Source organism: Amycolatopsis sp. NPDC052450 (genome assembly GCF_044547565.1).
Taxonomy (GTDB): domain Bacteria; phylum Actinomycetota; class Actinomycetes; order Mycobacteriales; family Pseudonocardiaceae; genus Amycolatopsis.
Genome location: NZ_JBIUAQ010000012.1, coordinates 138,990 through 193,599 on the forward strand (window position 1 = coordinate 138,990; position 54,610 = coordinate 193,599).

General features: G+C 69.4%; 59 protein-coding genes (2 of these 59 only partly in view). 24 read left to right on the top strand and 35 right to left on the bottom strand.

From position 1 onward, the window contains the following. The 7 genes from ACIHAO_RS21610 to ACIHAO_RS21640 all read right to left on the bottom strand — a co-directional run. Window positions 1-93 carry the start of a GntR family transcriptional regulator gene (locus tag ACIHAO_RS21610; RefSeq protein WP_396560402.1) on the bottom strand. Its footprint begins 315 nt before the window's first position, so only the first 93 of its 408 coding nucleotides appear in the window; it begins with the start codon at window positions 91-93; its stop codon lies beyond the left edge, outside the window. A 34-nt stretch (window positions 94-127) separates the two neighbouring features. Beyond that, entirely contained in the window at window positions 128-922 is a 795-nt protein-coding gene (locus ACIHAO_RS21615; protein WP_396560404.1) for a hypothetical protein, read from the bottom strand. Between the two features lie 69 nt (window positions 923-991). Next, window positions 992-1,735: a hypothetical protein gene (locus ACIHAO_RS21620; protein WP_396560406.1), complete on the bottom strand. Its 744-nt coding sequence runs from the start codon at window positions 1,733-1,735 to the stop codon at window positions 992-994. 30 nt (window positions 1,736-1,765) lie between these two features. Next, entirely contained in the window at window positions 1,766-2,311 is a 546-nt protein-coding gene (locus ACIHAO_RS21625) for an NUDIX hydrolase (protein WP_396560408.1), read from the bottom strand. Continuing rightward, window positions 2,308-3,645 (bottom strand): coenzyme F420-0:L-glutamate ligase, encoded by a 1,338-nt coding sequence (locus ACIHAO_RS21630; RefSeq protein WP_396560410.1) that lies wholly within the window; start codon window positions 3,643-3,645, stop codon window positions 2,308-2,310. The genes ACIHAO_RS21625 and ACIHAO_RS21630 overlap by 4 nt, the downstream gene beginning before the upstream one ends. After that, window positions 3,638-4,636 (bottom strand): 2-phospho-L-lactate transferase, encoded by a 999-nt coding sequence (cofD, locus tag ACIHAO_RS21635; protein WP_396560412.1) that lies wholly within the window; start codon window positions 4,634-4,636, stop codon window positions 3,638-3,640. Before cofD ends, ACIHAO_RS21630 begins: the two co-directional genes overlap by 8 nt. Continuing rightward, a complete protein-coding gene (locus ACIHAO_RS21640; protein WP_396560558.1) occupies window positions 4,633-5,367 on the bottom strand; it encodes a GNAT family N-acetyltransferase in 735 nt (244 codons plus the stop codon). The genes cofD and ACIHAO_RS21640 overlap by 4 nt, the downstream gene beginning before the upstream one ends. Window positions 5,368-5,420: 53 nt before the next feature. Between ACIHAO_RS21640 and ACIHAO_RS21645 the strand changes: the two genes are divergently transcribed. The 3 genes from ACIHAO_RS21645 (at window position 5,421) to dapC (ending at window position 7,141) form a co-directional block, all read left to right on the top strand. Beyond that, the gene (locus ACIHAO_RS21645) at window positions 5,421-5,621 is read left to right on the top strand and encodes a hypothetical protein (protein WP_396560414.1); all 201 of its coding nucleotides are present in this window, start codon (window positions 5,421-5,423) and stop codon (window positions 5,619-5,621) included. A gap of 111 nt (window positions 5,622-5,732) precedes the next feature. Next, window positions 5,733-6,053 (top strand): ferredoxin, encoded by a 321-nt coding sequence (fdxA, locus tag ACIHAO_RS21650; protein ID WP_125780827.1) that lies wholly within the window; start codon window positions 5,733-5,735, stop codon window positions 6,051-6,053. Further along, a complete protein-coding gene (gene dapC / locus ACIHAO_RS21655) occupies window positions 6,050-7,141 on the top strand; it encodes a succinyldiaminopimelate transaminase (RefSeq protein ID WP_396560416.1) in 1,092 nt (363 codons plus the stop codon). The genes fdxA and dapC overlap by 4 nt, the downstream gene beginning before the upstream one ends. Before the next feature lie 12 nt (window positions 7,142-7,153). Here dapC and ACIHAO_RS21660 read toward each other — a convergent pair whose 3' ends face one another. After that, the gene (locus tag ACIHAO_RS21660) at window positions 7,154-7,762 is read right to left on the bottom strand and encodes a TetR/AcrR family transcriptional regulator (protein WP_125780831.1); all 609 of its coding nucleotides are present in this window, start codon (window positions 7,760-7,762) and stop codon (window positions 7,154-7,156) included. A gap of 80 nt (window positions 7,763-7,842) precedes the next feature. On the opposite strand from ACIHAO_RS21660, the gene ACIHAO_RS21665 reads away from it, so the two are divergent. Continuing rightward, window positions 7,843-9,246 carry an FAD-dependent monooxygenase gene (locus ACIHAO_RS21665; protein ID WP_396560419.1) on the top strand — a complete coding sequence of 468 codons (1,404 nt, stop codon included), beginning with the start codon at window positions 7,843-7,845 and terminating at the stop codon, window positions 9,244-9,246. Here the strand turns inward: ACIHAO_RS21665 and ACIHAO_RS21670 are convergent. The 3 genes from ACIHAO_RS21670 to ACIHAO_RS21680 all read right to left on the bottom strand — a co-directional run bounded on the left by ACIHAO_RS21670 (window position 9,222) and on the right by ACIHAO_RS21680 (window position 11,946). Then, the gene (locus ACIHAO_RS21670) at window positions 9,222-10,193 is read right to left on the bottom strand and encodes a CHAD domain-containing protein (protein ID WP_396560421.1); all 972 of its coding nucleotides are present in this window, start codon (window positions 10,191-10,193) and stop codon (window positions 9,222-9,224) included. The two genes, ACIHAO_RS21665 and ACIHAO_RS21670, sit on opposite strands and share 25 nt — an antisense overlap. Window positions 10,194-10,541: 348 nt before the next feature. Then, complete coding sequence (gene dapD, locus ACIHAO_RS21675; RefSeq protein WP_396560423.1) at window positions 10,542-11,528, bottom strand: 2,3,4,5-tetrahydropyridine-2,6-dicarboxylate N-succinyltransferase; 987 nt, start codon at window positions 11,526-11,528, stop codon at window positions 10,542-10,544. A 28-nt stretch (window positions 11,529-11,556) separates the two neighbouring features. Then, window positions 11,557-11,946 carry a hypothetical protein gene (locus tag ACIHAO_RS21680; RefSeq protein ID WP_233611809.1) on the bottom strand — a complete coding sequence of 130 codons (390 nt, stop codon included), beginning with the start codon at window positions 11,944-11,946 and terminating at the stop codon, window positions 11,557-11,559. Window positions 11,947-11,994: 48 nt separating this feature from the next. Between ACIHAO_RS21680 and dapE the strand changes: the two genes are divergently transcribed. After that, window positions 11,995-13,068 carry a succinyl-diaminopimelate desuccinylase gene (gene dapE, locus ACIHAO_RS21685; protein WP_396560426.1) on the top strand — a complete coding sequence of 358 codons (1,074 nt, stop codon included), beginning with the start codon at window positions 11,995-11,997 and terminating at the stop codon, window positions 13,066-13,068. Here the strand turns inward: dapE and ACIHAO_RS21690 are convergent. The 6 genes from ACIHAO_RS21690 to ACIHAO_RS21715 form a co-directional block, all read right to left on the bottom strand. Continuing rightward, window positions 13,061-13,948, bottom strand: a complete 888-nt coding sequence (locus tag ACIHAO_RS21690) for an aminoglycoside phosphotransferase family protein (RefSeq protein ID WP_396560428.1) — start codon at window positions 13,946-13,948, stop codon at window positions 13,061-13,063. The two genes, dapE and ACIHAO_RS21690, sit on opposite strands and share 8 nt — an antisense overlap. Beyond that, complete coding sequence (locus ACIHAO_RS21695) at window positions 13,945-15,198, bottom strand: helix-turn-helix domain-containing protein (protein WP_396560430.1); 1,254 nt, start codon at window positions 15,196-15,198, stop codon at window positions 13,945-13,947. The genes ACIHAO_RS21690 and ACIHAO_RS21695 overlap by 4 nt, the downstream gene beginning before the upstream one ends. Before the next feature lie 258 nt (window positions 15,199-15,456). Further along, window positions 15,457-16,512, bottom strand: a complete 1,056-nt coding sequence (locus ACIHAO_RS21700; RefSeq protein WP_396560432.1) for a chitinase — start codon at window positions 16,510-16,512, stop codon at window positions 15,457-15,459. 203 nt (window positions 16,513-16,715) lie between these two features. Beyond that, window positions 16,716-18,305 (bottom strand): M28 family peptidase, encoded by a 1,590-nt coding sequence (locus ACIHAO_RS21705; RefSeq protein ID WP_396560434.1) that lies wholly within the window; start codon window positions 18,303-18,305, stop codon window positions 16,716-16,718. Window positions 18,306-18,395: 90 nt separating this feature from the next. Further along, the gene (locus ACIHAO_RS21710) at window positions 18,396-20,663 is read right to left on the bottom strand and encodes a M4 family metallopeptidase (protein ID WP_396560436.1); all 2,268 of its coding nucleotides are present in this window, start codon (window positions 20,661-20,663) and stop codon (window positions 18,396-18,398) included. Window positions 20,664-20,940: 277 nt separating this feature from the next. Further along, entirely contained in the window at window positions 20,941-22,254 is a 1,314-nt protein-coding gene (locus ACIHAO_RS21715) for a tetratricopeptide repeat protein (RefSeq protein WP_396560438.1), read from the bottom strand. A 183-nt stretch (window positions 22,255-22,437) separates the two neighbouring features. On the opposite strand from ACIHAO_RS21715, the gene ACIHAO_RS21720 reads away from it, so the two are divergent. The 3 genes from ACIHAO_RS21720 to ACIHAO_RS21730 all read left to right on the top strand — a co-directional run bounded on the left by ACIHAO_RS21720 (window position 22,438) and on the right by ACIHAO_RS21730 (window position 25,776). Beyond that, a complete protein-coding gene (locus tag ACIHAO_RS21720) occupies window positions 22,438-24,300 on the top strand; it encodes a glycoside hydrolase family 9 protein (protein ID WP_396560440.1) in 1,863 nt (620 codons plus the stop codon). Window positions 24,301-24,412: 112 nt separating this feature from the next. Beyond that, window positions 24,413-25,198 (top strand): TIGR00730 family Rossman fold protein, encoded by a 786-nt coding sequence (locus tag ACIHAO_RS21725; protein ID WP_396560442.1) that lies wholly within the window; start codon window positions 24,413-24,415, stop codon window positions 25,196-25,198. Further along, window positions 25,198-25,776 (top strand): TIGR00730 family Rossman fold protein, encoded by a 579-nt coding sequence (locus tag ACIHAO_RS21730; protein ID WP_396560560.1) that lies wholly within the window; start codon window positions 25,198-25,200, stop codon window positions 25,774-25,776. Before ACIHAO_RS21725 ends, ACIHAO_RS21730 begins: the two co-directional genes overlap by 1 nt. Before the next feature lie 451 nt (window positions 25,777-26,227). Here the strand turns inward: ACIHAO_RS21730 and ACIHAO_RS21735 are convergent, their stop codons facing one another. Next, complete coding sequence (locus ACIHAO_RS21735) at window positions 26,228-26,902, bottom strand: lysophospholipid acyltransferase family protein (protein ID WP_396560444.1); 675 nt, start codon at window positions 26,900-26,902, stop codon at window positions 26,228-26,230. A gap of 51 nt (window positions 26,903-26,953) precedes the next feature. On the opposite strand from ACIHAO_RS21735, the gene ACIHAO_RS21740 reads away from it, so the two are divergent. Next, the gene (locus ACIHAO_RS21740) at window positions 26,954-27,859 is read left to right on the top strand and encodes a glucosyl-3-phosphoglycerate synthase (protein WP_396560446.1); all 906 of its coding nucleotides are present in this window, start codon (window positions 26,954-26,956) and stop codon (window positions 27,857-27,859) included. On the opposite strand, the gene cydC is transcribed toward ACIHAO_RS21740, so the two are convergent. From cydC to ACIHAO_RS21760, 4 genes are read right to left on the bottom strand one after another with little or no spacing between them, the layout of a single operon-like run. After that, window positions 27,845-29,398, bottom strand: coding sequence for a thiol reductant ABC exporter subunit CydC (gene cydC / locus ACIHAO_RS21745; RefSeq protein WP_396560448.1), 1,554 nt, complete (start codon window positions 29,396-29,398; stop codon window positions 27,845-27,847). The genes ACIHAO_RS21740 and cydC overlap by 15 nt on opposite strands. After that, a complete protein-coding gene (gene cydD / locus ACIHAO_RS21750) occupies window positions 29,395-30,954 on the bottom strand; it encodes a thiol reductant ABC exporter subunit CydD (protein WP_396560450.1) in 1,560 nt (519 codons plus the stop codon). The genes cydC and cydD overlap by 4 nt, the downstream gene beginning before the upstream one ends. 9 nt (window positions 30,955-30,963) lie before the next feature. Then, complete coding sequence (locus ACIHAO_RS21755; RefSeq protein ID WP_396560452.1) at window positions 30,964-31,956, bottom strand: cytochrome d ubiquinol oxidase subunit II; 993 nt, start codon at window positions 31,954-31,956, stop codon at window positions 30,964-30,966. Between the two features lie 3 nt (window positions 31,957-31,959). Beyond that, window positions 31,960-33,138 carry a cytochrome ubiquinol oxidase subunit I gene (locus tag ACIHAO_RS21760; protein ID WP_396560454.1) on the bottom strand — a complete coding sequence of 393 codons (1,179 nt, stop codon included), beginning with the start codon at window positions 33,136-33,138 and terminating at the stop codon, window positions 31,960-31,962. Window positions 33,139-33,278: 140 nt separating this feature from the next. Between ACIHAO_RS21760 and ACIHAO_RS21765 the strand changes: the two genes are divergently transcribed. Genes ACIHAO_RS21765 through ACIHAO_RS21795 form a run of 7 tightly spaced genes read left to right on the top strand, consistent with a single transcriptional unit; the run spans window position 33,279 to window position 36,889 of the window. Next, window positions 33,279-33,605: a helix-turn-helix transcriptional regulator gene (locus ACIHAO_RS21765; protein ID WP_016331437.1), complete on the top strand. Its 327-nt coding sequence runs from the start codon at window positions 33,279-33,281 to the stop codon at window positions 33,603-33,605. After that, window positions 33,602-34,267, top strand: a complete 666-nt coding sequence (locus tag ACIHAO_RS21770) for a permease prefix domain 1-containing protein (RefSeq protein ID WP_396560456.1) — start codon at window positions 33,602-33,604, stop codon at window positions 34,265-34,267. Before ACIHAO_RS21765 ends, ACIHAO_RS21770 begins: the two co-directional genes overlap by 4 nt. Then, window positions 34,264-34,914 (top strand): permease prefix domain 1-containing protein, encoded by a 651-nt coding sequence (locus tag ACIHAO_RS21775; protein WP_396560458.1) that lies wholly within the window; start codon window positions 34,264-34,266, stop codon window positions 34,912-34,914. Before ACIHAO_RS21770 ends, ACIHAO_RS21775 begins: the two co-directional genes overlap by 4 nt. Then, window positions 34,911-35,582: a permease prefix domain 1-containing protein gene (locus tag ACIHAO_RS21780; RefSeq protein ID WP_396560460.1), complete on the top strand. Its 672-nt coding sequence runs from the start codon at window positions 34,911-34,913 to the stop codon at window positions 35,580-35,582. The genes ACIHAO_RS21775 and ACIHAO_RS21780 overlap by 4 nt, the downstream gene beginning before the upstream one ends. After that, window positions 35,579-35,881, top strand: coding sequence for a DivIVA domain-containing protein (locus ACIHAO_RS21785; RefSeq protein WP_125780873.1), 303 nt, complete (start codon window positions 35,579-35,581; stop codon window positions 35,879-35,881). The genes ACIHAO_RS21780 and ACIHAO_RS21785 overlap by 4 nt, the downstream gene beginning before the upstream one ends. Continuing rightward, window positions 35,878-36,327 (top strand): SRPBCC family protein, encoded by a 450-nt coding sequence (locus ACIHAO_RS21790; RefSeq protein ID WP_125796582.1) that lies wholly within the window; start codon window positions 35,878-35,880, stop codon window positions 36,325-36,327. Before ACIHAO_RS21785 ends, ACIHAO_RS21790 begins: the two co-directional genes overlap by 4 nt. Continuing rightward, window positions 36,320-36,889, top strand: a complete 570-nt coding sequence (locus tag ACIHAO_RS21795) for a DNA-3-methyladenine glycosylase I (RefSeq protein WP_396560463.1) — start codon at window positions 36,320-36,322, stop codon at window positions 36,887-36,889. Before ACIHAO_RS21790 ends, ACIHAO_RS21795 begins: the two co-directional genes overlap by 8 nt. Here the strand turns inward: ACIHAO_RS21795 and ACIHAO_RS21800 are convergent. After that, the gene (locus ACIHAO_RS21800) at window positions 36,886-37,374 is read right to left on the bottom strand and encodes a hypothetical protein (protein ID WP_396560465.1); all 489 of its coding nucleotides are present in this window, start codon (window positions 37,372-37,374) and stop codon (window positions 36,886-36,888) included. The genes ACIHAO_RS21795 and ACIHAO_RS21800 overlap by 4 nt on opposite strands. Before the next feature lie 109 nt (window positions 37,375-37,483). After that, complete coding sequence (locus ACIHAO_RS21805) at window positions 37,484-38,278, bottom strand: enoyl-CoA hydratase-related protein (RefSeq protein ID WP_396560467.1); 795 nt, start codon at window positions 38,276-38,278, stop codon at window positions 37,484-37,486. 196 nt (window positions 38,279-38,474) lie between these two features. On the opposite strand from ACIHAO_RS21805, the gene ACIHAO_RS21810 reads away from it, so the two are divergent. Beyond that, window positions 38,475-38,642: a DUF3117 domain-containing protein gene (locus tag ACIHAO_RS21810; RefSeq protein WP_005155393.1), complete on the top strand. Its 168-nt coding sequence runs from the start codon at window positions 38,475-38,477 to the stop codon at window positions 38,640-38,642. A gap of 90 nt (window positions 38,643-38,732) precedes the next feature. Next, on the top strand, window positions 38,733-40,196 hold the full coding sequence (locus ACIHAO_RS21815; RefSeq protein WP_396560469.1) for a leucyl aminopeptidase family protein: 1,464 nt from the start codon (window positions 38,733-38,735) through the stop codon (window positions 40,194-40,196). 7 nt (window positions 40,197-40,203) lie between these two features. Here ACIHAO_RS21815 and ACIHAO_RS21820 read toward each other — a convergent pair whose 3' ends face one another. After that, window positions 40,204-40,815 (bottom strand): phosphatase PAP2 family protein, encoded by a 612-nt coding sequence (locus ACIHAO_RS21820; protein WP_396560471.1) that lies wholly within the window; start codon window positions 40,813-40,815, stop codon window positions 40,204-40,206. A 69-nt stretch (window positions 40,816-40,884) separates the two neighbouring features. Next, window positions 40,885-41,769, bottom strand: a complete 885-nt coding sequence (locus ACIHAO_RS21825; protein WP_396560562.1) for a LysR family transcriptional regulator — start codon at window positions 41,767-41,769, stop codon at window positions 40,885-40,887. Window positions 41,770-41,874: 105 nt separating this feature from the next. On the opposite strand from ACIHAO_RS21825, the gene ACIHAO_RS21830 reads away from it, so the two are divergent. After that, window positions 41,875-43,119 carry an MFS transporter gene (locus tag ACIHAO_RS21830; RefSeq protein ID WP_396560563.1) on the top strand — a complete coding sequence of 415 codons (1,245 nt, stop codon included), beginning with the start codon at window positions 41,875-41,877 and terminating at the stop codon, window positions 43,117-43,119. A 13-nt stretch (window positions 43,120-43,132) separates the two neighbouring features. On the opposite strand, the gene ACIHAO_RS21835 is transcribed toward ACIHAO_RS21830, so the two are convergent. Further along, the gene (locus ACIHAO_RS21835) at window positions 43,133-43,783 is read right to left on the bottom strand and encodes an O-methyltransferase (RefSeq protein WP_396560473.1); all 651 of its coding nucleotides are present in this window, start codon (window positions 43,781-43,783) and stop codon (window positions 43,133-43,135) included. A 178-nt stretch (window positions 43,784-43,961) separates the two neighbouring features. Here ACIHAO_RS21835 and sigE point away from each other — a divergent pair, with 178 nt between their 5' ends. After that, window positions 43,962-44,582, top strand: a complete 621-nt coding sequence (sigE, locus tag ACIHAO_RS21840) for an RNA polymerase sigma factor SigE (RefSeq protein WP_034313360.1) — start codon at window positions 43,962-43,964, stop codon at window positions 44,580-44,582. Beyond that, on the top strand, window positions 44,579-45,256 hold the full coding sequence (locus ACIHAO_RS21845; RefSeq protein WP_396560475.1) for an anti-sigma factor family protein: 678 nt from the start codon (window positions 44,579-44,581) through the stop codon (window positions 45,254-45,256). Before sigE ends, ACIHAO_RS21845 begins: the two co-directional genes overlap by 4 nt. 9 nt (window positions 45,257-45,265) lie before the next feature. Here the strand turns inward: ACIHAO_RS21845 and ACIHAO_RS21850 are convergent, their stop codons facing one another. Next, window positions 45,266-45,922 (bottom strand): hypothetical protein, encoded by a 657-nt coding sequence (locus ACIHAO_RS21850; RefSeq protein WP_396560477.1) that lies wholly within the window; start codon window positions 45,920-45,922, stop codon window positions 45,266-45,268. A gap of 161 nt (window positions 45,923-46,083) precedes the next feature. Here ACIHAO_RS21850 and ACIHAO_RS21855 point away from each other — a divergent pair, with 161 nt between their 5' ends. Both ACIHAO_RS21855 and tatB read left to right on the top strand, forming a co-directional pair. Beyond that, the gene (locus tag ACIHAO_RS21855; protein ID WP_396560479.1) at window positions 46,084-47,625 is read left to right on the top strand and encodes a S1C family serine protease; all 1,542 of its coding nucleotides are present in this window, start codon (window positions 46,084-46,086) and stop codon (window positions 47,623-47,625) included. Window positions 47,626-47,680: 55 nt separating this feature from the next. Then, the gene (gene tatB / locus ACIHAO_RS21860; RefSeq protein WP_396560481.1) at window positions 47,681-48,094 is read left to right on the top strand and encodes a Sec-independent protein translocase protein TatB; all 414 of its coding nucleotides are present in this window, start codon (window positions 47,681-47,683) and stop codon (window positions 48,092-48,094) included. A 331-nt stretch (window positions 48,095-48,425) separates the two neighbouring features. Here tatB and ACIHAO_RS21865 read toward each other — a convergent pair whose 3' ends face one another. From ACIHAO_RS21865 to ACIHAO_RS21880, 4 genes are read right to left on the bottom strand one after another with little or no spacing between them, the layout of a single operon-like run. Continuing rightward, complete coding sequence (locus ACIHAO_RS21865) at window positions 48,426-49,571, bottom strand: Mrp/NBP35 family ATP-binding protein (RefSeq protein ID WP_396560483.1); 1,146 nt, start codon at window positions 49,569-49,571, stop codon at window positions 48,426-48,428. Window positions 49,572-49,580: 9 nt separating this feature from the next. Beyond that, window positions 49,581-50,090 carry a DUF1003 domain-containing protein gene (locus ACIHAO_RS21870; RefSeq protein WP_396560485.1) on the bottom strand — a complete coding sequence of 170 codons (510 nt, stop codon included), beginning with the start codon at window positions 50,088-50,090 and terminating at the stop codon, window positions 49,581-49,583. Continuing rightward, complete coding sequence (locus tag ACIHAO_RS21875) at window positions 50,083-51,390, bottom strand: magnesium transporter MgtE N-terminal domain-containing protein (protein WP_396560487.1); 1,308 nt, start codon at window positions 51,388-51,390, stop codon at window positions 50,083-50,085. Before ACIHAO_RS21875 ends, ACIHAO_RS21870 begins: the two co-directional genes overlap by 8 nt. Before the next feature lie 44 nt (window positions 51,391-51,434). After that, window positions 51,435-52,346: an aminoglycoside phosphotransferase family protein gene (locus ACIHAO_RS21880; RefSeq protein WP_396560489.1), complete on the bottom strand. Its 912-nt coding sequence runs from the start codon at window positions 52,344-52,346 to the stop codon at window positions 51,435-51,437. An 88-nt stretch (window positions 52,347-52,434) separates the two neighbouring features. Between ACIHAO_RS21880 and ACIHAO_RS21885 the strand changes: the two genes are divergently transcribed. Further along, window positions 52,435-53,277 (top strand): slipin family protein, encoded by an 843-nt coding sequence (locus ACIHAO_RS21885; protein ID WP_396560491.1) that lies wholly within the window; start codon window positions 52,435-52,437, stop codon window positions 53,275-53,277. A 79-nt stretch (window positions 53,278-53,356) separates the two neighbouring features. Here ACIHAO_RS21885 and ACIHAO_RS21890 read toward each other — a convergent pair whose 3' ends face one another. The 3 genes in view from ACIHAO_RS21890 to ACIHAO_RS21900 are tightly spaced (at most 49 nt apart) and all read right to left on the bottom strand, a layout consistent with a single transcriptional unit that may run on beyond the window. Further along, on the bottom strand, window positions 53,357-54,028 hold the full coding sequence (locus tag ACIHAO_RS21890) for a DUF4190 domain-containing protein (RefSeq protein WP_396560493.1): 672 nt from the start codon (window positions 54,026-54,028) through the stop codon (window positions 53,357-53,359). A gap of 49 nt (window positions 54,029-54,077) precedes the next feature. Continuing rightward, complete coding sequence (locus tag ACIHAO_RS21895) at window positions 54,078-54,434, bottom strand: DUF4190 domain-containing protein (protein WP_396560495.1); 357 nt, start codon at window positions 54,432-54,434, stop codon at window positions 54,078-54,080. Between the two features lie 32 nt (window positions 54,435-54,466). Then, window positions 54,467-54,610: the 3' portion of a DUF4190 domain-containing protein gene (locus ACIHAO_RS21900; RefSeq protein WP_396560497.1), read on the bottom strand. 174 nt of this gene lie beyond the right edge of the window; only the last 144 of its 318 coding nucleotides appear in the window; its start codon lies off the right edge, out of view; the stop codon is at window positions 54,467-54,469.

Here is a 54,610-nt window from a genome sequence, read left to right on the forward strand (position 1 = left end):
CGGCAGCGTCCGGTCCTTGATCTGGGCGGCGAACGCTGAACGCACCTGCTCGTACGGGGGGATCGGTGAGTTGGTGTCGACGCTGATGATCACTTTCGTGCTCCTGGTTCTCTGCTCGCCGACTGGATCAGAACACCGCGTTTCCCGGTGGTGGGGAGTTCAGTGGTGCCCTTCGAAGCCGGACCACGAGCGTAGCGAGAAGGGCGATCGCGACACTCCCCAGGAAGTAGGCCCACAGCCACGTGGCGAACTCCGGCAGCGCGGAGGTCAAGGGGAGGGCCAGGTAGACCCCGGTGGGCAGCAGGGGCAGTTGCGCGTCCTTCCTGCGGAGCATGTCGTCCGTGCGCAGGGAGATCTCGTCGTCGGCCAGGCTGGGCTGCTTGACCACCTGCCGGGCCAGTGCGATGGACAAAACGCCGAGGACGGCGATCCCCGCCGCGTAGGTGAAGCCGATCAGCTGCTTCTCGGTGGAGTCGGCGAGGAAACCGATGGTCAGGCCGAGACCGATGCCGCCGGCACAGCTGGCCAGCCACAGCATGACCGTCCCGGTACCGGCCACCTCGAGCACGCCGAGCCGCTTTCCGTGCGCGATCCGGCGTGGCACCGACCGCGCCAGCCGCTGTTCCGCCTTGCGTATCCGGAGGGTTGCCCACCAGACGAAACCGGCCAGGACGACGAAGGTCACCACGACCGCGATGAGGGAGCCCGATTCGGAAAGTGACGGCCACTCCGCCTTTCGGCGCGACATGAGCGTGGGACTGCCGCCCGAAGTCTTGAGGAAGAACTCCTGACTCAGGAAGAACCAGACACCCCACGTGGCCCCGAGCAGGGCCAAGGCCATCCCGATCGTCTGTCCCTTGATCCTGCTCCGCAGCTTCATCCTGGTCAGCTGAAGCTGTTGGGATTCGGTCAGAACCACCACAGCGCCCCCTTGTTGTATCAGTGATCGTATCGCCATGATGACACAATCACTGATACAAAGGCAAGCGGGTTACTGACGGGGCGGCACGACCTGGGTGGCGTCACCGGCGCCACCGGGCACGACCTGCGTCCGGTCACCGCCACCCGCCGGGGAGACGACCTGTGTCCGGTCGGCGCCCGCGGGCGACACGACCTGGGTGCGGTCACCGCCCGCGGGCGATACGACCTGGGTGCGGTCGGCGCCGGCGTCCGCCTGCTGCTGCGGGGACACGACCTGCGTGCGGTCCGCGCCGCCGTCGATCGGCGGCCCGGCCTGCGGGGGAGGCGGCGGGAAACCGGGCTGGGCCATGCCGGGCGCGCCGAACGGATTGGGCGCCGGGGCGCCAGGATGGGGTGCGAAACCCGCGGGGGCGCCGGGCGGCGGCGCGAAGCCTGCGGGCGGCGCCGGGAACCCTGCGGGCGCCGGCGCGAAACCCGCGGGAGCGGGGGGCGGCGGCGGGAAGCCGGGCGCCTGGCCGTAACCGGGCTGAGGCGGCGGGAAACCGGGCTGCTGCTGCCAGTTGCCCTGCGGGGCGGGGCCGCCGGGAGGCGGGGGAGGCGGGAAGCCCGGAGCCGGGCCACCACCACCGAAGTTCGGGTTCTGCGGGAACGTCATCGGCGGCTTCTTCGCCTGGTTGACCTTCACGATGATCACCACGACCACGATGATGATGACGATGATCGCCAGGATCAGCAGGAACCAGCCGAAGCCGTCACCGTCTCCGCTGCTGTGGACCCGGACCCGGTCGAGATATGGCGTCAGCGCCGTCAGCATCATTCCCCCTTCAGGACGTCAGCCGACACCCTAACGGCCGGACGCCACGGGCACGGCGGCTTCCATCAGTTCGGCGAGATCTTCCGACCCTTTCGGCAGGGAATCCACCGGCCACCAACGAAGATCGTCCGATTCGTCACTTTGGACCGGTTGCGCTCCCCGGGGCGCGCGCACCACGAAACGCACGTCGAAATGCCGCGTCGGCACACCGAGCGAGCAGGTGATCGGATGGACGTCGAGATGCACCGGGGCCGGGTCGATCACCAGGTCGTCGATGCCGGATTCCTCGCGTGCCTCACGAAGAGCGGCGTCGGCGAGCGTCGCGTCGCCGGGTTCGCAATGCCCGCCGAGCTGCAACCAGCGTCCGACTCGCGGATGCAGGGTGAGCAGCACGTTTTCCGCGTCGGCGTCGAGAAGGACGGCCGACGCGGTGATGTGCCCGGCCGCGCATTCGCGGCGGCAGACGTCCTCGCGGGCGGCGAGGAAGCCGAGATAGGCCTGGCGCAAGGATTCCTGAGCGGCGTCCGCCGGTCGCCAACCGGACAAAGTGGACACAGCGTCGTCGTGCAGGGTCACAGTTCGAGAAGTCCTTCACCGGGTTCGACGGGGCCGCGTGCGGGCGGGAGGGCGGCGGGATGCCCGATCGCGACCGCGCCGAGCGGTTCCCAGCGCTCGTCCAGGCCGAGGACGTCCCGCACGATGTCCGCGGCGAAGATGGTCGACCCGATCCAGCACGAGCCGAGGTCTTCGGCGGCGAGCGCGACCAGCAGGCCCTGCACGGCCGCGCCGCCGGCGACGGTGAACATCGTGTGCTCACAAGCGTTCCGCCGGTCGTCGCGGTAGGTGTGCGCGCCTTCGGCGACGAGGAACGGGATCACGACCTCGGGCGCGTTGTAGAGGATGTCGCCGCGGCTGAGGCGCTTCGCGACCTGTTCGGCGGTGAAGTCGTCGGCTTCGAGATCGGCCTGCCACGACGCCTTCATCGCGTCGAGAAGCTTGCGGCGCAAGCCTTCCTCGCGCAGCCACACGAACCGGACCGGTTTCGTGTGATGCGGGGCGGGCGCCGTGAGAGCCGTCCCGACCGCGCGGCGCAGCACCTCGGGATCGACCGGTTCGCCGGTGAACGACCGGATCGAACGCCGCGCGAGCACGGCTTCCCGGCGGCCCTGCGCGATGGACTCGTTGGTGCCGAGGCGGAACAAGTCCTCCTCGACCGGCCGCAGCAGTTTGCGAGCGGTCGAACCGTCGTCGGTCAGCCGAAGTCCGCGGACGACGGCGACCGGTGTCCCGCCGAGCTTGCCCTTGACCAGATCCGCAGCGGCGGCGAGTTCGTCGGCGATCGCCACCTCCGTGACGGCGAGTTCGTTGCCCTGGCTGTCGATTTCGCCCGCGTACGAGTGCAGTACCCGCAGGCCGGACGCGCCGATCGCGGCGTCGATCTGCCCGACCCGCCACGCGCGGCCCATCGTGTCGGTGACCACGACGGCGACCTCGACGCCGAGCCGTTCACGCAGCCCGTTCCGCAGCGCGAGCGCGGAAGCGTCCGGATCGGACGGCAGCAGCGCGACCTCGCCGGAGGCCACGTTCGACGCGTCCACCCCGGAGGCCGCCTGCACGATGCCGAGTTTGTTCTCGGTGATCACCGTGCGGTTGATCCGCGCGATCACCCGGACGGACTCCTCTTCGACGAGCTTGCGCCGGGCGGCGTCGCGCTCCTCCGGATCGGCGGGGACGCGGATCAGCATGCCCTCGGCCTTGGAGACGATCTTGCTCGTCACGACCAGGACGTCGCCCGACCGCAGCCAGGGAGCCGCCTCGACGATCGCCCCGGTCAGGTCGTCGCCGGGACGGAACTCCGGCAGCCCTTCGACCGGCATGATCTCGATCTTCGCGGAAGCGTGATCAGTCAACGGAAACTCCTGCCAGATCGAAGGCGGCGCGCACCATGGCCGCCGTGGCGTCCACATCGGACATCAGCAGGGGTACGTCGCGGACGGCGACGCCAGGTACGTCAACGGTCTCGCCCTCGGAGACCAGCCAGCCGTCGAGCACGCCGTCCGGGGATTCCTTGCGGGAACCGTAATGGCGTCCCACGGCCTCGGCCGAGGTCTCCACGCCGATCGCGCTCAGGCACGCGTCGGCCATACCGCGCAACGCCTTCCCGCCGATGATCGGCGAGACACCGACGACCTTGGCGCGTGTCTTCCGCAGCGCGTCGCGGATGCCCGGCACACCGAGCGTCGTGCCCACCGACACCACCGGATTGGACGGTGCGAACAGCACGATGTCGGCGCCCGCGATCGCGTCGAGCACGCCCGGCGCCGGCTTGGCCTCGTCGGCGCCGACGGCGACGATCGAATGTGCCTTCGGCTCGGCGCGGTAGCGCACCCACCACTCCTGGAAGTGGATCGCCTTGCGCTGGTCCGCATCTTCAGGATCGTCGATCACGACATGCGTTTCGACCCGGTCGTCCGACATCGGCAGCAGGCGCACGCCCGGCTGCCAGCGGTCGCACAGCGCCTCGGTGACCTGCGACAGCGGATAGCCCGCGCGCAGCATCCGCGAACGGATCAGATGCGTCGCGATGTCCTTGTCGCCCAGGCCGAACCAGGTCGGCTCGGCGCCGTACGCGGCGAGCTCCTCCTTGACCGTCCAGGTCTCCCCGGAATGGCCCCAGCCGCGCTCTTCGTCGATCCCCCCGCCGAGGGTGTACATGCAGGTGTCCAGGTCCGGGCAGATGCGCAGACCGTGCATCCACACGTCGTCCCCGGTGTTCACCAGCGCGGTCACCTCATGCGGCGATTCCGGCGCGGAACCGATCGCGGGCAGACCGAGTGCTTGTTTGACCCCCAGCAGGAAGCGGGCCCCGCCCACTCCGCCGACCAAAATGACGACCTTCACGACGGGCGATCCTCGCACGCCCCCGGAGCCGGGGCCCAGTAGCGGTACCTGTGGTGCTCCGTACAGCCCAGGCTTTCGTACAGTTTCAGCGCGCCGGAATTCGCCACCGCGACCTGCAGCACGACGCCGGTGGCGCCCTGAGCGGCCGCCCAGTCGCCCGCCGCGTTCATCAGCCCGCGGGCCAGCCCCCGTCGCCGGAACTCGGGCCGTACCTCCAAACGGGCGATGTGCAGCCACTCGCCGACGACGGCGCCGCGCACCGCCCCGGCCGTGACGCCGTCGGCTTCCACTACCCCGAAGCCGACCTTGCCGGTGCCGAGGACATGCCGTGGCGCCTCCGCCGGATCCGGGCCGCCCGCCGTCAGCTCCCACCATCCGGACGTCGGTTCGTCGAGAATCACCGCTCCCGCCGAGGTCCCGCGCGAGAGCGGCCCGGTCAGCACGCGAACCTCGTGCGCGGGCCGGTGTTCCACATAGTGGACCCAACCGCGGGCGGCGATGGCGTCTTCGAGCGACGTGTCCTGGATCACCTGAACGACCGGCGGAATGGCATGATCGTGGGCGAAGTCACAGACCGTCCGCAGGGCGTCTGGCAGCGGTTTTCCCGGGTCGCCGATGGCCAGGGCGCTGTTGGCCCTGGCGGTGAACCCGTCCGCCCAGCGCAGCCTCCAGTCCCCGATCCGGCTCTCCAGCAGGGGAGTCCAAGCCCGGCTACAGGTGAGCTCGAGCATTTCCGCACTGTTCACGGTTAGATTGTGCCAAGGAAGGCAGTGGAGGGACCCCGATGAGCATCGCGCGCAAGGACGACAGGCACAACGAAGACCTGGTCCGCGAGATCTCCGACGGCTTCAACCGGGCGTTGGGCGCGGAAAAGGCCGTCGAGAAGGACGAGAGGGACACGGAAGCGGCGAAGCCCGCCGCGCCGAAGTTCGTCATCACCGGGGACAGCAGGGCCACTCCGCCGCCGCGCCGGAAAGACCGCTGAAAGCCCATACCCGGGGTACGGAATAAGGGTGGCCTAAGCGGGCCGGTCGCGCCCGTGGGCGCGTAATGTCCGTTGCAGACTGGTGAAGCAGAGATAAAGCAGGAGTGCGCAGTGACCTACGTGATCGCCGAGCCCTGCGTCGACGTGCTCGACAAGGCGTGTATCGACGAGTGCCCCGTGGATTGCATCTACGAGGGTGACCGCATGCTGTACATCCACCCGGACGAATGCGTCGACTGCGGTGCCTGCGAGCCGGTCTGCCCCGTCGAGGCGATCTACTACGAGGACGACGTCCCCGACGAGTGGAACGACTACACCAAGGCCAACGTCGACTTCTTCAACGAACTCGGCTCGCCCGGTGGCGCCTCCAAGGTCGGCAAGACCAGCCACGACCCCGCCTTCATCAAGGCTCTTCCCCCGCAGGGCGAATGAGCCGGGTCGCTCTTCCTGATTTCCCCTGGGACTCCCTCGCCGACGCCAAGGCGAAGGCCCAGGCGCATCCCGGTGGCATCGTCGACCTGTCGATCGGCACGCCGGTGGACCCGGTCCCCGAGAGCATCCGCGCGGCGCTCGCGTCCGTGTCGGAAATCCCGGGGTACCCGACCACGCACGGGATTCCCGAGCTCAGAGCCGCAGCGATCGAGGCGCTTTCGCGGCGGCACGGCATCGAAGGTGTGCCCGAGGCGGCCGTGCTGCCGACGATCGGTTCGAAGGAACTGGTCGCGTCGCTGCCGCGGCAACTGGGCTTCGGCCCCGGTGACCTCGTCGTCATCCCCGAGGTGGCGTACCCGACCTATGAGGTCGGCGTGCTGCTGGCGGGTGCTTCGCTCCTGCGCGCGGACAGCACTTTCGCGGTCGGCCCGCAGCGGCCTTCGATGCTGTGGATCAACTCGCCGTCCAATCCGACAGGACGCGTGCTCGGTGTCGATCACCTGCGCAAGGTCGTCGAATGGGCGCGGGAACGCGATGTCGTCGTGGTCTCCGACGAGTGCTATCTGGCGCTGGGCTGGGAAAGCGAGCCCGTGTCGATCCTGCACCCGTCCGTGCACGGCGGCTCCCTGGACGGCCTGCTGGCCGTCCACTCGCTGTCGAAGTCCGCGAACCTCGCCAGCTACCGGGCCGGATTCGTCACCGGTGACCCGAAGCTCGTCGCCGGGCTGCTGGAGATCCGCAAGCACTCCGGGCTGATCATGCCGCGGCCGGTGCAGGAGGCCATGGTCGCCGCGCTGAAGGACGACGAAGCGCTTGCCGTGCAACGGGAACGCTACGCACGCCGCCGACTGGTGCTGCGGAAGGCGCTGCTGGACAGCGGTTTCGAGATCTCGCACTCCGAGGCGGGACTGTATCTCTGGTCCACGCGCGGGGAATCCGCGCTCGACACGGTCGACTGGCTCGCCGATCGCGGCATCCTCGCCGCGCCGGGCACGTTCTACGGGCCGACCGGCGGGCGGCACGTCCGGATCGCTCTGACGGCGACGGACGAGCGGATCGACGCGGCCGTGGAGCGGCTCACTTCCTGACTTCGGCGCGGTTCATAGCACGTCGCGACCGGTGAAACCCCGGTAGATGAACCGCGTCAGCGCCTCGACGGCTTCCTCCTCGGAGACCGACGACGGGTCCAGCAGCCACGTATGCGCGAACCCGTTGACGAGTTCGCCCATCATCGCGAGCGAGAGCCGTTCCGACGCCGGTAGTTCCATGCCCGCCGCGGTGATGTACCCGAGGTGGCCGAGGATGTCCTCCGCCTGATCGGCGCCGAAGCGCGCGAAGGTGCGGGCGAAGTCGTCGCTGACCATCGCCGCCTGGCGCAGCGCGAGCATCGTCGCGGCGTTGTCGCGATGGAAGTTCCAGTATTCGCGGACGTGCCAGCGCACGGCGTCCGGGTCGGTGAAGTCGGCTTTGTGCTCCGGCGAGGACGCGTTGACGTCGCTCGCCGCCGCGAGGTCCGCGAGGAGCGCTTCGAGCAGCTCCTCCTTGCTCGCGAAGTGGTTGTAGAACGAGCCCGCCGCGCGTCCGGCTTCCGCCGTGATGTCGGTGATCTTGGTGTTCAGGTACCCCTTCGCCGCGAAGACGCGCTTCGCCGCGTCCTTGAGCGCGGCCTCGGTCTCCGCCGCCTTCTCTTTGCGGCTCGTCGCCGTCATCGGCACCTCCTTGACAGGGAAGGCTAGCAACGCTCACACTGAATCAAGATTCACTGAATCTCAATTCACTGGAGGCGAAGATGACCGAGGTACTGATCGCGGGAGCCGGGCCGACCGGGCTCACGCTGGCCATCGACCTCGCGCGCCGCGGCGTCGGCGTGCGGATCGTGGAGAAGGCCGAGACGTTCTTCGAGGGCTCGCGCGGAGATGGCCTGCAACCGCGCACGCTGGAGGTCTTCGAGGACCTCGGCGTACTGGACGCGGTGCTGGCCGCCGGGCAGCCGCCGGTGCCGATGCGGATCCACCTTGGCGGTGAGGTCGTCGGCGAGCGGATGATGGCCGAACTGGGCGACCCGACCCCGGACGTGCCGTACCCGAACGGGCACTTCCTCGGCCAGTCGCGGACCGAAGGGATCCTGCGGGACCGGCTCGCCGAGTTCGGCGTCCAGGTCGAGCTCGGCACGCCCCTGCTCGGTTTCGAGCAGGACGCCGACGGTGTGACGGCCGAGCTGCCCGGCGAGCGGGTGCGGGTCGGCTACCTCGTCGGTGCGGACGGCGGGAAGAGCTTCGTGCGCAAGGCGCTCGGGATCGCGTTCGAGGGCGCCACCGACGAATCGATCCGCATGCTGCTGGGTGATGTCCAGGCCGAGGGTCTCGATCGCGCGTACGGGCATTGGTTCGCGAAGCCCGAGGATCCGATGTCGGGGATCGTGCTCACGCCGCTGCCCGGGGTGCCGCACTTCCAGTTCGGTGCGCCGCTGGGCGAGGAGAAGGTCGAAGCGTCACTGGAGACGTTGCAGTCCCTGCTCGACGAGCTGTCCGGCGGCGGCGTCCGATTGCACGATCTCGCCTGGTCGACGGTATGGCGGCCCAACATCCGGCTCGCCGCGCGGTTCCGGGACGGCCGCGTGTTCCTCGCCGGCGACGCGGCGCACGTCCATCCGCCGACCGGCGGCCAGGGCCTCAACACCGGCGTACAGGACGCGTACAACCTCGGCTGGAAGCTCGCCGACGGTGCGCCGGAACTGCTCGACAGCTACGAGCCCGAGCGGCGCGGGGTCGCCGCGAGGGTGCTGAAGATCAGCACCGAAATCCTCGAGAAGTACAAGAAAGGCTCGGAAGACGCGCACGAGCGCGGCGAGAACACGCGTCAGCTCGACATCGGGTATCGCGGCGGCCCGCTCGCACCCGCGGCGACCGGCCGGATCCGGCCCGGCGACCGCGCGCCGGACGCGCCGCTGAAGGACGCGAACGGCAAGTCCGTCCGGCTGTTCGAGCTGCTGCGCGGACCGCAGGCGACCTTGCTGGTGTTCGGGGACGGCCCGGCTCCCGAAGGCGCGCGGCGGATCCTGCCCGCGGGCAGCGCAGTGTCCGATGTGGACTTCGAGGACGTCGGCGGACATGCTTTCGCGGCGTATGAAGCCGAAAACGGGCGGCAGGTGCTGATCCGCCCGGACGGCTACGTCCGCGAAATCACCGCCTGAGCGGCCTCGTCGACCTCCGCCCAGACGTCGCGCCACACGGCACGGACCTCGGCGCGGCGCAGCAGCTCCTTCTCCGCGACCCGGCCCGCGATGAAGGCGACCTCGGCGTCGACAGAGGCGACGACACTTCGCATGCGATCGGCGGCGACGCAGGCGTCTTGATGGTCCCCGAGGACGGTCTGGAAGTTCTTCGTGGCCTTGATCAGCCGCTGGATCCGCTCCGCTTGCTTCTTCTTCGCGGCGGGCTTGGCCATCTCGGCGGCGTAGCGGAGTTTCTTGCCATAGATGCGAAGCGCGTGAAGATCGTCGTCCGGGGGATCGGCGGGAAGCGCCTTCACGGCTTTCGCGAGCTTTCGATGCGGCTTCGCGAGACCGGCGACGAGATCCGCGGAGGTGGACTCGGCGCCGGAAGTGGATTCCTCGGCGTCGGGCTGCCGGGCGAGACGGCCGATGTCCAGCAGCATCGAGGCATACCGGGGGCTGGCGAGCGCGCGGGTGAGCCGCCGCTTCGCGCCCCCGCGTTCGGTGACGAACTTCGAGACCAGACGGCGCGCGGCGGGCTGGTCACGCACCTCGAATTCGGCGACGACCTCGCGGAGATGGCCGATCAGGACGTCGTAGTCGCGGACGTCACCGAGGGACTGGCCGAGCCAGCCGAGTTCCGCGCGCACGGGCTCGGCGTCCGGGCCGACGAGGCGGCCCGAGAGCTTGAGGACACTCCGCATGCGACGCAGCGCGACCCGCATCTGGTGCAGGTCTTCGGGGTCGGTGCCGGATTTGGTGCCCGGTTCGTGCGCGAGGAGCGCGCGGACCTCGACGTCGAGCTTGACCCGGACGTGAGTGGCCGCCGGATCGTCCGGCCCGGCTTGCGCGGGGCGGTCACCGAGCCCGAGCGCGGCCGGAGTGGTCGAAGGGGCGTTCTTGCGCGGCGGGGCCTCGGCTGTCACAACATGAATTCTAAGTGAACCGGCAAGGTGGTCCAGGCCGTGAGAGAAGCAAGGGACCTTTGCTGTCGCTCTCCGGGGGAGAGTGATAGCAAAGGTCCCTTGCTCTCTTTTGCGTGTGCCGCCCTGCCGCTGCCTCTGGTCGATGCAATGAAAGGCTCTTTCCTTGCCAAATTTGCAAGGAAAGAGCCTTTCATTGCACGCGTGACCCGGACTTGCTCACCCAGAGGCATTGGCGCCGCGAAAGCCACTTTAGGGACAGCAGGCGTCGCGAAAGTGGCTTTCGCGACACCCCGCGAAACTCAGGGAGACCCAGGCGACAGCAAAGGTCCCTTGCTCTCTTTCCGCAGGTCAGTTGGCGTGCAGGGCCGCGTTCAGCTCGATGCCGACGCCGGTGCGCGCGACGACCTCGACGGCGCCGGTCCCGGAGTTCCGCCGGAACACCGCGCCCGAGATGCCGGACAGCTCCAGCGCCTTCACGACCTTGCCCTCGAAGGTGACCTTCGTGCCGGCAGTGACGTAGAGGCCCGCTTCGACGACCGAGTCGTCGCCGAGTGAGATGCCGACGCCGCCGTTCGCGCCGATCAGGCAGCGCTCGCCGATCGAGATGGTCTCCTTGCCGCCGCCGGACAGCGTGCCCATGATCGACGCGCCGCCGCCGACGTCGGAGCCGTCGCCGACCACGACGCCCGCCGAGATCCGGCCTTCGACCATGGAGGCGCCGAGTGTGCCGGCGTTGAAGTTGATGAAGCCCTCGTGCATGACGGTGGTGCCGTTGGCCAGGTGCGCGCCGAGGCGGGCGCGGTCGGCGTCGGCGAGGCGGACGCCGGTCGGCATGACGTAGTCCACCATCCGCGGGAACTTGTCCACGCTGTAGACGGTGACGTGGCCGCGCGCCCGCAGCCGCAGCCGGGTCGCCTCGAAGCCCTCGACGGGGCACGGCCCGTAGTTGGTCCACACGACGTTCGCCAGCAGTCCGAACATGCCGTCGAGGCTCGCGCCGTGCGGCCGGATCAGGCGGTGCGACAGCAGGTGAAGGCGCAGGTAGACGTCGTGCGTGTCGCCGGGGGCGTCGACGAGGCGGGCGATGGTCGTGCGGACCGCGACGACCTCGACACCGCGGTCGGTGTCCGGGCCGAGCTGGGCGGCGGCGGCCTCGCCGAGGGCCTCGGTGGCCTCTTCGGCGGTCAGCCGCACCGTGCCGGCCTTGCTGTCGGTGCCGTCGATCAGCTTCGGCAGCGGGAACCAGGTGTCCAGCACCGTGCCGTCGGTCGTGACGGTGGCCAGTCCGACGCCGGTGGCGCCGGTCGTTTCGGGATCAGGGGTCTGCTCGCTCACGTCCTGAACGGTAACCCAGTGACCCGCGTCAGCCGCCGACGAGGCTCTTCACACTGGTCAGCGCCGTCGCCATGTCGGCGAGTGCCTGGCCGCACGGGCCGCCGGGAGCCGCCTGGTCCTGGCAGTTCGCGGTGCGGAAGGCGGCGATCGGGCGATCGAGGACGTCGGCGTGCGACGACAGGTCCGGCCTGCGCTTGCGGACGGTGCCCGCGGCGCTGGAGAGTTCGGTGACGTACTTCTGGCAGCCCTTGGGCGACTCGGTCCCCGGCGCCAGATAGCACTGGTCGGTGGTCAGCGCTTTGAGCTTGATCGGCAGCACGTCCGGCCCGGTGCTCTGGGTCGGCCGGACCTTCACCGGGACTTCGCCCGATCCGCAGCCGCTGAGTACCAGGAGGAGGGCGACCAAGATCGTTCGCATACGCACTCCTTCACGGTAGCCCCGGGTCCCCGGCGGTACGGTGCGGGCATGCCTTCGCTCGATCTGCACGCCGATCCCGTCGACCTCACCGCCGCGCTGGTGGACATCTTCAGTGTCTCGGAAGAGGAGAAGGTCATCGCGGACACCGTGCAGGCCGCGCTCCAGGCGCAGGCGCCGCATCTCGAGGTGATCCGCAACGGTGACGCGGTCCTCGCCCGCACGAACCTCGGCCGCCCCTCGCGGGTGTTGCTGGCCGGGCATCTCGACACCGTTCCGGTCAACGGCAACATGCCCGTGCGTCGTGAGGGGGCCGGTGACGACGAGATTCTGCACGGGCTGGGCACCGTCGACATGAAGAGCGGCGACGCCGTCTTCCTCCACCTCGCCGCCGCCCTCCGCGAGCCGAGGCACGACGTCACCTTCGTGTTCTACGACTGCGAAGAGATCGAAGCGACGAAGAACGGCCTCGGCCGCATCGAGCGCGAGCTGCCCGAGTGGTTGCAGGCCGACCTCGCGATCCTCGGCGAGCCGTCGAACGGCGGGATCGAGGGTGGTTGCCAGGGCACGATGCGGATCGAGATCCGCGTCGAGGGCGTCCGGGCGCACACCGCCCGCGGCTGGATGGGCGTCAACGCGATCCACGGCCTCGCCGAACCGCTGCGCAGGCTGGCCGAGTACACGCCGCGGGTGGTCGACATCGACGGTTTGACCTATCGCGAAGGCTTGCAGGCCACGAAGATCGGCGGCGGTGTCGCGGGCAACGTCGTGCCGGACGAGGCCGTCCTCACGATCAACCACCGGTTCGCTCCCGACCGCTCGTCCGAGGAGGCCGAGGCGCACCTTCGCGACGTCTTCGAGGGCTACGACGTCAAGGTCGTCGACTTGTCGCCAGGGGCGTTGCCCGGTCTGAGTGCCCCGGCGGCGGCCGAACTGGTCGCCGCGGCCGGGGGCAAGGCGGTCGCGAAGCTGGGCTGGACCGACGTCGCGCGCTTCGCGGCTCTCGGGATTCCGGCGGTGAACTTCGGACCCGGCGACCCGACGCTGGCGCACACCCGGCAGGAGAACGTCCGCGCGGGCGAGATCCGGCAGGTGACCGCGGTGCTGCGCGCGTTCCTCAGCTGATCAGGGCGAGCAGCTCGTCGAGTGCCTGCTCCGGGCCGCCATAGGTCAGGTGCGCGATGGCGAACATCGGGGCGACCACCCGGCTCCAGGCGTACAACCGGTCCCCGTCGAGCCCGCAGGCGTTCGCCACCGAATGGCAACGGGCCTCGACGCCTTCGTGCCCGGCGCCGCTCACCACGTAGTCGACGGCGTCGAAGCACGGATCACCCACGCACGCCTTCGGATCGATGGCGATCAGGCCGCGCGAGCCGCCGTCCAAGGCGTTGCCGAGATGCAGATCGCCGTGGAGCAACACGACGCCGGTCTGGGTGTCCAGCAACTTCTCGCAGCGCTCGATCGCCCGCTGCCAGGTGTCCGTGCCGATCCTGGCGGCGATGGCCGGTTCGGTGATCCGCTTGCCGATCCGGGCGAAGGACTCCTCGAACCGGCCGCGCAGGCTCCACGGCCAGTCCGCGGGCGGGGCGACGGAATGCAGCGCGGTCAGCAGCTCTCCCCAAAGTCCCGGCAGGGTCGGCAGCGGCAGGTCGTCGGCCGGGGTGCCCGGGCGGATCTCCTCCAGCACCGTCGCGCCGGCGTCCGCGTCGGCGGCCAGCACGGCGGGCACCCGGCCCGTCGGGGCGAACACCCGCAGCATTTCGAGCTGTTTGGTCAGCAGCGCGCCATCCGGGCTGAGCTTGAGCACCGCCGGTGTCCCGTCGGTCCATCCGCAGCGCAGTACGACGGACGAGGCGCCGCTGTCGAAAATCTCGCCGGGCACGAAGCCCCATCGGGACGCCAGCCGCTCGACGAGGGCCGGGACACCGGCGAGCCATCCTTCGGCGCCAGCGCCGAATCGGCTTACCAGGCGGGTATTGAGATCTTCCAAGTCCACTTGGGTCACTTCGCGATGTCCTCTTCGGCGCCTAGTAGTAGCAGTCCACGCCGCAGCAGGTCTGCGGCCTCTTCCGTGCGCCCTTGGTCGAGAAGCAGCTCTCCCGCTTTGTCGATCGAAGCGGCCAAGACGCCGCGAGCGTCGCGGACCGCCGCCACGTCGATGGCGTGCGCGAAGCCCGCTTCGGCTGCTTCGAGGTCTCCGCGGGCCAGGGCCAGCGAGCCTTGCTGGAACGTGAGTGACGCGGAGAGCGGCGAGTCCGCGGGGATGGCTTCGGTCGCTTCGGAGAGTAGCGCGGCGGCGTCGTCGAGACGACCGAGTTCGCGGCAGACGTCGGCGAGTTCCAGGGTGACGGCGTGATCGGGCGCGGCCGCCCTTGACGCGCGAAGGTCCGCGAGCGCGCCTTCGAGGTCGTCGGCACGACGCACCAGAGCGCGCGCGAACAGACACCGGGCCAGCACCGGCCGCAGGGCACGCTCGTGGAGCAGATCGTGCAGCACGGACACGGCGGCGACGGCGTCGGCGACCCGTCCTTCATCGAGGTAGGCCTCGGTCAGCCGGCGCTGATGGTCGGTGAGTTCGGCCAGGATCTCCTCGCCGCCGCGAGCCAGCCGCAGCGCCTCGCTCGCGTGCTGCGCGGCCTGAGCGGTCTCGCCGAGGCGGAGGTGTCCTTCGGCGAGGTACGCGCGCAGGGTCAGGAGGAGCAGCGGATGCGGATAGCCGGCGAGGCTCGCGTCGAGCGCCGTCCGGAGCAGGTGCATCGCGTGATGCGGCTCGCCCCGGCCGATCAGGACGTTCGCGCGCAGCGCGGCGGCCAGTTCGCGATACGGCGGGATGTCGTCGCCGAGAGCGGCTTCGGCGGCGGCGACCAATCGCGGCCGGGTGTCGCCTTCGGTGAACCGCGCGAGCCACAGCCAGGCGAGCCCGGCCTGACGAGCACGGCCGATCTTCTCGGCCCGCCGAGCCAGCCGCCGCATCTTCGGAGCCGAGCCCTTCCCCGCGAGGAAGTCCGACGCGGCCGACGCGATGTCCAGATCGAGCCGGACGTCGTCACGGGGCGAGGTCACGCCGAGCAGTTCGCCGGTGTCCACCCCGAGCCGCGCGGCGAAATGGCGCAACGCGTCACCGGACGGCGTCCGCGCACCCGTCTCGACGGACGAAACGTAGGCGGCGGTGTAGTGCGGCTCGGCGAGTTCACGCTGGGTGAGGCCACGTTCGGCGCGCAGCCGCCGCAACCGTCCGCCGACCTCGTCGTCCATGCCCGAGAACGATACGGGCGGACGCCACGCTCGGCCGAGTTCGCCGTTCAATCACGCGAGTTCGCCCCCTGATCACGCGAGTTACGGCTCTGATCACGCGAGTTCGCCCCCTGATCACGCGAGTTACGGCTCTGATCACGCGAGTTCGCCGGTTCCGCACAGCAAGCCCGCGTGATCGGGCACGGGACTCGCGTGCTTGGGGGCGTAACTCGCGTGATCAGAGCCGTAACTCACGTGCTTGGGGCGTAACTCGCGGGGTCAGCGGCCCTGCAACGACTTCACGTTCTGGCCGAAGGTCCAGTTCCGCGAACCGTCCCAGTTGAGCGACCAGGTCATCAGCCCCTTGAGCCCCGGGATGCTGCGGTACGCCTGGGAGACCAGGCTCGGCGACATGTAGCCGCCACCGGCTCCCGCCTGCGCGGGCAGGCCCGGAGCCTGCTTGTCGTAGGGCACACGGATCGTCTGGCCCTGGATCACCAGGCCCTTGTCGAGGCAGTTGGTCTGCGCGACGAAGCCCTGAACCGTGCCGGCCTGGTACGAATCGCCGGAGCAGCCGTACATGCTTCCGTTGTAGTACTGCATGTTCAGCCACCACAGCCTGCCGTTGTCCGCGTACTTCTTGATGATCGGCAGGTACGCGCCCCAGATCGAGCCGTAGACGACGCTGCCGCCGGTGACGTACGCGGTCTCGGGTGCCATCGTGAGCCCGAAGTTCGGCGGCATCGCGGCGAGCACGCCGTCGATGATGCGGATGAGGTTCTTCTGCGACGCGGAAAGCGTGGCGATGTTCCCGCTGCCGACGAGGCCGGTTTCGATGTCGATGTCGATCCCGTCGAAGTTGTACTTCTTCAGGATCGGCACGATGGTCGCGATGAATTTGTCCGCCACGGTGGCCGAATTGAGGTCGATCCCCGCGGTGGCGCCGCCGATCGACATCAGGATCGTCGCGCCCGCGTCCTTCGCGGCGCACATTTCGGCCGGGGTCGCGACCTTCACAGTCGCGTCCATCCCGTCCTCCCATTTGGCCGTTCCGTCGGACAGGATGACCGGAAAGGCGGCGTTGAGCACGTTGTATCCGTTGGCCTTGATGCGGGCGTCGGTGATCGGGATCCAGCCGAGCGGCGGGTGGACGCCGTTCGAAGCGCCGTCCCAGTTCTCCCAATAGCCTTGCAGGACCTTGCCCGCAGGCTTCGATTTGACCGCGCAGACCTCGGCGTCCACCGAGGCCTGTGCCGGGGACAGGACGACGAGCGTGGTGACGGCGAGTACCGCCGCGCCGGTGATTGCGAGCAGCCGTGAGACGCGACCGAACATACCCAGCTCCCATCTCGAAAGCGGTTTGAACGAACAGGAAGCGGCCGTTCGGCTCAACATAGGTCGCCGCGCATGAGTGGCGCTACCGACGATCGGGTGGTCTAGACCAGATATCGAAAAGTTGTCCGCGAATCCCTCTCACGCACGAAGGCCATCCCACGAGGCCGGGTGTCCTCGTGAGATGGCCTTCGCCATTCGGATGGTCAGACGGTGATGGTCCAGCTGTCGAGCGTGCCGGTGTCCTGCGCGTAGGCGTCGTAAAGCACGAGCGTCCAAGTGCCGGAAGCGGCTTCGTTGGTCACCGGCACCGAGTACGTCTTGGTGCCGAGATCGGTGCAGGGCAGGGAACCGGTGGCCTTGACCGAATACGTGCTGCCGTCAGGGGCCTTCAGGCTGATGCGAAGGTCCTCGGAGCAGGTGTGCGTCCCGGTGATCGACACCTTGACCGGTGAGGTCGCCGTACCCGTCGCGCTGGACGTGATCGGGCTGTTGACCGTCGCGTAGTCGTTCAGCGCGTAGTCGGTGCCGTTGGTGAACGTGCGCACGCTGACGTCGCCGACGGTGAGCGTGTACTGCGCCGTGCGGTCCACCGAGGTCCCGTCACCGGTCACCGTGATCGTGCTGGTGCCGTTGGGAGTGCTCGCCGACGTCGCGATGGTCAGCGTCGAGGAACCGCCCGACTGCACCGAAGCGGGGTTGAACGTCGCGGTCGCCCCGGCGGGAAGGCCGCTGGCGCTCAGCGAAACCGCTTGCGCCGCACCGGAAGTCGTCGTGGTGTTGACCGTGACGGTCGCCGACTGTCCTGCTTGGACGGTGCCGGAGGCCGGCGAAAGGCCGATCGAGAAGTCGGGGCCCGTCGACGCGCCGACGGCGAGCTTCCAGACCGCGTAGGCGATCGCGTCGCCGTTCTTCTCCAGCGGGGTGTCCGGGATGTTGGACAGCGTGTCGCAGGCGCGGTGGTAGCAGCTGTCGAACGCCCTTCCCGCGGTGCCGCCCCATTTTTGTTGCTGCGCGGCGCTCTTCGTGTATCCGGCACCGGTCGCGAGACCGCCGACCGGGATGCCCGCGCTCTTGAACGACGCGTGGTCCGAACGGCCGTCGCCCTCGGTGTCGCCCTCGGTCTGGATGCCGATCGTCCTGAAGTACTCGTCGAACACCGCCTTGACCGAAGCCACGTCGTCATAGACGAAGTAGCCCCAGTTGTCGGAGCCGATCATGTCGAAGTTCAGGTAGGTCTTGATCTTCGTGCGCTCGGTCTGCGGCAGGCTGTTGACGTAGAACTTCGAGCCGCGCAGGCCGGACTCCTCGTCGGCCCACCAGCCGAAACGGACCCGCTTGGCCATGGTGGGGTTCTCGCGGGCCAGGGTCAGCGCGACTTCGAGGATCGAAGCCGAACCCGAGCCGTTGTCGTTGATGCCGGGGCCGGCGCTGACGCTGTCGAGGTGCGCGCCGAGCATGATGACCTGATTGGCGTCACCCTGCGGCCATTCCGCGATGATGTTCTGGTTCGAACCCGCGCAGCTCGTGCAGGACTGCAAGGTGACGTTGTAACCGGCGTCGCGCAGCTTCTGCGCCACATAGGACACCGACGCCGGATAGCCCGGCCGCCCGGAGGCGCGGTTGCCGCCGTTCTGGTTGGCGATCGTCTGCAACGCGCTCAGATGCGCCTTGACGTTGGCGAGCGAGATGTCCGGTGCCGCGGCGGCCGTGACCGCCTGCGCGGGCGCCGTGACGACACCCAGTACGGCGGCCATGCCGACGACGGCCGCTCCTAATCGCTTTCCCCACTTCATGCCGGGGTGATCCTTTCTGGAGGGGTTTGCGTGAAGGACTCCTTCCCCCGGTTTGAACCAGGGGAAGGAGTCCTTCACGCGCGGGAGGAGCTAGACAGTGATCGACCAGCTGCTGAGCGTGCCGGTGTCCTGCGCGTAGGCGTCGTAGACCACGAGGGTCCAAGTGCCTGCCGCGACTTCGTTGGTCACGTTGACCGAGTAGTTCCGGGTGCCGAGATCGGTGCAGGGCAGGGAACCGGTGGCCTTGACCGAATACGTGCTGCCGTCGGGGGCCTTCAGGCTGATCCGGAGGTCCTCGGAGCAGGTGTGCGTCCCGGTGACCGTCACCTTCACCGGCGACACCGCGTTGCCGGTCGCGGTCGAGGTGATCGGGCTGTTCACCGTGGCGTAGTCGTTCAGCGCGTAGTCGGTGTCGTTGCTGTAGGTCCGCACGTCACCGCCGGTGCCGACGGTCAGCTTGTACTGCGCGGTGCGCGCGCCGCTGGTCCCGGTACCGGTCACCGTGATGGTGCTGGTGCCGTCAGGGGTGCTCGCCGACGTCGCGATGGTGAGCGTCGAGGAGGCGCCGGACTGCACCGAAGCCGGGTTGAACGTCGCGGTCGCCCCGGTGGGAAGGCCGCCGGCGCTCAGCGAAACCGACTGCGCCGCACCGTTGGTGGTGGCGGTGTTCACCGTGACCGTGGCCGACTCGCCCGGCTTGACGGAACCCGCCGCCGGGGTGACGCCGACCGAGAAGTCGTCGCCCTGCGGGGTGCACGAGGCGGGCTCACCGGTCGCCGCGGTGACGCTGATCGCGTTCCACGCCGCCTTGGTGGTGTTGAATTCGGTGCAGGAACCCGGGTACAGCGCGAGCGCCGCTTCCAGGGTGGCCTTGCGGGCCGCCTTGTGGTTCCAGCTGGAGGTCTTCTTCAGCAGGCCGTTGTAGAAGATCTTCCCGGCCTTCTGGATGCCGATCCCGGTGATCGAGGTGCTGTTGCAGGTCGGGCTGGCGGGCTTGCCCACCGGCGCGGTGCCCTCGGCGAGCAGGTAGAACCAGTGGTTCTGCGGGCCGGCGGCGGCGTGCACCTCGGTGTTCGGGATGGACGACGAGTAGCAGTCGGGGTTGCCGGAGACCCTGCTCGGCTGGTTCATGTAGCGGATCGGCCCGCGGCCGACCAGGTTCACGCCCTCGCCGACGTCGTAGTCCGGGACGTCCTTGGCGTTGTTGGCGTAGTGCTCGGTGATGGCGCCGAAGATGTCACCGGTGGACTCGTTGAGGCCGCCGTTCTCGTTGCCGCTGCCCGCGCCGCCCGGCGTGGTCTGGAAGATGGCGTGGCCGTACTCGTGCGCGACGACGTCCATCGGGGTGGCCTGGCGCTGGCTGTCCGAGGAGCGGCCGTAGGTCGTCGAGGAACCGTTCCAGAAGGCGTTGGCCTGGTTGAGGCCGACGTAGGCGGGGAAGCCGCCGCCGTTGCCGTTGATGCCGTTGCGGCCGAGCCATTCGCCCAGCATCTTCCACTCGGTCTGGACGCCGAAGAGCGCGTCGACACAGGCGGTTTCCAGGTCGGTGCCGGAGCCGTTGCCCCAGTTGTCGTCCGGTCCGCTGAAGGGCGAGCCGTTCTGGCGGGCGCAGCTGATGTTGGTGCGCTGCGGGTCGCGCATCGTGTAGGTGCCGCCGGAGTTCGTCGTGTCGATGGAGACGTTGCCGACGTAGTAGCTGTTCCCGGCGCCGAGCGTGCCGACCTCGTTCGAGGCGGCCTTCGGTGCGGCGGCCGGGAAGTTGGACATCTTGACGTCGTCACGGGTTTCGAGCACCGCGCCGGTGGCGCCGTCCACGAACACGTGCAGGTTGCTCGGGTTCGCCGCCCTGGTCCCGGCCACGACGACCTCGTAGGCGAGCTTGGGCGAGTTCCCCGCCAGCACGACGAGCTTCGGCGCGACGACACTGTCTACTTTGGACAGCTGGCCGCGGGCGACCTCGGTCGCCTTCGCCGCGGTGATCCTGGCCTTGGTGTCGACCGAGATCGCCGCCGTCTCGGCGGCGCTGGTGCCGCGGACGCGTCCGGCGCCGTCGGCGACCACCACCGCGTCCCCGCCGACCACCGGCAGGCCACGGTAGGTCCGTTCGTAGGCGGCGTAGAAGAGTCCTCCGCCACCCGGGGTCAGCCCGACGCGACGGAAGCCTTCCTGTGCCCCCTTCCGCAACTGGTCCACACCGGCCGCGGCGGCCTGGTCGGCAGCGCTCGCGGCCACGGCGTCGGGGCTCGCGGGTTGGATGGTGGCGGTGGTCGCGTTCGCCGGGGTCACCGGGAACGTCATGCTCAGGGCAAGGCCGGCGATGGCCGCCAACCCTGTTCTGAGCCCTCGCTGAACGGTCATGGGAAACCTTCCATGGGCAGGACCGCGTACCCGTCAGGCCCTTGGCGCGGCGGGGAATGGGACCGGAGCGGTACACGGCGGGGGACGGGGAGCGTGCCCATTCGGATAACTGGAGTTATCCCGATGGACACGTCCGAGTAAAGGAGGCCGGTCGCAAGGGCGTCAATGGGCCGGATGGCCTAGCGGAGCGGGTGAAGATCGACATGCAGGGAATGAAATGCCTGTGTAGTAAGAGTTTTCCCGCCATATGCGATATATGGCGACTTTCGTATGGTTTTCAGCCGGTGGGCCCGGAATCGGACATAGCGGCCGCGCGCACGCCACGCCGATAGGCCTCCGCCGCTTCTTCGATTAATCCGCGAGCGCGCAATGTGTCGCCCAAATGCAGTGAGGTGGCGACGAGCGCGCCACGCAGTTCCGACTTTTCCTGTGCGGTGGCTGCTTCTTCGAGCAACGCGGTCGCCTCCGGCAGATCGCCGCGGGCACGGGCGATGAGTCCCAGTAGCCGGAGAACCTCCGCCCTGGCTTCGATGTCGGGGGATCGATCCAGAAGCGGCCGGATTCCCTCGGCGAGTTCGGTGGCCTCGTCGAGTTCCCCTTGGCGGCGGCGGACGTCGGCGAGTTCGATGGTGGCGCCGAGTACGCCTTCCCGTGAACCGGCCTTGGCCAAGAGATCGCGTGCAAGTTGCAATTCGGCATGTGCCTCGTCGAGTTTGCCCAGCCGTCGCCACAGGAAGCCGCGTGCCCAGCGGCTCCGGGCGGCGTCACGGTCGTAGCCGAGGGAGGTGAACAGCCGCAGTGCCCGCGAAAGATCCTTTTCCGCGCGGTCGACCAGGCCGATCTCCTGCCACAGTTGCGCCGCCTGCCGGTGGTACCGCGCGGAGATGTCCTTGCGCCGGGCGGAAGCGAGCGCGCGATGCCCTTCTTCGGCGGCCCGGCGGGCGCGGCGGAGCGCGCCCATTTCGATGAGCGGGTGGATCAGTGCGGTCACCAGCGCCAGTTCGGCGTCGGGATCGACGGGTTCCTCGGCGCGGAGTGCGGCGAGCGCGGTCTCGACGAGCGCGACCGACGCGCCGAGGTCCCCCGACAGTGCGCGGCAGGCGGCGACCCGGTTGACGATCATCGCGCGCAGCCGGGGCGACGCGGTGCCGGCGAGTTCCATGGCGTGGGCGAAGCCCTTGTCCGCCAACGGAATGTCATAGCGCTGCCACTGCACTTCGCCGAGATAGAACCGCGCGTGACACTGGACGTCCGGCAGCCGGTACTCCGCCGCTAGCCGTTCCACGCGGGTGAATTCGCGTTCGGCGGCTTCGAGTCCGCCTTTCTGCAACTCGCGATACGCGGTTTCGAGCGCGTCGGTGAGTTCCTCGGCGGCGCCCGGCGGCCTGCCGAAGCGGAGTTCGTCCGCGGTGAGGCCGAGCCGTCGCGCGAGATGGGTCAGTACGTCGTCCGAAGGCAGGCGCCTGCCCGACTCGACCTTGGCGAGGAAGCCGCGGTCGTAGCGAGGTTCGGCGAGCTCACGCTGAGTAAGCCCGCGTGCCCGGCGCAACCGCCGGATCCGCGCGCCGAGTGGTTCTGCCCTGGACGGCATCGATCCACGGTAGACGATTTCCCGGCCGCGATCCGGCTGAGCTGGACGGATACCCGCCAACTGCGTCCGAAGCCGGTGAGTTCCTCCCGGCGAAACGGACATATTGACTGGTGGCATTCCGGGCGCTAGCGTCCTGCGTCATAAAAAGGAAAGTTTCTTAACTAATTCTGGAGCGGGGCGCCGATGATGGTGAGTTCCTGGTCCCGGGCGGTGGCCGCGGTTTCGGCACTGGTCCTCGGGGGTTTGACGGTTCCGGCGGTTACGGCCGCGGCGGCGGTACAAGGTGAGGTCCGGGTCGACCAGGTCGGCTACGGCATCACCGAGACCAAGCACGCCTATCTCCTGTCCAGCGCGCCGGGTTCGTTCTCGGTGATCGACGAACGCGGCCGGACCGTCCATCGTGGACGGACGGGTGCCTCGCTCGGCGCGTGGAACGCGAAGTATCCGGCGGTGTACCAGCTCGACCTGTCGAGGGTGTGGCTGCCGGGCAAGTACCGGATCGAGGTCAGCGGCGAGACCAAGGCGACCTCGCCGACGTTCCGGGTGGACACCAAGAACCGGCTCTTCACCCCGCTGGTCCGCGCCACCAACGAGTTCTTCCAGGCGCAGCGCGACGGCGACGACATCATCCCCGGCCGCCTCGACCGCAAACCCTCGCATCTGGCCGACAAGCAGGCCACGGTCTACGAATGGCCCGCGTTCGGCGGTGAATTCGGCGACGAGATCACCGAACCGCTGAAGCCGTCAGGCGGGCCGATCGACGTCGAGGGCGGCTGGGTCGACGCGGGCGACTTCGTCAAGTTCACGTCGAACACGGCGTACTCGCTGGCGGAGCTGGGTTACGTGCTCCGCGAGGGCCACGACCCGGCGCTGGCCAAGGAGGTCAAGCTCGGCCTCGACTGGCTCGACAAGATGTGGGACGAGCAGAGCAAGACGCTCTACGCCCAGGTCGGGATCGGGACGGGGAGCGACAAGTTCGGCTTCCTCGGCGACCACGACGTCTGGCGGAACCCGCACGACGACGATCCGCTCGACGTGAAACCCGGTGACCCCAAGTACTTCGTCAAGCACCGGCCGGTCTTCCCGGCGAACCCCGGCGGATCCGGGCTCAGCCCGAACCTCGCCGGCCGCGTCGCCGCCGCCTTCGCGCTCGGCGCGCAGGTCGAGGCGAAGCGGAACCCCGCGTTGGCAAGGGAATACCTCGCCGAGGCCTCGTCGGTCTTCGCGCAGGCCAAGACCGAGAACGTCGGCGAACTGGTCACCGCGTTCCCGCACGCGTACTACCCGGAGTCGTCCTGGCGGGACGACATGGAACTCGGCGCGACGCAGCTGGCCCTGGCGGCCAAGGCCCTGCGTGACCCGCGGTCGGCCGACTGGACGCGGCAGGCGGCGCACTGGGCGAAGGCCTACATCGACGTCGAAGAGAAGAGCACGCTCAACCTGTACGACACCAGCGCGCTGGCGCACGCCGAACTGGCGAAGCTCCTGCGCCACGGCGTCCCGGGTGCCGCGCTCGGTCCGAAGGAACTGATCGGCGACCTCCGCCGTCAGCTCGACGAAGGTGTCGCGAGCGCGGCTCAGAGTCCTTTCCGGACCGCCGTCTCGGTGAAGGAATTCGACGCGGCCAGCAAGAGCTTCGGGTTCGCCGCGACGGAGCGGCTGTACGCGGACCTGACCGGTGACCGCCGGTACGCGGCGTTCGGTTCGCAGCAGCGGAACTTCACCCTCGGCGCGAACGCCTGGGGTATCTCGCTGGTCGTCGGCGTCGGCACCACGTACCCGCGGTGCCCGCACCACCAGGCGGCGAACCTCGCCGGCGAGGAGAAACTGCTCTACGGCGCCGTCGTGAACGGCCCCAACGGAGCGGAGAACTTCGAGCACATGGAGCTCCCGCCCGGTTCGAAGGACTGCCGGAAGCCCTTCGACGCCTTCGACACCCCCGAGGCCCGCTACGCCGATGACCTCGCGTCGTGGCCGAGCAACGAGCCCGCCATCGACTTCACCTCGACGGCCATGCTCGCGTTCGCGCTGACCGGACGTTCCTGAGGCGTGATCGCGGGGCCCGCTTTCCGGCGGGCCCCGCGTTCGCGTAGCCGACAACTCCTGTTCGCGGCGATGCCGCCGCTCCGGACGGTGACGACGTCGTAGGCTTGGCGGGGTGAGTGAGACAAGCGAGTTCCCCGACGGCCAGTACCCGGAACGTCCGATCGAGCGCCACAAGGGCCCGGTCGTGCTGCGGCGGGATCGCCGTGACCAGGGCAGCACCACCGACCAGCGCCTGCTGGACTCACGGGGGCCGAGCGACTGGGTGCACACCGACCCGTGGCGTGTGCTGCGGATCCAGGCGGAGTTCGTCGAAGGCTTCGGCGCGCTGGCCGAGGTGCCGCGCGCGGTGACGGTGTTCGGTTCGGCGCGGACGAAGCGGGACCACCCGGAGTACGAACTCGGCCGCAAGATCGGCGGCGCGCTCGCGAACGCGGGCTTCGCGGTGATGACCGGCGGCGGCCCCGGCGCGATGGAAGCGGTGAACCGCGGCGCCAACGAGGCGGGCGGCTTCTCCGTCGGCCTCGGCATCGAGCTGCCGTTCGAGCAGGGCCTGAACCCGTGGGTCGACCTCGGCGTCAACTTCCGGTACTTCTTCGCCCGCAAGACCATGTTCATCAAGTACTCGCAGGCGTTCATCTGCCTGCCCGGCGGCTTCGGCACCCTCGACGAGCTGTTCGAGGCGCTCACCCTGGTGCAGACGAAGAAGGTCACGAAGTTCCCGGTCGTGCTGTTCGGCAGCGACTACTGGGGCGGCCTGTACGACTGGATCGCCAGGACGCTGCTCGCCGAGGGCAAAATCGGCGAGAAGGACCTCGACCTGCTGCACGTCACCGACGACATCGACGACGCCGTGCGCGTCGTCCAGGAGTCGTACCAGGCATGGGAGGACACCCACTGATGGCGGCGCCGCGCCGGGTCTGCGTCTTCTGCGGCTCTTCGATGGGCTTCGACCCGCGCTATGCCGACGAGGCGCGTGCGCTGGGCACGTTGCTCGCGTCGCGGGGGATCGGGCTGGTGTATGGCGGCGCTTCGGTCGGGACCATGGGCGTCGTCGCGGACGCGGCACTGGCCGCGGGCGGCGAGGTGATCGGCGTGATCCCGGAGGCACTGGGCAGCGTCGAAATCGCGCACGCCGGCCTGACCGAACTGCACGTCGTCGCCGACATGCACCAGCGGAAGGCGAAAATGGCCGCGCTGTCCGACGGCTTCCTCGCGCTGCCCGGCGGGGCCGGGACGCTGGAGGAACTGTTCGAGGTGTGGACGTGGGCACAACTCGGACTGCATGAGAAGCCGATCGGGCTGGTCGACGTCGGCGGGTACTACGCGCCGCTGCTGAAGTTCGCCGACCACATGGTGTCGGAGGGCTTCCTGTCGGCGGGGTACCGGGACATGCTCTCGATCGACTCGGACGCTTCGGTGCTTCTGGACGCTTTCGCGGACTACGTGCCTCCGCCGCGGCCTAAGTGGGCTAAGTAGGTCTTAGGCCGTGAGTGGCTCCTGCTGGAGCTGCTTCGGTACATGAAGGACCCCTTCATTGCGCCTAGCGCCGTGAAGGGGTCCTTCATGTACTTGGGCTGGCGCGAATGGCGCCTTCACACGCGCTACTTGTGACTTGTGGGACCGCTGGTGCCTGTGGGGTTTGTGAGGTGACCGGCCAAGTCCGTGAAGGGCCCCTTGAGGGACCCAGAGTCCGTGAAGGCCTCCTTCACTACCTTGAGGGTAGGGAAGGAGGCCCTCACGGCACTCCACCCAGCTGGCCGCGCCCGAAATGCGCCAAAAGTCCCTGGAGTCACAGTCGCGCGTGCAATGAAAGACTCCTTCATCGCAAAATTTGCGATGAAGGAGCCTTTCATTGCAGCGGCGAGGCAGGGAGCGCGAGCAGCGGGGGAGCAAGGGACCTTTGCTATCGCCCCACCCCGCCGAACCGTCAGGCGGCGCTCTGATCAGGCCGTTTGTGGTACGAGTCGACGTACTCCTGCCCCGAAAGCTCCAGAATCGAGTACATGATCTCGTCGGTCACCGAGCGCCGGATCGCCGGCGACGAGTCCTGCCCCTCGTATCGCGAGAAGTCCAGGGGCGTGCCGTAGGTGACGGTGATCTTCGCCCGGCGCGGGATCCGCTTCCCGGCGGGTTGCAGGTCTTCGGTGCCGGAAAGGGCGACGGGCACGACCTTCGCGCCGGTCGCCAGCGCCAGTGCGGCGACACCGGTGTGGCCGCGGTGCAGCCGTCCGTCCAGGGAGCGGGTGCCCTCGGGGTAGATCGCGAACGCGCCGCCCGCGTCGAGCACCTTCCGCGCCGCTTCGAGCGCGGCGAGGCCGGCCTGCGCGTTGCCGCGTTCGACCGGGACGTAGCCGAGACCGCCCAGGAAACCGGCCATCAGTTTGCCCCTGAGCCCGCGGCCGGTGAAGTACTCCGCCTTGCCGAGGAACTTGACCTGCCGCATCGCCGTGAAAGTGATCACGCCGGTGTCCAGGGCCGCCCGGTGGTTGGGCGCCAGCAGCACCGGCCCGGTGGCGGGAATGTTCTCCACGCCGCGGATCTCGGGGCGGTACAGCGCCCTGACCAGCGGGCCCAGCACGAATCGGACGAGTAGCGGTAGCAAGGTTCCTCCATCGACAGGGTGTCGGACTCCAGCATGGCACGATCACTACTCATGAGTTGGTTCGAGCGGCGCACCTGGCAGAACCCCGATTGGACGCTCGACGACATCGTCGCTGCGAAGGGTGACCGGACGGTTTCGGTCGTGCTACCGGCGCTCGACGAAGAGGACACCGTCGCCGAGGTCGTCGGCACGGTCCGGCCCTTGCTGGGCACTGTCGTCGACGAGCTCGTGGTGATGGATTCCGGGTCCACCGACGCCACCGCCGAGCTCGCCGAGCGTGCCGGCGCGCGGGTGGTGCACCGTGAGGACGTGCTCCCCGAGCTGCCGCCGGTGCCGGGCAAGGGCGAGGTGCTGTGGCGGTCGCTGGCCGCGACGACCGGTGACGTCGTCGTGTTCCTCGACTCCGACCTCGTCGACCCGGATCCGGCGTTCGTGCCGACCCTGCTCGGGCCCTTGCTCTGCGAGGACGGCGTCCACCTGGTCAAGGGGTTCTACCGGCGGCCGCTGCGGCTGGAGAGCAGCGGCGGCGGCCGGGTCACCGAGCTGCTGGCGCGACCGGTCCTTTCGGCGCTGCGCCCGTCGCTCTCGGGACTCATCCAGCCCTTGGGTGGCGAGTACGCCGCGACGCGGGAGTTCCTCGAGTCGGTGCCCTTCGCGGCCGGGTACGGCGTCGAGATCGGGCTCATCCTCGACGCCGAAGCGCGCTACGGCCTTGAAGGGCTCGCGCAGGTCAACCTCGGCGTACGCAAGCATCGCAACCGTTCGCTGCTTCAGCTGGGTGTGATGGCGCGCCAGATCCTCGGGACGGCGCTCGCGCGCTGCGGCATCAAGTCCGACGACCCGGCCCAGCTCACCCAGTTCGCGCAACTAGGTGACGAATGGCTGCCGGAGGTGGCCGAGGTGTCGGTGAGTGACCGGCCGCCGATGCGGGACGTGCGCGGTCTAACCGAGTCGTAGGACTTCGTCGAACCCGGCCACCTGCGACTCACGATGCGTCACCAGGACCACGGTGCCGCGTGCGGCCGCGAGCACGTCCGCCAGGACGGCGTCGCCGTGCTCCGGGTCCAGCCCCTCGACAGGCTCGTCCAGCACGAGCACCGGCGGCGCGGCCAGCACTGCCCGCGCGAGCACGAGCCGCTGGCGCTGCCCACCTGACAGCGCGTCGCCGTCTGAGCCGGCTTCGCGGTCCAGCGGCAGATCGAAACCGGCCGTCGCGCACGCCGAGAGCAGCTCCGAGTCGGTAGCGCCGGGCTTCGCGAGCAGCAGGTTTTCCCGGACGGTCGTGTGGAAGACGTGCGCTTCCGCGAGCGCGCCGGAGACCACCGTGGGCAGCAGTGCGGGGTCGTATTCGTCGAGCGCCCGTCCGTTCAAAACGGCACGTCCGGACGTCGGCGCCACGGAACCCAGCAGCACGTTCAGCAACGTCGTCTTCCCGGCCCCGCTCGGCCCGACGATGGCGACGCGCTTGCCCGGCGGCAGATCGAGGTCGACGCCGTCCAGCGCCGGGGCCCTGCCTTCGAACCGGACGCCGACCCCTTCGAGCCGCAGATGTCCCGGTTCGGGCACCGCGCTCCCGCGTGCGGGCGGCGGTTCGGTCAGCAGTGCGCGCACTCGCTCAGCCGACGCGCGGACCTCGACCCAGCGCTGGGCGGCCGCGGTCAGCGGGAGGACCAGCTCGAACACGGCCAGCGCGCCCAAAGCCAAGGCCGCCGTCTGCGGCGGTGAGACCCCTGAGGTCAGGGCGATTGCGACGCAGGTGAGCAGCTGGACGAGGATCCCGGCCGCCGTCAGCAGGCTCGTGCGGTTGGCCGTCGCGTGGTCCCGCCCCGCCAGCGCGTCGACAGCAGCGTGTGCGGAGTCCACAGTGGACTCGTGCACGCCGTAGGCGATCAGCTCACGTCGCCCGGTGATCAACTCCACCGATCGTTCGGCGAGGTCGGCGCGCGCCGGGGCGCTCTTCTCCGCGGCCGCGCGGGTGATCCGGACGCACAGCCACGGCAACCCGATCCCCGCCACGGCGAGCCCGAGCGCCAGGACGAGCCCGGCCGCCGGGCTGACGAGCAGCGCGACCGCGGTCGACACCGAGCCCACGAACGCGGCGACCCCGGCGGGAAGCAGGCACCGCAGGATCGCGTCTTGCACGGCGTCCACATCGGATACTAACCGCGTGACGAGATCACCACCGGAATGCCGGGAGACCCGGTGCGGCAGCAACGACGTGTACACGCGGGTCCGCAGGGCGCCGAGATAACGCAGGACGACCTCGTGCCCGGCCAGCCGTTCCGCGTACCGCAATCCGCCGCGCAGCAACGCCAGCGTCCGGACGGCGACGATCGCCACCGTGAGCGACGCCAGCGGCGGCTGTTCGGCCGCCTTCAGCAGCAGCCACGCGGCGGTCGCCATCAACGCCAGCCCGGCCAGTTCCGCCCCGGCCCCGATCGACCCGGCACGGACCAGTCGCACGACGTCCTTTGTGGACACACCCCAGACGTTCACACCAGTTCCCGTTCTCTTACGGCGCCATCGCGGACTTCGAGGACGCGGGTGGCCAGCGCGGCCATCGCGGGCCGGTGGGCCACGAGTACCGCGGTCCGGCCGGTGAGCAGTTCGCGGGTCGCGCCGAGCACGGCCGCCTCGGTTTCCGTGTCGAGCCTGGCGGTCGGTTCGTCGAGCAGCGCGAGCCCCGCCTCCGTGCGGGCCAGCGCCCTGGCGAGGCCGAGCCGTTGCCGTTGCCCGGCCGAAAGCGGCGCGCCGAGCTCGCCGATCCGGGTCCGATAGCCGTCGGGCAGGCCGCGTACGACCTCGTCGAAAGCCGCCGCGCGAGCCGCCGCCTGGACGTCCGGCACCTGGCCCATGGCGATGTTCTCCTCGACGGTCCCGGTGAACAACGTCGGCCGCTGCGGCACCCACGCCGTCCCGGCCCGCCATCGCGCCGGATCCAGTTCGCGCAGGTCGACGCCGTCGACGAGGACCCTGCCGGAAGTGGGCGTGACGAAACCCAGCAAAACCGCCAGCAGCGTGCTCTTCCCGGAACCACTGGGACCGACGAGCGCGACGTGCTCACCCGGCTCGATCGTCATGTCCACTTCGGACAGCACGGTCTCGTCGCCGTACGCGACGCTCACCTTGTCCAGCACGATCCGCGGCGCACCGCGGCCTGCCACCCGCGAACCACCGACGACGTCCTCCGTGGGGACGGCCAGCGCTTCCCGCAGCGTGGCGAGCCCTTCCGCGCTGGCGTGGAACTTCGCCCCGGCCGCCCGCAGCGGCAGGTACGCCTCCGGGGCGAGCAGCAGCACCAGCACCGCGGTGTGCACGACCATGCCGCCTTCCAGCAGCCGGAAGCCGATCGGCACCGCGACCAGCGCCACCGAAAGCGTCGCCACCAGTTCCAGCACCAGCGCGGACAGGAAGGCGACGCGCAGCGTGCGCATCGTCGCGTCGGTGTGCGCGTCCGCCATCGCCCGCACCGTCTTCGCCTGCGCCTCGGCGCGGCCGAACACCTTGAGCGTGCCGAGCCCGCGCACGACGTCGAGGAAATGCCCGCCCAGCTGGGAAAGCAGCGACCACTGCTTGGCGGTCTTCGCCTTCGTGTGCTGTCCGACCAGGATCGCGAACACCGGGATCAGCGGCAGCGTCGCGAGGATGATCAGCGCCGACGAAAGGTCCGCGGCGAACAGCCGGACGAGCACCGCGACCGGCACGATCGCCGACAGCACCACCGTCGGCAGATAGCCGGTCAGGTAGGCGTCGCCCGCGTCGATTCCCTTGGTCACCAGTGTCGCGACCTCGCCGGGGGTCTCCGCCTCCGCGCCGAGAAGCCGTTTGCGCAGCCCGGCCTTGACCGTCGCCGCGAACCGGCCGCCGAAGGAGCCCTGTACGCCCGCGAGCAGCGCCCGTACCGCGATGGCGGCCACGAGCGTCCAGGTCACACCGCCGCCGGTGAGCAGCGTCGCGAGGCCGTCCGCCTGGACGAGGATCGCCGCGGCGGTCAGCGTGCCGAGGACGGCCAGTACGCCGAAATGGCGTCGCAATCCGGGAAGGGGAGGCATCTGGGGCTCCTAGAAGTGCAGCAGCGAACGCTGGTCGACGCGGTCGTCGTTCCGGCGCCAGGTCACCCACTGCACGGCGGCGATCGCCAGCAGTGCGGGCGGCAGGACGACGGTGAGCAGGCCGAGCATCTCGGTGCTGCTGGCCGCTTCCGTCAGGCTCAGCGAGAATCCGACGTCCACAGAGGACACCAGGACGTCCGGCAGGCGCAGGGTTCCGACGGCCAGCACCGGCGACGCGGACAGGGTCATCGTGGCGACGAGCGCCGTCTTGTGCCGCCCCGCGCGCAAAGCCGCGTACGCGACGCTTAAGGCACCGAAGGCCAGCACGATCGCGGGCAGCACGGTCCACGACGCGGTGGTCTCGAAGGCGCCCCAGCCGACCGCCACGACCAGGAACGCGAGCGATGGCGCGAGCAGCGCCTTGGCGATCCGGTTCGCGCGGGCGGTGAACTCCGCGGGTGCCCGCACGGCGAGGAAAGCCGCCCCCTGCAAGGCGAACAGCGCGACGAATCCGGCACCCCACAGCAACGCGTACGGATCGAACGAGGCGAGGACACCGCCGGTCGGTTTCCCCGCCGCGTCGAGCGGGAGCCCGAGGACGAGGTTGCCGAGGAACACCCCCCACGACACCGCCGTCACCCACGCGCCGACGGTGATCGCCAGCGTCCAGGCACCGCGGCCGGCGTCCGGCCGCCTGCTGCGCAACTGCACCGCCGCGGTGAACGTGACCAGGCCGAGCAGCAGGGTGACGACCGGGAGATACGCCCCGGAGAACACTTTTCCTTCCAGATGCGGGAAAGCGCCGAACAGGACGCCGACCGCGGCCACCAGCCAGACCTCGTTGGCCAGGAAGAACGGGCCGAACGCGCCGAGTACGCGCCGTCGCCCGGCCTCGTCACGGCCGATCCTGCCGAGCAGCATCCCGACGCCGTAGTCGTAGCCTGCCAGGGCGAAATAACCCGCGGTCAGGAAACCGAGCACACACCACCAGAGGATCACCATCGGTCAGACTCCGCTCAGGACGGGAAGTTCGGCGCGTGGCGCGGCCGCTTCTTCGACGGGTTCCGGGCCGCGTTTCGCGACCCGCGACATCAGCACCCAGTCGGCGATCGCCAGCACCAGGAACAACAACGTGAAGGCGATGAAGGAGAACAAGATCTGGCCCGCCGGGATCGACGCGACGGCGTCGGCGGTGGTCAGCTGCCCGCGGATCAGCCACGGCTGACGGCCGATCTCCCGCACCAGCCACCCGAGGATCGCCGCGACGAACGGCAGCGGGATGGCCAGCACCATCACGTACAGCAGCGGCCGCACCTTGGTGATCCAGTTCCGGAACAGCAGCAGCGTGCCGAGGATCGAGGCGAGGAAGGCGATGAACCCGATCTGGATCATGAAGCCCAGCGAGACACCGACGAGGGGATCCGCTCCTGCCAGCTTGTCGGGGTGGTACTCCCCGAGCGGGCCGAACTGGGCGAAACCGAAGCCGATCACCAGCGTGCTGCCGATGAGCGAGGTGAGTACGCCGATCCGCATCGAGCGCCGGAAGAACTCGATCTCCGTGGTGCGCTTGATGAAGTGGTACGCGCTGACGCCGACCACGAAGAAGCCGCCGGTCATCAGCGCCGCGCTCAGCACGTGCGGCAGCGAGGACACGAGTGCGGGGTTCGTGAACAGCGCGCCGAAGTCGTCGAGTTTCAGCACACCGTTCTCGGCGTGCGTGCCGACCGGGTTCTGCAGGAACGAGTTGGCCACCATGATGAACAGCGCCGAGGCGTACGCGGTCAGCGTGACCAGCCAGATCAGCGTCAGGTGAACCCATTTGTTCAGCCGCCCCCAGCCGAAGATCCACAGCCCGAGGAAGGTCGATTCGGCGAAGAACGCCACCAGCGTCTCGATGGCCAGCGGTGCGCCGAAGACGTCGCCCGCGACCGCGGACAGGCCGGTCCAGGTGAGCCCGAACTGGAATTCCATCACGATTCCGGTGACGATTCCCAGCGCGTAATTGATCACGTAAAGCTTGCCCCAGAAGCGAGTCATCCGCGTGAGTTCCGGCTTGCCGCCGAACGCGGAACGTGTCTGCATCACCGCGACGAGTGTCACGAGCCCCAGTGTGAGCAGCACGAACAGGAAGTGGAACGAGGTCGTCGTCGCGAACTGGAGTCTCGCGATCGGGAGTGCGTCCATGTCGAGGCACTGTATACGTAGGCTGCCTACATGTAGCCACTAAATCTATGAAATCGGGGTGATCTCGGGGACATTCCCTGAGGCCGGTCCGGGAAAGTCCCGGCTACCCTGGTATGCGGCGATGTGTAGACTGTCTATCTATGAAGGCCGACAGCCTGCGCGGGCACCTCGACGCGTTGCTCCTCGCCGTCCTCGACGGCCGGAAGCTCCACGGGTACGCCATCATCGAGGCGCTCCAGCTCCGCAGTGACGGTGCGCTCGACCTGCCGACGGGCACCGTCTACCCGGCGCTTCGCCGGTTGGAGCGCGCCGGATACCTCGCCAGCGAATGGGACGTCGTATCCGGCCGCAAACGTCGTACGTACAAGCTCACCCGCTCCGGGCAGAAGGCCCTGGCCGCGGAACGGGCGGAGTGGCAGGAGTTCACCACCGTGATCGGTGGTGTCCTCGGGGGGAGCACGGCATGAGCGCGATCGAGGCGTACATCGGCGACCTGGACAGGCGGTTGCATGGGTCGGCGAAGGCGAAGACCGATCTGCTCACCGAGGCGAGGGACGGCCTGGTCGACGCGGCCGAGGCGTACCGCGAGGGCGGCGTAGGCGAGGCGGAAGCCGAACGCCGTGCCGTCGCCGACTTCGGTCCGGTCGCCGTGATCGCGCGCGACTATCAGGCCGAATTGGCGTTGCGCGGCGACATCGGCACCCTGTGGAAGGTCATCGTCGGGATCCCGCTGATCCATGTGAGCTGGGAGCTGGCGCGGATCTGGACCTACGGCGACTGGAGCCGGAGCGGGAAGTCGAACCCGGAGTGGTACATGTCCGTCATCGAACTCTTCGGCGTCCTGGTCATCGTTCCGCCGCTGATCGGCGTGGTCGCGCTGTTCGGCGCCCGGCGGCTGGGCCGCAGGCTCGACAGCGTCAGGCTGGGGCAGGTGACGAGATGGACGGTGGGCGCCGCGGCGGGTACGAATCTGCTGGCGCTGCTGTTGCTCACCGTGGGCACCGCGGCCCTTGATCCGGCCAGGATGAACGTGAGCCTGGCGTGCAACGTGCTGGCGGCAGGCTGGGCGGCGTTCAGTCTCTGGTTGCTTTCGCCCGCCTTCCGGTCCCGGCACGCGCTCGCCGCATGAACGCGATCGAGACTTACCTCGGCGATCTCGACGCCCGCCTGCGCGGGCCGTCGGCGGCGAAAGCCGACCTGCTCGCCGAGGCGAGGGACGGTCTGGTCGACGCGGCCGAGGCCTACCTCGCGGGCGGTGTCGGCGAGGCGGAAGCCGAACGCCGTGCCGTCGCCGATTTCGGCCCGGCCGAGCTGATCGCGCGTGACTATCAAACGGAACTGGGGCTGCGGCGCGACATCCGCGTGCTGTGGGAGCTGATCGCCGGTGTCCCGCTCCTGATCCTCGCCTGGGATCTGGCGCGGGCCTTCGCCGACTGGTCGCGGCTCGGTACCACGCCGTCCTGGTACCACCGCGCGATCGGCGCGGCCGACACGCTGGCGGCGCTGTCCCCGGCCGTCGCGGTCGCCGGGCTGCTCGCCGCACGGCTGCTCTCGCGGCGGACGGCCGGTCCGCCGGTCGCGCGCGCGGTCTCGTGGACGCTGGCCGCGGCCGTGGGACTGAACCTCGTCGCGGTCGCGACGTACGGCGGCGCGACCGGACTGATGGAGCCCGCCCGCATGCTCGTCAGCGTGCCGTGCGCGGTCCTGTCCGGCATCTGGATCCTGTTCAGCATGCGGCTGACGGTCGCCGCGCGGAGTTGGAGAACCACGGCATGACGGTGATCGAGTCCTATCTCGGGGAACTGCGCTCACGGCTGGACGGCCCGGCGTCGGCGAAACGGGACCTTCTGCGCGAGGCGCGCGACGGGCTCAACGACGCCGCGGACGCGTACCGCGACGGCGGCTGGAGCGAGCACGACGCGCAGCGGCGCGCCGTCGCCGACTTCGGCCCGGTGCACCTGATCGCCCGGGACTACCAGGCCGAACTCGGCATGCACAGCGGCACCCGCACCCTCTGGAAACTGATCCTCGGCGTGCCGCTGATGCAGCTCGCCTGGGAGCTCGCCCGGAAATGGACCTTCGGCGAATGGTCGCAGCTCGCGCCGGCGCCGGGTTGGTACAAGTACATCGCCCAGTTCACCCACGGTTCGGTCTTCATCGTGCCGGTGCTGGGGGTGATCGCCCTCGTCTCCATGCGCTGGCTGTCCCGGCGGATGGACGGCACCCGGCTGGTCAAGACCGCCGGCGTGCTGATCGGCGAGGCCGTCGGGCTGAACCTGCTTTCGGTGGGGCTGCTGGTGATCGCGACCGGCGTCATCGACGCGTCGAGGCTGTTCCTGTCCGTGCCGTGCGGGCTGCTGATGATCCTCTGGGTGGTGGTCAGCGTGCGACTCGCGTTGCTGGCGCGACGATCGTGGCGTTCGTGTGCCACGATCGTGGCGTGACGACCGCCCTGATCTATCTCGTAGTCATGCTGCTGGTGGCCGCCGTGGTGTTTCTGCTGGCCGCCGTGGTGTTCGGCCGGGGTGAGGAGCTGGCCCCGCTGCCGCCCGGCAGCTCGCCGACCAGGCTGCCCGCCGAGGACATCACCGCCGAGGACGTCCACGCCGTCCGCTACCAGATGGTGCTGCGCGGCTACAAGATGTCCGAAGTGGACTGGGTGATGCGGCGGCTCGGCGTCGAGATCGAGGACCTGCGGGCCAAAGTGGCCGAACTGCAGGCCGAGCGCGAGGGTGCCAGGTGACGGACGTCGTCGTCTCCGTCGACGTCGCGGTACCGGCCGGGACGGCTTGGCTCGCGCTGACCGACTGGGAACGCCAGGGCGAATGGATGCTCGGCACCGAGGTCAAGGTCGTCGAGGGCAACGGGCGCAGTGTGGGTTCGAAGCTGTCGGCCTTCACCGGCGTCGCCGGCATCGGGTTCACCGACACCATGGAGATCACCAGCTGGGAGCCGCCGCTGCGGTGCGTCGTGCGGCACCTCGGCAAGATCGTGCAGGGCACCGGGGTCTTCCAGGTGATCGAGAAGGGGCCGCATTCGTCGACGTTCGTCTGGGCGGAGCATCTGCGGCCGCCGTTCGGCGTCGTCGGACGGCTCGGCTGGCCGGTCGCGAAACCGGGTTTCGAACTGGGACTGCGGCTGTGCCTGCAGAAATTCGTGAAATACGCGGAGGGGTACCGGGTTGGCTGAGGCGGGTCTGCTGGGCGCGGACGGGATCAAGCGGTGCTCGTGGGGCAATTCGGCCCCGGATTACGTGATCTACCACGACACCGAATGGGGTGTCCCGCTCCACGGCGACGAGGAGCTCTACGAGCGACTGTGCCTGGAGTCGTTCCAGTCCGGGCTTTCCTGGATCACGATCCTGCGGAAGCGGGAGTCGTTCCGGAAGGCGTTCGTCGGATTCGTGCCGGAGAAGGTCGCCGTCTTCACCGACGACGACGTCGAACGGCTGATGCAGGACGCGTCGATCGTGCGGAACCGGGCGAAGATCCTGGCGGCGATCAACAACGCCAGGGCGATCGAGGAACTCGACGGTTCGCTGGACGACCTCCTGTGGTCGTTCGCGCCCTCGCGGCATAAGCGGCCGCGCACGATGGGCGACGTCCCGGCGATCACCGACGAGTCGAAGGCGATGGCGAAGGAACTCAAGAAGCGCGGCTTCGTGTTCCTGGGGCCGACGACCTGTTACGCGCTGATGCAGGCGACCGGGATGGTCGACGACCACGTGAAGGACTGCTTCCGGGCCGCTTAGCTCGCGCGGGCGTGCAGGTCCTCGGCCAGCCGTTGGAGCGTTCGGTAGGTGCCGTCGAACTCGATCACGCCACCGTCACGCAGTTCGATGGTGCATCTCGCGACGTACGCGAAGGGGACGATGTAGCTGAACCGAAACTCGGTGCCCTGGTAACGCACTGAGCGGACTTCGGCCCACGCGATCGCCTGCCGGACCTTGCGTCCGTAGACCTCCGCGAAACCGCCGTCGAAGACGTAGAGACCTCCGTCGAGACGTTTCCGCGTCAAGGCACACCACCAGAGGAAGAGCGGCGTCCACACGAACAGCACTATGGCCAGCGCTCCGGTCTGATCGCCTTCGCGAATCCCGATCGCGAGAGCGCCCGCTAGTGGCGCGAAGGCGAAGAAGGTCCCGATGGCGCCCGGCCTGCGGCGGTAGCGGCGGACGCAGTCGCCGAGGTCGCGCTTGGCGGCTATCGCCTTGAGGTGCGGCGGGGTCGGGATCACTCCCGGACGCTAGTCGCGGCGGTCCGGTACCGGTCCCGAGCGCGCTATGAAGGACGCTTTCATTGCGAAATTTGCTATGAAAGCGTCCTTCATTGCACGTCGCGAGGGGTTACTTGCCCTGGAAGTCCGGCTTGCGCTTGCCCACGAACGCCTCCACCGCTTCGGTGTGGTCGGCCGTCGCGCCGAGCGCGGTCTGGGCCTCGTCCTCGGCCGCCAGCGCGGTGTCGAGGGACGACTCCGCGGCGACGGACAGCACGTTCTTGATCTTCGCGTACGCGACCGTCGGGCCGGCCGCGAGCTTCGCGGCGACCTTCTGCGCACGGGCGGCCAGTTCCTCGTCCGGGACGACTTCGCCGACCAGGCCCAGCGTCAGCGCCTCGGCGGAGTCGACGGTGCGCGCCAGCAGCATCAGTTCGGCCGCGCGGCCGAGACCGATCAGCCGCTGCAGCGTCCACGACGCGCCCGAGTCCGGGCCGAGGCCGACGTTCGCGAACGCCATCAGGAAGTTCGCCGACGTCGCGGCGATCCGGAGGTCGCTCGCGTAGGCGAAGGCCGCGCCCGCGCCGGCCGCGGGGCCGTTCACCGCGGCGATGACCGGCTTCGGCATCCCGACGATGGTCTTGACGATCGGGTTGTAGTGCTCCTTGACCGTGTGTAGCGGAGCGGGGTCACCCGCCTGCAGCAGCCCGACGTGCTCCTTCAGGTCCTGCCCGGCGCAGAACGCCTTGCCGGAACCGGTCAGCACGACCGCGCGGACACTGTCGTCGGCCGCGGCCTCGGTCAGGCCCGCCAGCAGCAGTTCCTTGAGTTCGACGGTCAGCGAGTTGTACGCCTGCGGCCGGTTCAGCGTGAAGGTGCGCACGCCTTCGGCGTCGGCGGTCAGCAGAACGTCGGATGTGGTCACGGGATCTCCTAGTCGGCGAAACTGCGGTCTGAGACGAAGTCTTTCAGCCTCGCGAGCCGCATACCAGCACCGATACGGCGGCAAAAGATCGGTCCGCGTTCGCGCTCGGCCGCTGATGAGGGACAATGGACAGTAGACCCGGCTGGCTTTGACGAGCGCGACCCGGGCGCGCCGGTTGAGACGGAGGGAGCACGCTATGGCGGCCATGAAGCCCCGGACCGGAGATGGTCCCCTCGAAGTGACTAAGGAGGGGCGGGGCCTCGTGATGCGCGTACCACTCGAAGGTGGTGGGCGCCTCGTCGTCGAACTCTCCGCGGAAGAAGCGAAGGATCTCGGCGCGGCCTTGCAGGAGGTCACCGGCTGAGCCGGACCGCACCAACGTTCAACCACCCGCACCCCGGTCTCCCTTCGGAGGCCGGGGTCGCGGTTCATCTGCGCCCGGAGGTCGCTCACTGTGCGTAACCCGCTACCCCCCGTTCCGGGGAAGCTGCTCGAACTCGAGGTCTCGGACGACCTACGGCGCGGTACGCCGCTGGCCACGTTGATCGCCGCGCCGTCCGAAGAGGACGGTGACGCCGGACTCGCGGAGATCGGCGGCGTGCGGCCCACCGGCAAGGCCGGTGACGTGCAGACCGTTCCGACCGGCGGCGTCCGCTGGCTGGCGGGTGTCGGCGACGGTGAGCCGAAGCAGTACCGCAAGGCCGGTGCCGCGCTGGTCCGCGCCGTCTCGTCGGCGCTGGAGGAAGACGTCAAGGCGGGTCAGAAGGCGTTCCGCGCCTTCGCCGTCGAACTGCCCGAGGACGCGGGCGCCGAGCACGTCGAGGAGCTCGCGTTCGGGCTGCTGCTCGGCGGCTACCGGTTCACCGTGACGGCCGACGAGCCGAAGCCGAGTCCGCGGACCGTGCGCTTGATCACACGTCACAAGGACGCCACCGACGCCTTGGAGCGGGTCCGTGAACTCGCGGCGGCCGCCGCGTTCGCGCGCGACCTGGCGAACACGCCGTCGAACGTCAAGACCCCCGCCTGGCTCGCCGACACGGCCGTCCGGGTCGCCGGCGACATCCCGAACCTGACCGTGACGGCCAGGGACGAGAAGTGGCTGGTGGAGCAGGGCTTCGGCGGCGTCCTCGCCGTCGGCGGCGGCTCGGCCGCGCCGCCGCGGCTGATCGAGCTGGAGTACCGGCCGCGCGGGGCGACGACGCATCTGCTGCTGGTCGGCAAGGGCATCACCTTCGACACCGGCGGCCTTTCGATCAAACCGGCCGACGGCATGCACCTCATGCGCACCGACATGGCGGGCGGCGCGGCGATCATCGCCGCGGTCCGCGCGATCGCCGCGCTGCGCCTGCCGGTCAAGGTGACCGGGCTGGTCCCGGCCGCCGAAAACCACGTTTCCGGTTCGTCGTACCGCCCCGGCGACATCGTCCGGCACTACGGCGGCAAGACGACCGAGGTGGGCAACACCGACGCCGAGGGCCGCATGGTCCTGGCCGACGCGCTCGTCTACGGCATCAAGAAGCACAAGCCGGACGCGGTGATCGACGCGGCGACGCTGACCGGCGCCATGAAGGTTTCGCTCGGCGTCCGCACCGGCGGCGTCTTCGCCACCGACGACGCGCTCGCGGAGCGGGTCACGAAGGCGGGCGAGCGGGTCGGCGAGGCGTGGTGGCGGATGCCGCTGCTGGAGGACCTCGCCGAGTCCGTGCAGGGTTCGCTCGGTGACGTCCAGCAGGCGCCCGGCGGTCCCGGCGGAATCGTCGCGGCGCTGTTCCTGCGGGAGTTCGTCGGCGACGTGCCGTGGGCGCATCTCGACATCGCCGGACCCGCGCGGGCCGACAAGACCTACGCCGACGTCGTCCCGGGAGCCACCGGGTTCGCGGCGCGGACGCTGGTCGAACTGGTCGCCTCCTACGCCTGACCTGCGGTTACCTGCGGGGCGGTAGCAAGGGACCTTTGCTATCGCCCCGCGGGCGCACCCTGGGCATGGGCTGGGTCGGCGCGTCTCCGGCATGGGCGGTGAGACGGCGCGCGATCCTGGTCGCCGGGCCCTTCAGGTACCGGTACGCGAGCCACGCCGTGACGGAGCCGAGGACGAATCCGGCGAGCACGTCGTGCGGGTAATGCGCGCCGACGAAAACCCGCGAGAAGCCCATCAGCAGGGCGCCCGGGAGCACCCACGGCGCGAGCTGTCGCCAGGCCAGTGCCAGTCCGACGGCGGCCGCCGCGGCGATCGTGGAGTGGTTGCTCGGCAAGGACCAGTCGCCGGCCGGCGGGCATTCGACGAGTGTGACGAGGCCTCGGCAGGGCCGGTCTTCGCGGATCACGCTCTTCGTCGCTTCGCTGATCAGGTACGCGATCGCGGTCGCCGCGGGCGGCAGCAGCGCCACGGCCAACCGGACGGGCGAACTGCGCGCCCGCCACAACATCCAGGCGAAGAGCCCCGCGAAGGCGAGCAGTCCTGCTTCGGTGAACAGGATTCCTACTGCCTGAAGCCAGCTCGGGCTCGCGCCTGCCAACTCCACGATGTCGTCGTACATTCACCCGAAGTTAGCGAAAACGACGCGCCCGCGCGGTGGACGAACGGCAGGGACCGACCCTGACGATCGTCACCAATGCTGCGCGCGCACCCGTTCCCGGAACCGCAGCACGGCGGGCGGCAGCACCACGTCGCGACGCCAAGCCAGCCCGATGGTCCGCCCGACCGGCGGCACCAGCGGGACTTCGGCGACGCCCGCGGGGCTGCCGGGTTCGAACCGGGGGAGCAGCGCCACCCCGAGCCCGGCCGCGACAAGCCCGCGGACGGTGTCGGACTCCTGTCCCTCGAAAGCGATCTTCGGCGCGAAGCCGGCCGCGGCGCACAGGTCGTCGGTGATGGTGCGGAGGCCGTAGCCGGTTTCAAGGAGGACGAATTCCTCGTCCTTGAGGTCTTCGATGGCGGCGCTGGGCCGGTCGGCGAGGCGGTGCGACGTCGGAACGGAGAGGAAGATCTCCTGTTCGGCGAGCACGGCGGTGTCGAGCAGCGGGTCGTCCACGGGGGCGGGCGCGAGCAGCGCGAGGTCGAGCTCGCCGCTGGTCAGCCTGTCGACCATGTCCTGACGCGAGCCCTGGACCAGCGTGAACCGGACTCCCGGATGGTCCGCGCGGTAGCTGCGGAGCAACGTGGGGACCAGCGACCTGCCGAGCAGGTGCAGGAAGCCGAGGACGACGTGCCCGGATTCGGGATCGACCTCTTCGCGGGCCTGGCGGACTCCGGCGTCGACAGCGGCGAGTGCGCGTTCGGCGGCGTCGGCCAGCAACTCGGCGGCACGGGTGAGCCGGATGCCGCGGCCGTCGGGGACCGTCAGCGGCGCGCCGAGGGCCTCGCCGAGCGCCGAGATCCGGCGGCTTACCGTGGGCTGCGGGACACCGAGCAGTTCGGCCGCGCGTGTGACATTCGTCGTGCGGCGAAGTGCGGTGAGCAACGCGAGCTGGGGGGCTAGCTGGGCGGTCATCCTTTCATTCAGCACGGTATCGATTGTGACAGATGATCGTATTAGACGTATCGTTTAGCCAGGCTTAGCTTCGTGATCGTGCCTGCCACCGGAACCACCCGCCGCGTGACGATCGCCGTCGCCGCGGCCGGGATCTCGTCGTTCGCGCTGCTCTACGCGCCACAACCGGTGCTGCCGCAGCTCGCCGAGCAGTACCACCTCGATCCCGGTGGCGCCTCGCTCGCGGTGAGCGTCGCGACCGGCGCGCTCGCGATCGCCGTACTGCCGATCGCGGCGCTCTCCGAGGTCGTGGGACGGCGTCCGGTGATCATCGCTTCGGTGATCTCGTCGGTGGTGTTCGGCTTCCTGCTGCCGCTGGCGCCCAGCTACCCGGCGCTGCTCGTGCTGCGGGCGCTGCAAGGGGTCGCCATCGCGGGGTTCCCCGGAGTGGCCGCCGCCTATCTCGCGGAACGGCTCGGCAAGGCCGGGCTCGCGGCCGCGGTCGGCGCGATGATCGCCGGGAACACCATCGGCGGCATGATCGGCAGGCTCGCGGCCGGGTTCACCGCCGGACCGTTCGGCTACCACGGCGCGCTGCTCGTCGTCGCGGGCATCGGCCTGGTCTGCACGGTGGTCACGGTGCTGGCCCTGCCACCGGGGGAGCAAGGGACCTTTGCTATCACGTCGGCGGATCGCCGCAGGTCAGAGCGGCTGCGCGAGCAAGGACGGGCGGTGCTGGCCGGGCTCGGCGCCGCCGTCCGGAAACCGGTCCTGCTGGTCCAGTACGCGGTCGCGCTGCTGGCGATGGGCTCGTTCGTCGCGCTGTACAACGCCGCCGGGTTCCGCCTGACCGGCGAGCCGTTGAACCTCTCGCCCGCGATCGCGTCGCTCGTCTTCCTCGCCTACGCGATGGGCTCGGTCTCGTCGGCGACCGCGGGCAAACTCGTCGGCCGGTTCGGCCGTCGAGGGGCGCTCGCCGGCGCCCTGCTGCTCACGATCGCGGGCGCCGCGCTGACGCTGTCCGACTCGCTGCCGATGGTCGTCGCCGGTTTCGTGGTGCTGACCGGCGCGTTCTTCGCCGCGCACGCCGTGGCCAACGGCTGGGCCGCGGCGGAGGCGCCCGAGAACGCCCGGGGCCAGGTCGGCGGGCTCTACACGCTTTCGTACTACCTGGGCAGCAGCATCGGCGGCGCCGTCGGCGCGACCGTCTACGGCCATGCGGGCTGGACCTGGCTGATCGTGCTCACCGCCGCCTGGCTCGCCATCGCCGCGGTCGCCGTGGTCGCGGTGGTCCCCAAGTCCGTGAAGGCCTCCTTGAGGGACTCTGGGTCCCTCAAGGAGGCCTTCACGGAACAGGCGCTGAGGCGATAGCAAAGGTCCCTTGCTACGCGATCGCGCCGACCAGCAGCCCGCCACCCACCGGCAGCAGCGCCGGAACCAGCCGCTCGTCCTCCCGGAAGGCCCGCGCGACCTCGCGCAGCGCCAGCGTGTCCGGATCGCGCCGTGAGGGATCGGTCACCCTCGTCCCCGAGACGTTGTGGAACGCCAGTATCCCGCCGGGCCGGAGCAGCGCCACGGCCTGCTCGTAGCAACTCGGGTACTCGATCGGCGCCGAATCGACGAACACCAGGTCGTAGCCGCCGGGGGTGAGCCGGGGGAGGACCTCGAGCGCGCGCCCCAGGATCAGCCGGGTCCGCCCCGGCGGGTAACCGGCCTCGCGGAACGCCGCCCTCGCCGCCCGGTGGTACTCGGGCTCGATGTCGATCGAGGTGAGGATCCCGTCGTCGACCATGCCGCGGAGCAGGCACAGCCCGCTCACCCCGGCCCCGGTCCCGACCTCCACGACGGCCTTCGCCCGCAGCGTCGTGGCGAGAAAACGCAGAGTCGCACCCGCGCCCGCACTCAGCGGACCGCACCCCAGATCGGCCGACCGCGCCCGCACGGTGGCCAGAACCTCGTCGTCGGGTACGTACCCGTCGACGAGGTCGGCGTCGGCGGCCTCGGCAGGCGAGCCCGCATGCGTCCCGGAATTCACACGCGGAGGTTAGCGCTGCCTATCGCCAAAAGAGCGAAGACTCCCTGGTACCGACTTCTCAGCCTCCTCTCAGTCCAGTCTCACTAGAAACATAAGCAGGCCGGACAGACTGGTCCTCGACAACGGGAACACCGTGCTCATCGCCCGCGTTGGGTGGAGTAGTTGGGAGAAGACGCTGATGGAGGTGCCTACTTCCCCGATGCAGGAAACGATGCAGGACCAGCACGCGGACCAGGTCACGCCGGTGACGGTGGACGAGGCCGCATGGACGCCGCCCTCGTGGGACGAGGTCGTGCGTGAGCACGCTGACCGCGTGTACCGGCTGGCGTACCGCCTGACCGGTAACGCCCACGACGCCGAAGACCTGACGCAGGAGACCTTCATCCGGGTCTTCCGCTCCCTCGCGTCCTACAAGCCCGGCACGTTCGAGGGCTGGCTGCACCGCATCACCACGAACCTCTTCCTCGACATGGCCCGCCGCCGCTCCCGCGTGCGGATGGAAGGCCTCCCCGAGGACACCGACCGCATCGTCGGTGACGACCCGAGCCCGGAGCAGGTCTACTCGGACACCCATCTCGACCCGGACCTGCAGGCCGCGCTCGACGAGTTGCCGCCCGAGTTCCGCGCCGCGGTCGTGCTGTGCGACGTCGAAGGCCTCTCGTACGAGGAGATCGGCGCCACCCTCGGTGTCAAACTCGGCACCGTGCGCAGCCGGATCCACCGCGGCCGCCAGGCGCTTCGCGCTTCTTTGGAGCGTCGTCGCGCCGCGGCGCAGGAGTCTGCGAAGGTGGGGGTATGACCGCACCGCGAGGTTGGGGGCTCCCCGAGTCGCATCTTCTTCCGGACGCCATCGTCGCCTTCGTGGACGGCGAGCTGTCCCTCGGCGCCCAGGACAGGGCTTCGGCGCACCTCGCCCGCTGCCAGGCGTGCGCGGCCGAGGTCTCCGCGCAGCGCCAGGCCGTCAACGCCGTGAAGCAGGCGGGAGCCCCGTCGATGTCGGCGGGTTTCCTGGCCAGCCTGTGCTCCATCCCGCAGAACACCGAACTTCCCGGCACGCCGGACAACCTGGCGATGACGGCAGACGGCCAGCTGGTCGCCATCCAGCGGCCCGACAGGGTCGCCGGCCTTCGTGACACCGGAGTGCTGGGCGGGACCACCCCGTTGGGATCATCGGCGCCGCTGGGCCAGTCGCCGAACGTCCTCGGCGGCGGACGTTTCGGCGTCACCCGGCGGAAGTACGCGCAAGGCGCCGGCGTCGTCGTTTCGGGGCTGGTGCTGAGCGCCCTCGCCCTCGTCGCGACCTCGGGTGACGGCAGCGAAGAACAGCCGAACACCGGCTTCACCCCGCCGCAGGGGGTCAACGCCGGTCTGCTGCCCGCGCAGCTGGGCGGCGGCACCCCACCGGAACCGCCGCGCAGCCCCGCGCCGAGCCCGAGCACGTCGAGCGCGCCCATGCCCGTCTCGGCCCGCTGATCTGCTTCGTCAGGGTTTGACGAAGCAGATCGTCGCGCTCTTGAACTGCGAAGTCCCGTAGCTGGCGTAGGAGATGACTTCCGCGGTGCCTTCGGCGCACGGACTGTTCACCACGCTCATCTGCGGGAAGACCTCACTGATCCTCAGCCGCGCCGAGCCGCAGTCCTTCAGCGGCGGCGGTGTCTTGGTCTCGATGTCGTCGAAACACAACCCGACCTTGGCGTTGATCGCCAGGCACAGGGCGACGCCGTCACCGCGTACCGGCCTCGGGACGGCGTACTTGTAGAAACCGTCCTTGCAGTTCCAATCGCCCTTGTCGACACCGGTGAGGCTCACCGCGTAAGGGGCTTGCGGCGAATCGCACGGCGTCTTGACCGCGTCGGCCTCCTTGCCGGATCCGGTCAGTACCACGCAATCGCCCTCGGTGAGCGCTTTGGCCTGCTTCTCCGGCCCGGCGGCCGCCTTCATCACGAAGATGAAGCCGATCCCGCCACCGACCACGACGAGCGCGGCGACGAGCAGCAGCACCTTCACCTTGGTGGACAGGCCCTTCTTCTTGGGCGGCTGCTGCGGCCAGCCCTGGTGCTGCGGCCACTGCTGTTGCGGCCATTGCTGCTGCTGAGGGACGTTCTGGGGCGGAAAGGGAGCCCCCGGGTTCTCCGACATGCCCGTTAGACTGCCAGACGTGAGACATGGTTGCCTCAAGTGTCACACTTCTTGGCCGATCCGGGGAATCAACGCGCACTTCACCGTGGTCACGGCAGAATCCAGGGCGAGGCTTGGCGTACTCTCGCGTCCGGCCAACCTGATCTCAGCCCCGGGGAATGATGACCGAGCAGCCGAACGCGAATCCGCAGCAGCCTGGTGAACCGGCGGGGGATCGGCTGGCGCCGCGCCCGCTGGCCAGGCCCGCCGTCGATCCGGCGCAGGCGGCCACGTTCGGCAGGCCGCGCGGCGTCGACGGCGCCTTCGACAAGCTGTACCAGCCCGGCACGAACGGGCAGGCCGCGCCGGGTCTGAACCTGGCACCCCCGACGCCGGAATCGCTCGCCGAGGCCTTCCGCCGCCCGCCGGGTGCCGAAGGTGTCGTGCTCGAGCGGCCGCAGGGGACCAACGGCTCCGAGCCGTCCGCGAACGGTTCGGAAGGCCCGCTCTGGACCACGACCTCGGACCCGTGGCGCGACCCCGGATCCGGTGCGGTGCTCGCCGGACCCGCCGTCCAGCAGGACTCGGAAGAGGAGAAGGACGCGAAGCGCCCGCAAGGTGCCCTGCTGAGCCTTCCGGAGGTCCTCTTCGGGCGCCGTGTGCAGACCAAGGCGCTCGCGATGCTCGCCGCCGTCGCGCTGGTCATCGGCGCCGTCGGCGGGCTGATCGGCTGGTGGTTCGCCGACACCGGCAGCGAACTGACCGGCCAGGCCAGCATCTCCGAAGCCGACGCGGCCAAGGAACGCCCGGCGGGCTCGATCGCCGACATCGCCCACCGGGTGGCGCCCGCCGTGGTGTCGCTCGAGGTGTTCAAGCCCGGCGCCGACGCCGGCCAGCAGGGCTCCGGCGTCGTCATCGACACCCAGGGCTACGTGCTCACGAACGAGCACGTGATCTCCGCCGCGACGGCCGACTCGGCCACCAAGGTCACCGCCGTGTTCTTCGACGGCAGGCGCGTCGAGGCGAAGGTCGTCGGCTCCGACCCCAAAACCGACCTGGCCGTGGTCAAGGTCGACGTCAACAACCTGACCGCGTTGCAGATCGGGAAGTCCTCCGACCTCGCCGTCGGCGACTCGGTGATCGCCGTCGGCTCGCCGCTGGCGCTGCAGAACTCGGTCACCGCCGGCATCGTGAGCGCGCTCAACCGCCCGGTCACCGCCGGCGGCGACGGCGGCAGCGCGCCGGTGATCTACGAGGCCATCCAGACCGACGCCGCGATCAACCACGGCAACTCGGGCGGCGCGCTCGTCGACGCGACCGGCGCGCTGGTCGGGATCAACTCCGCGATCCGCTCGTCCAGCGCCGAAGGCGGCAGCATCGGTATCGGATTCGCCATCCCGAGCGACTACGCGGTGAAGATCGCGAAAACACTGATCAAGGACGGCAAGGTCGTCCACCCCGACATCGGCATCAACGCTTCGTCCACCGTCGCGGGCTCCAGCACCATGGGCGCGCAGGTTCGCAACGTGGCCCCCGGCGGCCCCGCCGCCTCGGCCGGGATCAAGGAAGGCGACGTCATCACCGAAGTCGGCGGACGGCTCGTCCGCGACTCGGCGGAACTGCTCGTCGCGGTCCGCGCGCGCGAAGTCGGCGAAGTGGTCCCTGTCCGCCTTGTCCGGGATGGGTCTTCGCTTGTGGTGGACGTGAAACTGGCCTCGGACTAGCGAGTTCGGCCGGGGTACCCTGAACGGGAAGACGCCGAGGCGGAGGTTCACACGGGTGTTCGAGAGTGTCGGCTGGGGCGAGATCCTCATCATCGTCGTCGCGGGTCTTTTCATCCTCGGTCCGGAACGGCTGCCCGAAGCGGCGGCCTGGATGGCGAAGAGTGTCCGCAAGGTCCGGGATTTCGCGACCGGGGCCAAGACGCAACTGCGCGAGGAAATGGGCCCGGAGTTCGATCAGCTGCGCAAGCCGCTGGAGGACCTGCGGGGCCTGCGGAACTTCGACCCGAAGCGGGTCGTCACCCAGCACCTGTTCGACGGTGACTCGGATCCGCTGGGGCTCAACAACGTCAACGGCACCAATGGTGCTGCCAACGGGGTTGCGAAGCCCAACGGTCACCCGGCGACGGCTTCGCAGCCGGAGCCGCTGAAGCCGGGGGAGCGCCCGCCGGTCGACCCCGACGCCACCTGAGCCTCGACTTCGGCGCCCGCCGGAGGCGATAGCAAAGGTCCCTTGCTCCCCTCACGACTACGCGGCGCCACAGGCCCCAGCGGCAACGCGTGAAGGCTGTCGCTCAAGCGCAATGAAGGGGCCTTTCATAGCAAAATTTGCTATGAAAGGCCCTTCATTGCAGCCCTGGGGGGCGCGTGAGCCTCGCCAAGTGTCAGGAAAGGGTCGTTCAGGACGAAAAACGTCCTGAACGACCCTTTCCTGACATCAGGACTCGGCCGAGCCCCCGCCTCCGAGAATCCGAGCAAGCGACAGCAAAGGTCCCTTGCTCCCCCGCCGGAGAAACAGCAGGTCAGCGCCCCGCGGGGGTGACGTTCAGCATCATCCCGGCCAGCCCGCGCGCCCGGACGGTCAGCTTCTTCGCCGCCTCCTTGAGCACGAGCGACGCCGGCGCGTCCGGTTCGGCCAGCACGATCGGTGTGCCCGCGTCGCCGAGGGTGACCACGCGCGGGTCCATCGGGATCTGCCCCAGCAGCGGCACGGTCGACCCGACCGACTTCGACAGCGAGTCGGCGACGGACTGCCCGCCGCCGGCCCCGAAGATCTCCATCCGCTGGCCGTCGGGCGTTTCGAGCCACGACATGTTCTCGATGACGCCTGCCACCCGCTGCCGCGTCTGCAACGCGATCGCGCCCGCGCGCTCGGCCACCTCGGCGGCCGCCTGCTGCGGGGTGGTGACGACCAGGATCTCCGCGTTCGGGATGAGCTGCGCCACCGAGATCGCGATGTCGCCGGTGCCCGGCGGCAGGTCGAGCAGCAGGATGTCGAGGTCGCCCCAGAACACGTCGGCGAGGAACTGCTGCAGCGCGCGGTGCAGCATCGGCCCGCGCCACACGACGGGCTGGTTGCCCGGGGTGAACATGCCGATCGAGATGACCTTCACGCCGTGCGCCTGCGGCGGCATGATCATGGTGTCGACCTTGGTCGGCTTCTCCCGCGCGCCGAGCATCCGCGGCACCGAGTGCCCGTAGATGTCCGCGTCGACCACGCCGACGGAAAGCCCGCGTTCGGCCATCGCGGCCGCGAGGTTCACCGTCACCGACGACTTGCCGACGCCGCCTTTGCCGGACGCGACGCAGTAGACGCGCGTCATCGAACCCGGCTGCGCGAACGGGATCACCGGTTCCGTGGCGTCGCCGCGCAGCGATTTTCGCAGTTCGGTGCGTTGCTCGTCGTTCATGACGTCGAGCTCGACCTTGACATCGCTGACGCCGGGGAGCTTCGCGACGGCGTCGGTCGTGTCCTTGGTCAGCGTCGCCTTCAACGGGCAGCCCGCGACCGTCAGGTAGATCCCGACGGTGACCACACCGTCCGAGCCCACCTCCACGCCCTTGACCATGCCGAGGTCGGTGATCGGCTTCTTGATCTCAGGGTCGTACACGGCCTTCAGCGCGGTGCGGACATCGTCGACGCTGGGGAGTTGCTGCGTACTGGTCACACGTCCATGTTACGTACCGGTAGCGGCACGGTCGGGTTTGGCCTTGCGCGGCTTGGCATCAAGATCTTCACGGAGCCGGTCGAGTTCGCCCCGCAGGAAGTCCCGGGTGGCGACCTCGCCGAGCGCGATCCGTAGCGACGCCAGCTCCCGCGCGAGGTATTCGGTGTCCGCCTTGGTCTGCTCGGCGCGGTTCCGGTCTTCCTCCAGTGAGACGCGGTCGCGGTCGTCCTGGCGGTTCTGCGCCAGCAGGATGAGCGGCGCGGCGTAGGCGGCCTGGGTCGAGAACGCCAGGTTCAGCAGGATGAACGGGTACGGGTCCCAGCGCAGGGAGACCGCGACCAGGTTCAGCACGATCCACACGATGACGGTCAGCGTCTGCCAGAACAGGTACTTGCCGGTGCCGAGAAACCGCGCGACCCGTTCGGTGAGCCTGCCGAAGGTGTCCGGATCCAGGTTCAGCCTGAACCGGCCTTGGCCACGGGGCTGGTCGAGCCGTCGCCCGGTCGTCAGTTCAGGCACGTTCGGCCTCCTCGCTCTGGTCGGCGGTCTCGCCGGTGATGTCGTGCAGCCCGGTCTCGCGCCAGTCCTCCGGCAGCAGGTGGTCGAGCACGTCGTCGACGGTGACCGCGCCGAGCAGGTGGTGCTCGGCGTCCACCACCGGCCCACAGGTGAGGTTGTAGGCGGCGAAGTACCGGGTGACCTCGGACAAGGTCGCGTTCGGCCGTAGCGCGGGCAGCTGGGTGTCGACGGCGCTCGCCACCATCTCGGCGGGTGGTTCGCGCAGCAGCCGCTGGAAGTGGACGACGCCGACGAAGCGGCCCGTCGGCGTCTCCGTCGGCGGACGGCTGACGAACACCATGCTCGCCAGCGCCACCGGGAGGTCGGCGTTGCGGATGTGCGCGAGCGCCTCCGCGACCGTGGCGTCCGGCGTCAGCACCACCGGTTCGGGGGTCATCAGCCCGCCCGCGGTGTCGGACGAGTACTCCAGCAGCCGTTTCACCGGTGCCGATTCCTCGGGTTCCATGAGTTCCAGGAACCGGTTCTGGTCGGCGGGTGCCAGTTCGGCCAGCAGGTCGGCGGCGTCGTCCGGGTTCATCGCTTCGAGGATGTCGGCGGCCCGTTCCTCGGCGAGGTAGGACATCAGTTCCTTCTGGTCGTCCTCGGGAAGCTCCTCGATGAGGTCGGCGAGATGCTCGTCGTCCATCGCGTCGGCGACCTCGTGCCGCCGTTTCAGCGGCAGATCACGGACGGTGGCGGCGATGTCCGCCGCGCGCATGGTGTCGAACAGCATCAGCAGCTGCGCCGCGCCCTGGGTCTGGCCGGTCAGGTCGGTGAGCCCCAGCCCGGACACCTCCGACCACGGCAGCACCTGCATCGGCGCGCGCCGCCTGCCGAGGCCGAGTCTGCTCGACCGTTCGCGGATCGCGAGTTTCGCGAGCACCCAGTCGCGCGTTCGCGTCGGCTCCATGCCCGCGTCGACGACGGTGACGCGGGTTTGCGAGCCCGCGAGCGTCGCGTACGCGTCGAACAGCTGCCCGACCACCAGCACCTCGTTGGGCCGCTGATGGAATCGCCGCATGTTCACCGATCCGGTGGCGAGCGTGACCGCGCTGGGCTCGATCGAGGTCACGCGCAACATCGGCACGAACACCCGGCGCCTGGTCGTCAGTTCGACCACGATGCCCAGGATCCGCGGCGGCTGCTGGTCCAGGCGCAGGCCCGCCACCACGTCCCGCACCTTGCCGATCGATTCGCCATCGGGTCCGAAAACCGGCAAACCGGCCAGCTGAGCTGCGAATACCCTGTTCACGGCTGCCATGCCCGAAGGTTATCGGCTCCCGGGGCGGGAGACGATTCGTGTGATCACCGCAATGCCCAGGCGGCGATTCCGGGAACGGCGGCGTAGGCCGGGTCTTCGGCGAGGGTTTCGGGCGACTCGCCCTCGGCGAGGTCTTCGTGGAGCCAGATCCAGTTCTGCACCGCGCGGACGAGCGTCCACGCGCGCGTGCGTTCGGCGTCCACCTCGGCCGCCGCGGCGAACCACGCGATCTTTTCGTCCATTGTGGACTCGTCCGCCCGGTTCCAGAGGATGGAGATCGCGCCGAACTCGAGGTCTCCCGAGAGCGGCTTCGGGTCGATCACCAGCCACGGTTCGCGTTCCCCGGCGAGGACGTTCTCGAAGTGCAGGTCCTCGTTCACCATCAGCTCACCGGCTTCCGGTCCGAGGTTCGCGCAGATTTCCACGGCCGCGTCGATGTACTTCCGGTCGAACGGTTCGCCCAGTTCGCTCCAGGACTCCGGGAGTTCGGTGACCAGCTCCGCGGCTTCCTCGCGAAGGGAGCGTCGCAGCGTTACGGGAGCGGGGACGGCCAGCCGTCGCGCGATCGCGCCGACCGTCTCGACGGCCTGCCGGATCGGCTCCGTTTCCAGCGACCGGGTGGCGTCGAGCCGCTCCAGGAGCAGCACGCCGTCCTCGGGCACGTTGTCGTACATCAGTACCGCGCCCTGACCGGCCCAAGTGGACAGTGCGAGCGGTTCGTCGTCGGATTCTTCGTGTGGCCAGCCGAGTTTGAGGATCGCGGGGGAGCCGTCCGCGCGGCGCACGGGCTGCGCGACGCCGACGAAACCGTGCATGGCCTCGCCGTCGTAGTCGAGCTGCCATTTGGCGGTGTACTTCTCGGCGAGGAACGGCAGCGAATCGAGCCATTCGGCGGCTCCGGGGCCGAGTCCGGCGGCGCGGTCGAGGAATTTGGGCGGGATCTTGAAACCGGTCACGAACCCACCTTGGCAGGTCTGTCCACCGTGTTTCCTCCGTGACCCGCCGGGCGTACCGTGAACAGCGAGAACAACCCCGGGAGCAGCCATGGTGGTGGAGATTCTCAGTGCGGTCGCCGTCGCGGGCGGTGCTTGGTTCGCGACCGGCCTTCGCGTGGTGAAACAGTACGAACGCGGCCTCGTGTTCCGGTTCGGGCGGGTGCGCCCCGCCATCCGGGAGCCGGGGCTCGCGCTGCTGGTGCCGTTCGCGGACAGACTGCAGAAGGTCAACATGCAGATCGTCACGATGCCGGTCCCCGCGCAGGACGGCATCACCCGCGACAACGTCACCGTGCGGGTGGACGCGGTCGTGTACTTCAAGGTGATCGACCCGGTGCTGGCCGCCGTCAACGTGCAGGACTACCGCTCGGCCGTCGGGCAGGTCGCGCAGACCTCGCTGCGCTCCATCATCGGCAAGAGCGACCTGGACGACCTGCTGTCCAACCGCGAACGGCTCAACGAGGGCCTGGAGCTGATGATCGACAGCCCGGCACTGGACTGGGGCATCCACATCGACCGGGTCGAGATCAAGGACGTCGCGCTGCCGGAGTCGATGAAACGCTCGATGTCACGCCAGGCCGAAGCCGAACGGGAACGGCGCGCGCGGGTCATCTCGGCCGACGGGGAACTCCAGGCGTCGTACAAGCTCTCGCAGGCGGCCGCGACCATGGCCGACACCCCGGCGGCGCTGCAGCTGCGGCTGCTGGAGACCGTCGTGCAGGTGTCGGCGGAGAAGAACTCGACGCTGGTCCTGCCGTTCCCGGTGGAACTGCTGCGCTTCCTCGACGCGAACACGCCGAAGCGGGAAGCTGCTCCTTCGAAGGACACCGGTCAGGTGGCGCCGTCGCCGCGCGAACCGGGCGACGTGGAACAGCGCCCGGGCGTCAGCTGAGCGAGATGCCCCCAATGTGGCATTGGGGACACTCAGCGTCTCCAATGCCACATCGGGGGCGTCGGGCCCGGCCATCGCGCTAATCCAGCTCGCCCCGCATGCCGAGGATGATGAAGGTCCCGCCGAAACCGACGTACAGCGCGATGACGACGTAAGCGATGATCACCGCCGCGAGCGCCATGCCGCGTCCGCCCGCTTCGCCGCGGTTCGCCTTCGCCAGCCCGATGTGACCGAGGATCAGGCCGACGATCACGGTCACGCACGAGCAGAGGCCGATGATCGAGCACACCAGTCCGGCGATCGCCATCCCGTTGTCCTGCGATCGCGGGGGAGCCGCCATCGCATACGGGTTGTACGGCTGCGGCGACGGATACGCGACGGGCGACGGATACGCGACCGGCAGCGGCGCGGGCGCGTACACCGGGGGAATCGGCGGGCCCGGAGCCGCGAACGGCGCCGGAACGGGCTCGGCGGTCAGCGGGTCGATGGCCTGCCCGTACGTCTCGGCCGGAACCGGAACGGAAGGCGGCTCGGGAGCGGGGTCCGGGGCAGTAGCCGAAGGGGGCTCGAACGGAGGGGGCGGCTCGAACGGCGCGGGCGGCGTGAAGGGCGCCGGCGGCTGGAACTGCTGCGGTTCCGCCGGGCTCGACACGGTCTCGGACGCCGAAGACGCCGCAGTCGGGTCCGAGAAGGTGTTCGAGTCGGTGTAGGACGACGTCGACGGTGTGTCCTGAGAGTCGGAACTGCTCATCCGGTTGGCCCCCTGGTTCGTGCGGGACACCACCGTATCCGGGGACGGGTCACGACACGCCCGCGGCTCCGAGCGCGAGCACCGCCAACACGAACCACAGGATTACGGGGATCAGCCAAAGCCCGGTGACGACGTACCCGATGATCATCCCGGCCTGCGCCATGCCCTGGCCGCCCGCTTCGCCGCGTTTGGCCTTCGAGAGCGCGATGTGCCCGAAGATGATCCCCAGGATCGCGGGGAAGCACAGGACCAGCCCGATCAGCGAGCACACCAGCGACGCCACCGCCATGCCCTGATCCGGCGGCCGCACGTAGGCGTAGGGCTGGACGTAGTACTGCTGAGGCGGCGGCTGGTACGGCTGGAGACCGTAGGGCTGCTGCTCGTACGGGTCGTGCGGATTCGTCATGCCGGTCCCCTCGTAGGTCGAGGACCGTATCGCTAACGGAAAGCGCCGTGTTTCGCGGCGATGTTCAGCGCGACCGGGATCGCGATCGCGTACAGGATGATGATCAGGTAGCCGACGACGAACGCCGCGAGAGCCATGCCCTTGCCGCCCGCTTCACCGCGCCGGGCCTTCGCGAA

What these genes read in the sequence shown, in the direction of transcription:
- ACIHAO_RS21755 (WP_396560452.1), bottom strand. Translation starts at nt 31,956, where the DNA reads ATGGTGATCCTCTGGTGGTGTGTGCTCGGTTTCCTGACCGCGGGTTAT.
- ACIHAO_RS21700 (WP_396560432.1), bottom strand. Translation starts at nt 16,512, where the DNA reads ATGTTCGGTCGCGTCTCACGGCTGCTCGCAATCACCGGCGCGGCGGTA.
- ACIHAO_RS21765 (WP_016331437.1), top strand. Translation starts at nt 33,279, where the DNA reads ATGAAGGCCGACAGCCTGCGCGGGCACCTCGACGCGTTGCTCCTCGCC.
- ACIHAO_RS21825 (WP_396560562.1), bottom strand. Translation starts at nt 41,769, where the DNA reads ATGACCGCCCAGCTAGCCCCCCAGCTCGCGTTGCTCACCGCACTTCGC.
- dapE (WP_396560426.1), top strand. Translation starts at nt 11,995, where the DNA reads ATGCCTTCGCTCGATCTGCACGCCGATCCCGTCGACCTCACCGCCGCG.
- ACIHAO_RS21695 (WP_396560430.1), bottom strand. Translation starts at nt 15,198, where the DNA reads ATGGACGACGAGGTCGGCGGACGGTTGCGGCGGCTGCGCGCCGAACGT.
- ACIHAO_RS21680 (WP_233611809.1), bottom strand. Translation starts at nt 11,946, where the DNA reads ATGCGAACGATCTTGGTCGCCCTCCTCCTGGTACTCAGCGGCTGCGGA.
- ACIHAO_RS21810 (WP_005155393.1), top strand. Translation starts at nt 38,475, where the DNA reads ATGGCGGCCATGAAGCCCCGGACCGGAGATGGTCCCCTCGAAGTGACT.
- ACIHAO_RS21640 (WP_396560558.1), bottom strand. Translation starts at nt 5,367, where the DNA reads ATGCTCGAGCTCACCTGTAGCCGGGCTTGGACTCCCCTGCTGGAGAGC.
- ACIHAO_RS21645 (WP_396560414.1), top strand. Translation starts at nt 5,421, where the DNA reads ATGAGCATCGCGCGCAAGGACGACAGGCACAACGAAGACCTGGTCCGC.
- ACIHAO_RS21740 (WP_396560446.1), top strand. Translation starts at nt 26,954, where the DNA reads ATGAGTTGGTTCGAGCGGCGCACCTGGCAGAACCCCGATTGGACGCTC.
- ACIHAO_RS21715 (WP_396560438.1), bottom strand. Translation starts at nt 22,254, where the DNA reads ATGCCGTCCAGGGCAGAACCACTCGGCGCGCGGATCCGGCGGTTGCGC.
- ACIHAO_RS21720 (WP_396560440.1), top strand. Translation starts at nt 22,438, where the DNA reads ATGATGGTGAGTTCCTGGTCCCGGGCGGTGGCCGCGGTTTCGGCACTG.
- ACIHAO_RS21775 (WP_396560458.1), top strand. Translation starts at nt 34,264, where the DNA reads ATGAACGCGATCGAGACTTACCTCGGCGATCTCGACGCCCGCCTGCGC.
- dapC (WP_396560416.1), top strand. Translation starts at nt 6,050, where the DNA reads ATGAGCCGGGTCGCTCTTCCTGATTTCCCCTGGGACTCCCTCGCCGAC.
- ACIHAO_RS21780 (WP_396560460.1), top strand. Translation starts at nt 34,911, where the DNA reads ATGACGGTGATCGAGTCCTATCTCGGGGAACTGCGCTCACGGCTGGAC.
- ACIHAO_RS21895 (WP_396560495.1), bottom strand. Translation starts at nt 54,434, where the DNA reads ATGACGAATCCGCACGACCCGTACGAGCAGCAGCCCTACGGTCTCCAG.
- ACIHAO_RS21770 (WP_396560456.1), top strand. Translation starts at nt 33,602, where the DNA reads ATGAGCGCGATCGAGGCGTACATCGGCGACCTGGACAGGCGGTTGCAT.
- ACIHAO_RS21705 (WP_396560434.1), bottom strand. Translation starts at nt 18,305, where the DNA reads ATGAAGTGGGGAAAGCGATTAGGAGCGGCCGTCGTCGGCATGGCCGCC.
- sigE (WP_034313360.1), top strand. Translation starts at nt 43,962, where the DNA reads ATGGAGGTGCCTACTTCCCCGATGCAGGAAACGATGCAGGACCAGCAC.
- ACIHAO_RS21875 (WP_396560487.1), bottom strand. Translation starts at nt 51,390, where the DNA reads ATGGCAGCCGTGAACAGGGTATTCGCAGCTCAGCTGGCCGGTTTGCCG.
- ACIHAO_RS21730 (WP_396560560.1), top strand. Translation starts at nt 25,198, where the DNA reads ATGGCGGCGCCGCGCCGGGTCTGCGTCTTCTGCGGCTCTTCGATGGGC.
- ACIHAO_RS21845 (WP_396560475.1), top strand. Translation starts at nt 44,579, where the DNA reads ATGACCGCACCGCGAGGTTGGGGGCTCCCCGAGTCGCATCTTCTTCCG.
- ACIHAO_RS21665 (WP_396560419.1), top strand. Translation starts at nt 7,843, where the DNA reads ATGACCGAGGTACTGATCGCGGGAGCCGGGCCGACCGGGCTCACGCTG.
- ACIHAO_RS21890 (WP_396560493.1), bottom strand. Translation starts at nt 54,028, where the DNA reads ATGAGCAGTTCCGACTCTCAGGACACACCGTCGACGTCGTCCTACACC.
- ACIHAO_RS21710 (WP_396560436.1), bottom strand. Translation starts at nt 20,663, where the DNA reads ATGACCGTTCAGCGAGGGCTCAGAACAGGGTTGGCGGCCATCGCCGGC.
- ACIHAO_RS21760 (WP_396560454.1), bottom strand. Translation starts at nt 33,138, where the DNA reads ATGGACGCACTCCCGATCGCGAGACTCCAGTTCGCGACGACGACCTCG.
- ACIHAO_RS21850 (WP_396560477.1), bottom strand. Translation starts at nt 45,922, where the DNA reads ATGTCGGAGAACCCGGGGGCTCCCTTTCCGCCCCAGAACGTCCCTCAG.
- ACIHAO_RS21855 (WP_396560479.1), top strand. Translation starts at nt 46,084, where the DNA reads ATGACCGAGCAGCCGAACGCGAATCCGCAGCAGCCTGGTGAACCGGCG.
- ACIHAO_RS21620 (WP_396560406.1), bottom strand. Translation starts at nt 1,735, where the DNA reads ATGCTGACGGCGCTGACGCCATATCTCGACCGGGTCCGGGTCCACAGC.
- ACIHAO_RS21820 (WP_396560471.1), bottom strand. Translation starts at nt 40,815, where the DNA reads ATGTACGACGACATCGTGGAGTTGGCAGGCGCGAGCCCGAGCTGGCTT.
- ACIHAO_RS21885 (WP_396560491.1), top strand. Translation starts at nt 52,435, where the DNA reads ATGGTGGTGGAGATTCTCAGTGCGGTCGCCGTCGCGGGCGGTGCTTGG.
- cydD (WP_396560450.1), bottom strand. Translation starts at nt 30,954, where the DNA reads ATGCCTCCCCTTCCCGGATTGCGACGCCATTTCGGCGTACTGGCCGTC.
- ACIHAO_RS21660 (WP_125780831.1), bottom strand. Translation starts at nt 7,762, where the DNA reads ATGACGGCGACGAGCCGCAAAGAGAAGGCGGCGGAGACCGAGGCCGCG.